Here is a 55,174-nt window from a genome sequence, read left to right as displayed (position 1 = left end):
TTACCGTACTCGATGACGGACCCGACGAGGACGTTACGTAGTCGATGTTTTCCGTCGTGGTCACGGCCTTGGCGATAGGCGCTGAAATGAAGCCCTGCATAAGGTCGGCACTGGCACCCGCATAGGCGGTTTTGATCGTGATAACCGTTTCCTCGACCTTCGGATATTCGCGAACCGAAAGGTTCACGAGCCCCTGCGCGCCGAGCAGAATGATCATCAGAGCAACGACCGTCGAAAGGACCGGACGGCGAATGAAGATTTCTGAGAAGTTCATTTTGTGGGCAGCCCTGCGTCTTTGGTGTTGGCGGGATTGACATCGTTGGTAATCTTGACGGCAGCACCGGGGTTCAGGCGGTTCTGGCCGGCGGTGACGACGATGTCGCCGGGCTTAAGACCCTTGGTGATCTCGACATTCAGGCCGGATCGGCGTCCGGGCGTCACGAATACCTGAGCGACAACAAGCTTCGGCTCTTCCTTTGCCTTTTCGTCGGCTGGCTTTGCCGTCTCGGCGGATGCGGCGCCGGGCTGCTGCTGTTCGGTCGGCTTCTTTTCCTCGGGCTTCTGTTCGGCCGGACGGACAACAAACACGTAGTCGCCGTAAAGACTGGAAACGAGCGCCGTCTGCGGCAAGGTCAGAACATCGTCTTCCTTCGGCAGTCCGACGCGGACCTGTGCGAACTGGCCGGGGCGCAGCTTGCCTTCGGAATTGTCGACCTTGGCGCGAACCGAAACAAGACGCGTCGCGGGATCGATGCGCGGCTCAATGGCCGTTATTTCACCCTTGATGTTGATGTCACCATCGGTCAGGCCGAGCCGGATTGGCTGGCCGACCTTGAGCTGGCTCAAGGTCTGCTCGGGAACGGTGAAATCGACGCGCATCGTCGAAAGGTCCTGCAAGCTCACGACTACAGTGCCAGGTGCGAGATACTGACCAAGCTCGATGCGCGGAATACCGACTGTGCCGGTGAACGGCGCCTTGATGAGCTTCTGGTCCATGACGGCCTGCAGCTTGGCGATCTCGGCTTTTTTCGCGAGCGATGCCGCCTGGGCCTCGTCGACGTTGGACACGGCACCAACACCACGTGTGTTCAGCGTGCGGGCGCGCTCGAGCGTCTGGTCCATAAGCACATTCTGTGCCTGTGCAGCAACGATATCGGCCTTTTCGATCGCGTCATCGAGCTGGAGCAGCGGGGCGCCCTTCTGGATGACCTGATTCGCCGTGAACGGGATATCCTTGACGATGCCGGCAACCTCGACGGAGAGTTCGACGCCCTGGATAGCGCTCACCGTGCCGATTGCCTCGATTTCCGGCGTCCATGATGTCGGCTCGACCGTGTAGGTCGAAACCGGCGAAGCCGGCTGCTGCATCGTCGCAAAGAAATCCTTGATTGCCTTGTCACGGAACAGATTGAATCCGACCAGCCCGACGCCCAGCAATACGACCAGGACGAGGATGATAACGGGAAGTAGGAACCGCTTGATCATGAGGAGACTGCTCCGAAACAAAACAATGGCCAGCAAATATGTCTGCCAGCCTTTCTTACGGGGATTGATTTACGCGGACTTGATTACCGCGGGCGAAGTACTGTACCGTCTGGACGGTAATGTCAATATTGTTTTGGCAACAACCCTACGACGAAAGTTTCAGAATGGTGGCGGACATCCCAACGACAAGAGACAAGATCCTGCAGGCGGCAGCGGAGATCACCAAGGAGGTGGGACCGGTGAATCTTTCACTCGATGCTGTGGCCAAACGAGCGGGACTTTCGAAGGGTGGACTGCTTTATACATTTCCAACCAAGGCCAAATTGCTCGAAGGTCTGGTAGAGCAGCACGTCTCGGAATTTGACCAATCACTTCGCCGTGAAGAGGCTTCCCGCAACTTCGGCCCGAACAGCGTCGTCCTTGCCGTCATCGCTGTCTACCGTGCCGAATTCGTCTGCAACGAGCCCGAGCCTTCGGGTATTCTTGCGGCTATCGCCAACGATCCGGGGTTTCTCGAGCCGATCCGCCGCTACAACAAGCAATTGCTGCAACGCATGCGTGAAAACGCAGCCGACCCAATGCTGGCGATGATGGTTTTCCTGACCATTGAGGGTCTGCGCAGCCTCAAGCTGTTCGAGATGAACGTTCTCGATCGGGCTGAACAGATCGCCGCGATCGACCGCCTGAAAAATCTCTTCGAACCTGCCGACCCCGCGCCGGTGGAAACGCCGGCCGTCGCCTGATCTCGACTATGGGTAAGCGGGGAGATCCCCCTTCGCCCATTCGGCCTGCGTCTCTTCACAGAACGGGACATATGTTCCAGTCTCTATCGCGCCGCGTATACCTTGCATGAGTTGCTGGTAATAGGCGAGATTGTTCCATGTCAGCAGCATGCCGCCAAGCGCCTCACCAGATTTGACGAGGTGATGAAGATAGGCTCGGCTGTAGTCACGTGCCGCAGGACAGGATGATTCTTCGTCGAGCGGCCGCGGATCGTCCGCATGCCGGGCATTGCGCAGATTGACCTTGCCGCGACGGGTAAAGGCGAGACCGTGCCGGCCTGCCCGCGTCGGCATCACGCAATCGAACATATCAATGCCGCGCGCCACCGACTTCAGGATATCGTCAGGCGTGCCGACGCCCATCAGATAGCGCGGCTTTTCCGCCGGCAGTTCCGGGCAGGTAATGTCGAGCATGTCGAGCATGACCTCTTGCGGCTCGCCGACGGCAAGACCGCCCACGGCATAGCCCTTGAGGTCCATGGCCTTGAGGGCCTGCGCCGAACGAACACGCAGATCCGCCACATCACCGCCCTGCACGATCCCGAACATGGCTTTTCCTGGCTGATTGCCGAATGCGGTCTTGCATCGCTCGGCCCAGCGCAGTGACAGTTCCATGGCCCGCTCGATGTCCTTCGGCGTCGAAGGCAGCGCAACGCATTCATCGAGTTGCATCTGGATATCGGAATCGAGCAGCCCCTGAATTTCGATCGAGCGCTCCGGGCTCATCTCGTGGGCGCTGCCATCGATATGCGAGCGGAAGGTGACGCCGTTTTCGGTCAGCTTGCGCAACTGCGCCAGCGACATCACCTGAAACCCGCCGGAATCCGTCAGGATCGGTCCTGGCCATCTGGCGAACTCGTGCAGCCCGCCAAGCCGCGCAACGCGTTCAGCGGTCGGGCGCAGCATCAGGTGATAGGTGTTGCCAAGGATGATGTCGGCGCCAAGCTCGCGCACCTGGTCCATATACATCGCCTTGACGGTGCCGCCGGTTCCCACCGGCATGAACGCGGGGGTGCGGATCGTGCCGCGTGGCATGGTGATCGCGCCGCGTCGCGCCTTGCCATCGCTGGCAATCAGTTTGAATTCAAAATTGGTGCTGGTCATTCTGATCGCCATAACAGGCTTGCATCGCCATAGGAATAGAAGCGGTAGTGATTTTCGATGGCATATTCATAGGCGTCCCGCATGCGATCCATGCCGCTGAAGGCCGAAACGAGCATGAACAGCGTCGAGCGCGGCAGGTGAAAATTGGTCATCAGCATGTCGACGGCCCGGAAACGGTAGCCTGGCGTAATGAATATGTCGGTCGCTCCTGACCATGCGCGAACAATCCCGTCTTCGCCCGTTGCGCTTTCGAGAAGCCGCAGCGACGTCGTACCGACGCTGACGATCCGCCCTCCGCGCGCCCTGACCGCATTGAGCGCATCGGCAGTGGCCTGGTCGACATGGCCGATTTCGGCATGCATCTTGTGTTCGGCGGTATCGTCGGCCTTTACGGGAAGAAACGTCCCTGCCCCGACATGCAGCGTCACGAAATGTTCCTCGATGCCGCGTTGCTTCAAATCGTCAAGGAGACCGGGCGTAAAATGCAGACCGGCCGTCGGGGCGGCAACAGCGCCTTCCTCGCGGGCATAGACGGTCTGGTAATCGTCGCGGTCGCGGCTGTCGTCCGCCCGCTTCGAGGCGATATAGGGTGGCAGCGGGATATGGCCGACAGCGGCGATGGCCTGGTCCAAATCCGCTCCGCTGAAATCGAACACGAGCAGGGCTTCGCCCGCCTCGCCCTTCTCGGCCACCGTTGCTTGCAGCGAGCCGAGCAGGCACGAATTATTGCCCTGGCCGAAATCGATGCGCTCTCCTTCCTTGATACGCTTTGCCGGACGCAAAAACGCCTTCCAACGATCCGGGCCGGTGCGCATATGCAAGGTTGCGCTAATCTGCGCGCGCACCCCCTCACGCTCGCGAAAGCCTTCAAGTTGCGCTGGTATCACCTTGGTATCATTGAAAACGAGCGCGTCGCCTTCACGCAGATAATTGCCAAGATTAAGCACTTTATCGTCGCCAAGGTCCGAGCCATCCGCCTTTACAAGCAAAAGCCGCGCTGAATCGCGCGGCTCTGCTGGTCTCAATGCGATGTTCTCTTCCGGCAGATCGAAATCGAAAAGATCAACACGCATGATGCAACGAAACGATCTTACTCAACGTCCGCAGCAACGCGCATCGAAACGATCGAATCCGGGTCCTGCACGGGTTCGCCGCGCTTGATCTTGTCGACATTGTCCATGCCTTCGATGACCTGGCCCCAAACCGTGTACTGACGGTTCAGGAAGCCGGCATCGTCGAAGCAGATGAAGAACTGCGAGTTGGCGGAATTCGGGTTTTGCGCACGCGCCATCGAGCATGCGCCGCGGCCGTGGTTGGCGTTGGAAAATTCAGCCTTGAGATCCGGCTTGTCCGAACCGCCCATGCCGGCGCGCGAAGGATTGAACGAGGCGCCACCCTTCTTGCCGAACTTGACGTCACCGGTCTGCGCCATGAAGCCGTCGATCACGCGGTGGAAGACGACGCCGTCATAAGCGCCTTCGCGGGCGAGTTCCTTGATGCGGTTGACGTGTTCCGGCGCGAGGTCCGGGTAGAGCTCGATGACGACATTGCCTTTGGTCGTTTCGAGCAGGATCGTGTTTTCGGGATCTTTATAAGCCATTTTCGCCAATCTCCTGTGATATGAATTATTTGCCGGCGCCGACGGTAACTTTGATCATCCTGTCGGGATTCTCCACAGCGCCATTGTTTGCTTCCGAACCCTTCTTGATCTTGTCGACATATTCCATGCCGCTCGTGACCTTGCCGACGACTGTATACTGCCCGTTCAGCGAGGGGTATTCGGTGAACATGATGAAGAACTGCGAATTTGCAGAGTTGGGGTTCTGCGAGCGCGCCATTCCGACGACGCCGCGTACGAAAGGTTCCTTGGAGAACTCTGCGGGAAGGTCGGGCCGCGTCGATCCACCGGTGCCGGCGGCCTGCGCATTGAAGCCCTTTTCGGCATTGCCGTACTGAACGTCGCCGGTCTGGGCCATGAATCCTGGAATGACGCGGTGGAATACGACATTGTCATAGGCGCCTTCCTTGGCGAGCGCCTTGATCTGCTCGACATGCTTCGGTGCAAGCTTGGGCAATAGCTCGACCTTGACGTCGCCGTCCTTGAGCTTGATCGTCATCGTATTGGCGTCATCGGCAAAGCCGGGGTTCAGTGTCGCAAACGTAAGCGATGAAACTGCAGCCGCAATGAGGGCTCTACGAGTAAAGGTCATGAAAAATCTCTCCGGGATCAGTGACTTGGTCAGGGTTTGAATTTGATCGCAAGCGCATCAGCGACAAGCGCGGGAACGAAGTGCCGGACGTCGCCGCCCATCGCTGCAATCTGGCGAACCAATGTGGCGGTAATGGTGCGCACCGCCGGGTCCGCCGGAAGAAACACGGTCTGCAATTCCGGCGCCATCTTGCCGTTCATGCCCGCCATCTGCATTTCGTAATCGAGGTCGGTGCCGTCGCGCAATCCGCGAACGAGCAGCGATGCGCCGAATTTGCGTGCCGCGTCGATCACCAGACCGTCAAAGAAAATGACCTCGATCCGCTCGCCATCCTTGCCGAACACCTCGGCCGAGACACGCTTGACCAGGTCCATCCGCTCGTCGAACGAAAACAGAGGTGCCTTTCCGGGATGAACACCGATCGCGACATAGACCTTGTCCGCAAGCCGCAGCGAGCCCTGCAGGACATCCATATGGCCATTGGTGATCGGATCGAAGGATCCGGCGTAGATCGCGATTGTCATGACCGGTTCCTATCGGTTTTGCTTGGAGCTTTCAATGGCTCGCACGACCCAGATGAACGATAGATGAACACAAAAATCAGCAAGCATTCATCCGCGTTCAACTATGCGTGAGACGCTCGCATGAAACCATTTCGAAGTCAGCACGTTACTATCCATAAGTTGGCCAGGAGCAAAGGGACAGATTGATGTTTATTCTTCTCAGCATTGCCATGATGGTTGCAATGGTCGTTTCGGCGATTGTCATGATCGTGGAAGAAAGCAAAAAGCGGGAAGCTCCTGTCAGAACCACCCGCTTTGGTGTTTATCATCATCGCCGCGACATTTAAGTCCCGACCTGCCTGAGCCTTAGTTAGGCTCGGCGCCGTCCGGGGCCTCCGGTATTGAAGCCTCGCCGTCCGCAGCCGCTTCAGTCTCGACTTCGTCGGTCTCCGTCTCGGAAATCCGCTCGACCGACACCACCTTCTCACCATCCGCTGTATTGAAGATCGTGACGCCCTTTGTCGAGCGTCCGGCAATGCGGATACCGTTGACAGGTACGCGGATGAGCTGGCCGCCATCGGAAACGAGCAAGATCTGATCCGAAGATTCCACCGGGAACAACGAGACCAGCTTGCCGATTTCGTCAGTCTTGGACGTGTCGGTGGCGCGGATGCCCTTGCCGCCGCGACCCGAAACACGGAATTCATAGGACGACGATCGTTTGCCGTAACCGTATTCACTCACGGTGAGAACGGTTTGCTCGCGTTCGCGCAGTTCGGCGTAGCGCTCGGGCGCGAGGTCGGCAATGTCTGTCGCCTCTTCGCCGACGAGATTGATCTCCTCGACATCATCGGCGCCCTGCGCACGGCGTTCCGCCGCTGCCTGCTTGAGATAGGCCGAGCGTTCTGCCGGGCTCGCATCGACATGGCCGAGGATCGACATGGAGATGATCTTGTCGCCATTGGCCAGATTCATGCCGCGCACGCCGATGGAGTTGCGGCCGGCGAAGACCCTCACGTCCGTAACCGGGAAGCGAATACACTGACCGCCGGCGGCCGTGAGCAGCACGTCGTCGAACTCGTCGCATGTATCGACGCTGAGGATTTCATCACCCTCTTCGTCGAGCTTCATTGCGATCTTGCCGTTGCGGTTGACCTGGATGAAATCCGACAGCTTGTTGCGGCGAACTGTGCCGCGTGTGGTTGCGAACATCACATCGAGGTTGGCCCAGCTGGATTCGTCTTCCGGCAGCGGCATGATCGTCGTTATGCGCTCACCCTGTTCGAGCGGCAGCATGTTGATCAGGGCCTTGCCGCGCGATTGCGGCGTGCCGATCGGCAACCGCCAGACCTTTTCCTTGTAGACGATGCCGCGCGACGAGAAGAACAGGACCGGCGTATGCGTGTTGGCCACGAACAGGCGCGTAACCGAATCCTCATCCTTCATCGTGACGCCCGAGCGCCCCTTGCCGCCGCGGCGCTGCGCGCGATAGGTCGCAAGCGGCACACGCTTGATATAGCCGGCATGGCTGACGGTGACGACCATGTCTTCACGGGCGATGAGATCCTCATCGTCCATGTCGGCGCCGCCTTCGGTAAGTTCGGTGCGGCGGGGGGTGCCGAATTCATCGCGGATCGCGGCGAGCTCGTCCTTGACAATGCTCATGATCCGCAGACGCGAGGCGAGGATCTCCAGATAATCCTTGATTTCGACGCCGATCTTGTTGAGTTCGTCAGCGATTTCGTCACGGCCGAGCGCCGTCAGGCGCTGCAGGCGGAGATCGAGAATGGCACGCGCCTGTTCTTCGGAGAGGTTGTAGGTGTTGTCGTCATTAAGCTTGTGGCGCGGATCGGCAATGAGCAGGATCAGCGGCGCGACCTCGCTTGCAGGCCAGCGGCGCTCCATCAACTGGTCCCGGGCCGTGGCCGGGTCCGGAGCGCGGCGGATCAGCGCTATGATCTCGTCTATATTCGCGACGGCAATCGCAAGACCCACCAAAACATGCGCCCGGTCCCGCGCCTTGCGCAGCAGATACTTGGTACGGCGGCTGACGACTTCCTCACGGAAGCTGACGAACGCACGCAGAATATCGAGCAGGTTAAGCAGGCCGGGCTTGCCGCCATTGAGCGCCACCATATTGGCGCCAAACGAGGTCTGCAGCGGCGTGAAGCGATAAAGCTGGTTGAGGATGACATCCGCCACCGCATCGCGCTTCAATTCGACAACGACACGGTAGCCGTCGCGGTCGGATTCGTCGCGAATGTCGGAAATGCCCTCGATGCGCTTTTCGCGCACCAGATCGGCCATCTTCTCGATCATCGCCGCCTTGTTCACCTGATAGGGAACCTCGGTAATGATGATCGCCTCGCGGTCACCGCGCATGCTTTCGATGGCAACCCTGCCGCGCATCAGGATCGAGCCGCGGCCAGTGCTGTAAGCCGAATAAATGCCGGAACGGCCAAGGACAAGGCCGCCGGTCGGGAAATCCGGACCCGGAATGATTTCCATCAGTTCCGGCAATTCGATCGCCGGATTGTCGATAAGCGCGATACAGCCGTTGATTACCTCGGAAAGGTTGTGCGGCGGCACGTTCGTCGCCATGCCGACGGCGATACCGCCGGAGCCATTGACCAGAAGATTGGGGAAGCGCGCCGGCAGTACCGTCGGCTCCTGCTCGCGGCCGTCATAATTGTCCTGGAAATCGACCGTCTCCTTGTCGATATCCTCGAGTAGAGATTCCGTGACCTTTTCCAGGCGGCATTCCGTGTACCGCATCGCCGCCGGTGAATCGCCGTCGATCGAGCCGAAATTGCCCTGGCCGTCGACGAGCGGGTCGCGCAGCGACCAATCCTGCGCCATGCGGACGAGCGCGTCATAGATCGAGGCGTCACCGTGCGGATGGAACTTACCCATCACCTCACCGACGACACCGGCCGACTTGCGGTACGACCTGTTCCAGGACAGACCCATCTCGTTCATCGCGTGGAGGATACGCCTGTGCACCGGCTTCAGACCATCGCGAACATCGGGCAAGGCGCGGCTGACGATCACGCTCATGGCGTAATCGAGATAGGAACGCTGCATTTCCTCGATGATGGAAATCGGCTCGATACCGGAACTGGGCCCGGATTTATCGTCTTCAGGTCCGGATGGTGGAGTTAGGTCAGACACGAGGCACTCATCTTTCGTATGGAATCAATCTTTGATCTTATAGCGGCTTTCATTGCGAAAAGCCAACAAACGGGGTCAGAATTCACAGCAGAAAACCATTTGATATCAAATGGATAGAAGAGATTTTCTAATGCGGTGAAATTGTTGGGCGTGAAATTGCATGTTTCTCGACGTTGGATATCGAATCCGGTAGGTTGGCTGGGCTCTTAACCGAGAAGAAAAGCAAAATCGTGGCGTTCTACGACACCATTCTCAATGCCCTCGTCACCCTGATGGTGACCATCGATCCTCCGGGGCTGGCGCCGCTGTTTCTGGCGCTGACGCGCGGCATGAACCGCAGTGAACGCAGCCAGGTCGGATTGAGAGCAAGCATCATCGCCTTCGGTATCCTCACCATATTCGCCGTCGCCGGCGCGCAGATTCTCGCGCTGTTCGGCATCACGCTTGGCGCCTTCCGTGTGGCCGGTGGTCTGCTGCTGTTCTGGATCGCCTTCGAAATGATCTTCGAGCGCCGCACCGAGCGCAAGGAAAAGAGCGCCGAGGTTGCCATCACCAAGGACCACATCCGCAATGTTGCCGCCTTCCCGCTGGCGATCCCGCTCATTGCAGGTCCCGGCGCTATCTCGGCGACCATCCTGCTCGCCGGCACGCTTTCCGAACCAACGTCGCGCGTTGCCCTCATCGGCATTATTCTGGTCTGTATTGCCGCCTGTTACGTGGTCTTTCTGCTCGCCGAGCGGGTCGACCGCTTCCTTGGAGAAACCGGCCGCTCGATCCTGACCCGCCTGCTCGGCGTCATCCTGGCCGCCCTCGCGGTCCAGTTCGTGGCCGATGGGATACGGACGCTCGTCCAGGGCTGACCTCGGCTCAAGCTACGCTGACTTGTCTTCCTCCGCGGCATCGCGCTGGGTGATCAGCCGGGCGCTGCGCACGCCGCTCACCGATATCCACAGCCAGCTCAGCGCCACGGCGAGGCGATTGCGCACGCCGATCAGGTAGTAGATGTGGGCCAGGCCCCACAGCCACCAGGCGAGATAGCCCTTGAGCTTGAACCAGCCGAAATCGGTCACCGCGGCGCGCTTGCCGATGGTCGCGAGATCGCCGGCGTGATGGTAGAGGAAGGGCTTCGGCGCATTGTCGCCCGCAAGCCTCGCCTTGATTGTCTTTGCTATGTGCTTGCCTTGTTGCTTGGCGGCAGGTGCGATGCCCGGCACCGTGCCCTTGCCGCCATTCGCCACGGTTGCGGTATCGCCGATCACGAAAATCTCAGGGTGGCCCGGCACGGTTAGATCTGGATTGATGACGACCCGCCCGGCGCGATCGGCCGGAACGCCCAGCCATTTGGCAGCGGGCGATGCCTGCACGCCCGCCGCCCAGATAATCGTGCGGGCACGCAGCGTCTGGCCGGCGAATTCGACCCCGTCTGCATGGCACGCGGTCACCGGATTGCCGAGATGGACGGTCACGCCGAGCTTTTCCAGCGCCATCTTGGCATAGGCGGACATGTCTTCCTTGAAGGCGCCAAGCACGCGGCTCCCGCCTTCAATCAGCACGACTCGCGCGCTGGCTGGGTCGATCTCCCTGAAATCGCCCTTCAGCGTGTCGCGGGCAAGGTCAGCAATCGTCCCGGCAATTTCGACGCCGGTCGGCCCGCCGCCGATGATGACGAACGTCAGATATTGTGCCCGTTTTTGCGGATCAGGTTCGCGCTCAGCCATCTCGAAAGCCGTGAGAATGCGCCGCCGGATCGTGGTGGCGTCCTCCAGCGTCTTCAGGCCGGGCGCGAATGGCTCCCAGTCGTCATGGCCGAAATAGGCATGGCGGGCGCCGGTAGCGAGCACGAGCGTGTCATAGGGAATAACGTCGCCATCCGCCGTAATCACCGTCTTGGCGGCCGTATCCACGGCTTCCACGGTGCCAAGCAGCGTCAAGACATTCTTGTAGCGCCGCAACAGATGCCGGATCGGCCAGGCGATCTCGGATGTTGCGAGGGTCGACGTTGCCACCTGATAGAGCAAGGGCTGGAAAAGATGGTGGTTGCGCTGGTCTACGACAGTGATAGCAACTTCGACACCGCGAAGATTGTAGACGGTCTCGAGCCCGCCAAAACCACCGCCGACAACGACGATACGGTGCTGCACTGGAGTCTGATCTTCCGTCATCGTTGGCTCCGCTGGACAAACCGCGTGCCTGTCTAGCAGAGGACCCGGCGAACTACAATTATGCGTTCGAACCAACCAGCGCCGCCCAGCGGCCGGGTGTTACTCCGAACGCCTTCTTGAACTGCCGGTTGAAGTGGCTCTGGTCGCTGAAGCCAGTATCGGCGGCGATCTCCGCAAGAGGCTCGCGCATCCGGATCATGTCGCGGGCACGTTGCAGACGACGCATGAGCAGGAACCGATGCGGGCTGGTCGCGTACACCGCCCTGAATTGCCTCGATAAAGCATAGCGATCAAGGCCACTTATTGCCTCCAGTTCATCCGATTTCACAAGACGCAGGGCATGCGCCTCGAGATAATCGCTAACGCGTGCCACCTGCCTTAGCGCGGGCTTGTCGGTCGGCTTGGGCGATTGGCGGGCGACCCGCGACAGTCCCTGCGCCAACCGCGAGATGACATCATCGACAAGAAGCTCGTCCAATTCCTCATCGAGATTGTCCAGCGCTGCCGAAAGAGCCGCCGCGATCATCGGATCGCTAAGCACCGGATCGCGCACGAATGGCAGCGAACCGGCAGGACCAAGCGAATCCAGTGCCAATGAGGGTTCCAGATAGAGCATACGATACCGCAGGCCGACCTCGGTCCCCGCCCCGCCATCATGCATCTCATCCGGATGCAGGACGATGACGTTGCCGGGAAGGCTGCGTCGGCGCTCACCGCGATACCAGAAGGATTGCACGCCGTGCAGCGTCAGGCCGATCGCATAGGTATCATGCCGATGCAGTTCATAGGCATTGGCGGCAAAGCGCGCTTCGATCCTTTCGAGCCCCGGATTGGAAGGCGCCGCAACGATCGCGTCCTTCAGCGATGGTCCGCACAAACGTCCAAGACGCTCTGCGGCCTCTTCCCCTAGAACATTGTTCATCCGCTCAACCCGAACCTGCAAAGGCTAGTATATTTATGTTCGACACGAAAATTGCAATTGTTCTGCGCGATGACCTTGCCCCTTGGCAGACGCTGAATGTCACGGCTTTCCTGATGAGCGGCATCGTTGCAGAGACGCCAAACGTGATCGGCGAGCCCTATCGCGACCGCGACGGCAATATCTACAGTCCCTTATCCATTCAGCCCGTCATCGTCCTTGCGGCCGACCAGGCAACGATCTCCACGATCCATCGTCGCTCGCTCGAACGCGATGTCCGCACCTGCCTCTATGTCGAGGAAATGTTCTCGACCGGTCATGACGCAGCAAATCGCGCCATCTTTGCGAAATTCGCGCCTTCGGACGCAAAGGTCGTGGGAATTGCCATGCGCGCCGACAAGAAGCTGGTCGACAAGGTCACCAAGGGCGCGCGCATGCACCCGTGATCCGCAAGGCAAATGCCGGCCTATGACAATCCGGTCGTCAGGCCAAGGACGGCGAGGTAGCGGCCGATCTTTGCAATCGCCACCAGGATGACGAAACTGGCAAGGGGTTCGCGCAGAACACCGGCAACCACCGTCAGCGGGTCGCCGACGATCGGCATCCAGCTCAAAAGCAGCGTCCAGCGCCCAAAGCGTCGATACCATGATGCGGCGCGGTCGAGCTGCGCGCTGTTCGCCGGAAACCACTTGCGGTCGCGAAAGCGATCGATACCGCGTCCAAGACCCCAGTTGACGACCGAGCCCAAAATATTTCCGGCACTCGCCACCGCAATCAGAACGGCGGACGGAAAGGCATTGCTGAGCAGGAGTCCGGCCAGTGCCGCCTCCGACTGCATTGGCAGGATTGTTGCGGCCGCAAAGGCGATGGCGAACAGTCCGGCATAGACCGCGAAATCTGCTGGCATCGCTATGCGCGCGGCTCGACCAGCCACAGCCGGGTATTTTGTTCAGGCATGCGAAACATCGGGACCGTTTTCACGAGAAGCGTGGCACCTCGTTCCATACGTCATGGGCCGCGTCAATGTCCCGAGAACACCAATACCTGAACCGGCAGCAATATGGCCTGAATCCGCAGGATCGCTGCGTGGACAAGCCCGACAGCATCGACGCCATGCAGGAAAAAACGATGCAGCGTGCCGAGATCCTTTGATTCGAGAGCTGCGTGATTGCTGGTGTAGGCATTGGCGATGCAACTGCTTCCGGGAGGAATGCCTTCCAGGGCACCCGCAAATATCGGTTCGAGAAAGACGGTCAAAGTTCCTGGCTGGGCGATCTGCTGAACGTCGATCAGTTGATCGGTCGGACGCAACTGGCCGGCGGCAATCACGTCCTGCACCTGGGTGACCACCATGGGAATGATGGTGAAGGGCTTGCCGATACAGGTCGCCTCGGCGATCATCCCGGGCTTCATGACCTGCGCTTCAATCTGGTTGAAGCCGGCAATAAGAGCAACGCGGCCGGCCTCGGTTGGCACGAGGATCCCGGCCGGACGCAGGAGCGAATTGACGAAATCTCCGGGCCGCAGCGTGAACTGGTGGACGGTCCCCGCGACGCCGGCGCGCACGATCATCTTGTCGAGCTCGACCTGCGCCTGCGCCAACGCAGCCTCGGCACTCGATCTCTGCGCGGGCAGCAGCGCGGCGATGCGGGCCTGCAGCGTCTCCTTGTTGGCGACAGCGGCATCGACGGCGCCCTTGCGGCCATCCACGACGACCTGCAGACGCTCGATCTCTCGCGGGGCGACCACATTGGCGTTGCGCCGCATGATCTCCTGCTTCGTATTGAGTTCATCAATGGCCTGCTGGAGCGCGCCTTGCGCTTGCTGGATCATACCGTCCGCGCCCGCAAGTTCGGTTTTGGCCACCGCAGAGGCCGCGTCAACCTCGGCAATGCCTCGTTGGGCTGTTTCCTTGGCGGCTTCCTGCTCCGAGCTGTCGAGCCTGAACAGCGGCGCACCGGCCGCGACCGTCTCATTGTTGGTCACATAGACTTCGGCGACGCGCCCACTGGTCTCGGGCAGGATCGTGACGGTGCGGAAAATGGCGGTGACGTTGTTCGTTGTCGGATGAAAGTAGAAAATCGTTGTAATCAGGAGGACCGTCAGCAGCAGGCAGGCGGTTATGCCCCAGCGCAGTTCATACCACATCGTGTAGAGCGTAATCTCGCGGCCGATGCGCTTGCCCTGGACATAGCGGCGAAAAAGGTAGTCGGGAAACACAGTGAGCATCGAGCAGAGCAGCAACTCGAACATGGCTCAGATCCCCTCGCCTTTGCCGGTGATTTTCTCGGCGTCGGTAGCAGCAGCATCTTCGTCGGTAAGCGCCGAACTCTCACGGCCCGAGATGCGCTCCAACGATTGGGCGATTGAACTCATCGGCGTCGAAAAGTCGGGAAACTCGATCATCGCGAGCAGCAGGCCAATGATCCAGTAGATGTGATTGTGGGTAAACAGCGAAATCAACGCCAGTACCGCGACAATCTCGATCTGTACCTTGCTCGTGCGGTGCGCCATGCGCTCCGGCACTGCGTGAAGCTGAAAATAAAGGTTGCCGACGACCAGCACCACGATGAGCAGAAAGACAACGACGGCGTTGAAGAGCCAGTCGCTGTGTCCAGGCACAGGAATAAACGACGGCAGATGGTCAACCACCGCGGGGTTCATCTTTTCGGCCATAACGGCCTCCTCCCACATGCAGAAAGTTCGGGCCCCAAGCGTGCAAGCACACGCACGCAAGCTACAACCTACACGTTGGATCGGCTAAAAAAAGTACGTTACGGTAACTTTCCGTAGGCGGATCTAGAAGTTACGCTGGAAGCGGACAATACCGCCGATCGCGTCATCGTCGCCGAACTCGCTCTCCGCCTGTTCCTTGCGGGCCCCGCCAAACTTGGTGTAGTCGATCTCAGGCCTGATGATAAAGCCGGGCACAAGTTCGTAGTTGACGTTGAGGGCAAGAGCCCAGGTGCCCTGCTCTTCATAGGCCGCCTGGCCGTTGATGGTCGCCTTCTCGGTAACTTTTACAGCGAACCCGCCCCACCCGGCCCAATTACCCTCCCACAGACCGTACCAATTGCGGTTCTGGTTCGTGTTGAAGGAATCCGAATCGTAGTCGGATTGATATCCCGCCATAATCCACGCCGATATGGAGTCGGTAAGACTGACGTCGAGGCGAGCCTTTACGCCGACATCGTCCTGCACGGAATCATAGCCGACCACGGCCCCGATCTGTCCCCAGCCCTGCTGGAGCTTCACGCCGGCGAGCACATGCGGCATGTAATCGTCGATAACGTAATCGTAGCCGTTGAACTCCTCGCCCTGCTCGGCGGCGACAATCGCGGAGAAACCATTGCCTCCCTTGAACGTATAGCTGACCTGATTGCTGGAAAGGCTATCGGAGCCATATTGGATCACGTCATCCTGAATGATCGCCTCGCCCGCATAGCCCAGCCAGGAGCCGAAAAGGACGTCATTCACGCCGATCTGGAAGCCGCCCAGCTCGATATAGCCCTGGTGCAGCGAGGCGCCGCCGTCACTGCCGTTGGTAAATTGGAAGCGGGTATCGGCAAAGGAACGCAGGGTGCCAAGCTCGGTTTCGGAACGGGCGTCGAAGCGAATTTCGGCGCGCGTGCGCGCATACCAGGTGTCGTCGTCGCCCCCGATGTGGCCGCCGGTATAGGGATCATCGCCGCCGGCGACATCAACGCGCAGATAGCCGTTCACCTTCAGGCAGGTCTCCGTGCCTGGAAGATAGAAGAAACCCTTGCCGTAGGCATCGCAAACGCGGACATATTCGACGGGTTCAGGCTCAGCGACGACCACCGCATCGGCTGCATATGCCGCCGATGTCGTTATAATCGCTGCGACTGAAGAGAAAAGAAGCGTTCGAACAGCCATGAGGTCCCCCAGGGTGTACCGGCAACATTCAAACGAAAATCGGGAAAACTGCGACGCCCCCGAATGTTGCGCTAATCCCAACTACATCGAACAATCTATACCACGCATGGAAAGCCAATACTGTCGCCATGCCGCCACACCTCAGGGCTTTCCAGGAGGCTCCAGGCAACCTAGGCATTGCAACTTGTCAGGATACGACGGGCCGACGGCCGGCGGCATCGGTTGGGACTAAGGTCGGTCACTCCCGGGCCCTTGGTCGTAGTTCGATTTACCGAGCGCTCGATCTATTTCTATCTTTCGGAAATCATTGCAGAATTTGCCCGTGCACATTTCCCCGTAATGGCACGAGGCTCGGATCAATACCGAGCCTCTTTTTTTATGCGCAACAGGCTACGAAGGAGCGAATGTCACTTTCGGGGCCAAAGGGAACAAGCCAAAGCGGCCAAAGATAGTGAAAAAGCTCAGTCGATTGCAGTCTGCACTGTCGTTTAGGACCTAAGACTTCATTCTGAACTGTGTTCCCCCGCTGCGGACCGATGTGTTCCTCAGAACGGTTGTGTGGAACGCTAAATGTAAAGACACGCTCCAAACACTGCTAAACATGATGTTTGTATCGAATTTTGTGCTTTACCCCCCAAATTTGTAAAAAATATCGACGATTTCGGGATGGATTGCGCCCATTCTTTACAAATTAAGAATATTGGGTTTTCAGACGTCATGTTGCCACGTCTCAATAAAGTCTTTCAGTATCGTCGCAGGGAAGTTGGAACGGACTCGCTCGACCTATGCGGTTGGCTCCGACATTCGTTCCGTTCCAACTTTCATGTGGCGATCAAAATTCCACAGCCCTTGATACCAAACTGAACGACTCAGACCTTGGCTACAGGCAAAAAAGTCAACAATCTATAGCCGCAGGCGATGCGAATGCTAGGCAAGCGTCGTAGCCGCGGAACTGGAACAGGTGGATCGAAAGCATCGAGGGCCGCCCGAGGCGAAATCCTGGAATTCCTCACACCCGACCCGCGTGCCGCTGGACGGTGGAGGCTTTCAAATGCACTGGGGGCGACGACCTGTTCTACTGCTTCGCGGCAAATTGAACGGACCCGGCATTTGAGTTGGTGGTCAGAAATAGGCTGTGCGCAGAGGCGAGCCGAGCTTATACCGCAGTGGCCTTGGTTCTTCGAGAAAGATTTAGAACTATCGCTATCAGAATCGTGCCCACAATAAAAACGAAGGCGGCGGCGGCGATCGCGGGACTGATGTTTTCCCGGATCGTTGAAAACATCTGCCGTGCGAGCGTCCGCTGGTTGGGACCCGCCACAAACAAAGTCAATACGACTTCATCCAGCGACGTTGCGAAGGCGAAAACGGCGCCAGATATGATCCCCGGGAGTGCCAGCGGCAGGGTGACTTGTCTCAGCACGGTAATGGGTGCCGCGCCGAGACTGGCCGCAGCCTGCTCCAATCGTCGGTCTATTCCTTGGATAACCGCAAGGACGTTGACGACGACAAAAGGCACTGCCACTACGGTGTGAGCGATAATCACTCCGAGGTAGGTATTCGTCAGGCCATACCGGGCAAACATCAATTGCATGCCGACACCCAGCACTACCGCGGGCACCACCATCGGCAAGAGAAAGATCGTCTTGATGATCGCAAGGACGGGCGAAAGCTGCCGGTCGCGCAGTCCAAGCGCACCGACGGTGCCAAGAACGGTCGCCAGCACCGTTGTGCCACTCCCAATGACCAGGCTGTTCACGATCGAACGTTGCCAGACACCAGCGGTGAACAACTCCACAAACCATCGTGTCGAGTATCTAGGAATCGGATAGTTGAGGAAGACGCTGTCGGTGAAGGCAAGCGGAAGGATGGCGATCAGCGGTGCGACCAGAAAGAAGATCGTTGCGCCTCCGAAAACGATCTTAGCAACACGCAACACGTTCATGGACGCGCCTCCCGGTCTGACGAGAGTCTGAGGTATATCGCATAGAGGATCATCGTCGCGGCCAGCAGCACCAGTCCGAGCGCCCCTGCCATTCCCCAATTTGCCGCGCCCGTAGCGTAGTATGCGATGACCGAACTGATCATCTGATCCTTGGCTCCGCCGATCAGTGCGGGGGTGATGTAGTAGCCGAGCGCACTCATGAACACCAGCAATGCACCGGAAACAACGCCGCGCAATGAGAGCGGCAACAAGACACTCAAGAATGCCCTGACGGGATGAGCGCCCAATGACGCGGCGGCGGGCATAAGATTCTTGGGAATACCGATAAGCACGCTGAAGATGGGAAGCACCATAAAGGGTAGTAGAACATGGGTCATGGCGATGATGACGCCGGTACGGTTGAAAATCAGCGGCAGCGGGGCGGAAATTATCCCAAGATACGTCAACATGGAATTGATCGGGCCTCTGTCCTGCAACAGGATGAACCAAGCGGCCGTTCGCACCAGGAGGGACGTCCAAAGCGGCAACAGGACTGCACCCAGCAACAATTGTCGCTTCCAGCCGTCGACGGACGCGGTGATCATCGCGAACGGCAGTCCGATCAAAACGCAAGCCAACGTCACCGTCAGTGACATCACGAACGTCCTGATCATAATAGCCTTGTTCGCAGACGCATCGGGTGGCAGCGCTACGATTGTGTTGGATGCATCCCGTTGCAGATCAACTGCCGCCAAAAGATTGCGGTCTGTAATCGTTGATGATGTGGCTACCGTGACGGCTTGCCAGTAGGAAGGATCGGCCCATCGCCTGTCCAAAGCGACGAGGTCGATATTGCCGCCCGCTTCCAAAGCCGCAGCGCGTGTCTTTGGCATCAGGGTTCTGAACCCGGATTTCGCGCTGTTGAGACGTCGGACGAGATCTCCGAACAACTGGTCCTCCCCGATCTGGCGTAGGTCTGCAACCAAAGCAGCCTTCATTTCATCAGATGGAGGACTTGAGCGGTCCCAGCCCGAAACCGCACGGGCGGTGGCGGGCAGCACCTCCGCCGCCACGGGGTCCGACACCGCAGATTTCATCATCGAGACGAGCGGAACCGCGAAGAACAAAACAAGAAAGAGGAAGAGGGGCCCGACGAGCATTAGGGAAACAAGTCGCTTGTTAAGCTCTGATCGATTCATGGCCCGACCACCCAGCAATCGGTAGGCAGAAAGAAGAGTTGCACTTCTTCGCCAATCGAGAGTGCCGGCTGGCTGCGATCCGTCTTGACGACAATCGACTGACCGTCGGTTTTCGCAATTAACCGTAGGTGGTCCCCGTGATAGACCACATCCGAGATTACCGCGGTGATGATGTTCCCGGAAATCTTCCCCCGTCCCACCTTTATCCGTTCCGGCCTTATTGATAGGCACACGTTGCCCTTCGGAAGACGGTTCGAACCAAGCTCCACGAGAACCTCCTGGCCGCTTTGCAATTGGACGCGGGTGGTGAGACCCTCGGTGCCTTGAACTGACCCGCGGACGAGATTCGTCTCGCCGATGAACTCGGCTACGAATTGCGTACTCGGATGGTCGTAGATGTTCGTAGGAGTGCCAATTTGTTCGATCTTCCCACCATTGAAGATTGCTATTCGGTCCGACATCGTCAGTGCCTCGGACTGATCATGGGTGACAAACACGATCGTCAGTTCGAGTCGCCTGTGCAGTTCCCGAATGTCCAGTTGCATTTGCTCTCGCAATTGCTTGTCCAATGCGCCAAGGGGCTCATCCATCAGAACCACCTCTGGCTCGAAGATGAGGGCCCGCGCCAAGGCGACACGCTGCTGCTGGCCGCCGGAGAGCTGGGAGGGACGCCGGTCTGCGAGCGCGCCCAATTGCACCATATCAAGCGCTTTTCCGACGCGCCCATTCATTTCTGTGCGGGAGAAGCCGCGCATTTTTAGCGGAAAAGCCACATTCTCAGAGACGGACATATGCGGAAAAAGCGCATAATTCTGAAAGACGACGCCCATGTTCCGCTTGTGTGGTGGCAAGCAATCGATCCGCCGACCGCCAGCCCAGATCGTACCGTGTGAGGGATTCTCGAAACCCGCGAGCATCATGAGTATGGTCGTTTTTCCAGAACCGGACGGTCCAAGCAGGCTGATGAATTCCCCCTTGCCGATCTCCAGATTCAGGCCCTCGACAACGGTCAAAGCGCCGAAGGATTTGCTGACTTCCTCCAACCGGATGAAAGGATTGCTCATCGTCGGTCACCTCGGCTCTCGCGAAACAGTGCGCGACGGGTACGGCGCATTAAACGACCCACCTGTCCGTCACGACGGTGAATACAAAAGCGCTGACGAACCAGCGCCTTTGTAGTCCACATTACTGCGCTAGCCAGGCATTGAAACGTTGCGTCAGGGCTTCGGAATTGTCTGTCCAGAAGTCGACATCCAGCGTAATCGCGCCTTTCAGATTATCCGGCGAAGTAGGAAGCTCAGCTTGATATTTTTCCGGCACGAGCTTGCCGGCCTCGATGTTAGGCAGTCCATAGGCAATATACTGGGGCAACTGGGATTGGTTATCCGGCTTGCTTGCATAAGCTATGAAGTCCAAAGCCGCGTCCTTGTTGGGACTATCCTTCAGGACCACCCAACTATCGATTGCATATATGCTGCCGGGAAACACGAAACCGAAATGCTTGCCCTCGGTCCTATTCAGTCCAGTTATGCGCCCGTTATAGGCGCTTGTCATTACCACCTCGCCGGAAGAAAGGAGTTGAAGCGGCTGTGCTCCGGCTTCCCACCAGACGATATTCGGCTTGAGTTCATCGAGTTTCTTGAAAGCCCTGTCAACACCTTCCGGGGTAGCGAGAACGGTGTAGACTTGATCGGCAGCGACCCCATCCGCCATCAAGGCGAATTCGAGCGCATATTTGGCGCCCTTGCGCAGGCCACGTTTACCCGGAATTTTCTTTGTATCCCAGAAATCTGCCCATGAAGTGGGAGCCTCTTTCAGCTTGTCACCATCATAGGAGATACCCGTAGACCAAACGATCGCACCAACTCCGCAGTCGCTGACAGCAGCGGGCAAAAACTTGGATTTGCCGCCGAGCTTTTCCCAATCGATCTTTTCGTAAATGCCATCCGCGCAGCCGAGCGCCAATTCCTCAGCCTCTACCTGTACCGCATCCCAGTTCGGAACACCCGCTTTCACCTTGGCCTGGAGCACGCCGTATCCACCGTCCCAACTTTCATCCAGCACCGGCTTGCCTAACTGCTTCGCGAAGGGTTCGAAGTAGATCTTGCGCTGAGCGTCCTGATAGTTGCCGCCCCAGGACACGACCGTCAGGTCACGCGCTTCCGCTGCTGCAATTCCAACTGAAGTCAGCGCGCATGCAATCAATGCTGCGTTCAGGATTTTCATTGTCATTCCCCTTGTTTTTGTATGACAAGCTAACAAATCACAGTTTGATTTGATTGAAAGCCCGATTAAATTTGTTGGTGATTAAATTCACCGAATTGAGCTGTCATGCCATCAATATGTCGGCGGCGTTATTGCGCTCAAGATCTCGCTTTTCTCCTCACTGACATTGCGGAACCGATGCAAAAGTCGGCTATCGAAATAGTAGCCGTCACCCTTATTCAGAACCTTTTTCTGGCTGCCGACAGTCACTTCGACCGATCCGCTGATCACCATACCTGACTCCTGCGCAGCATGCGCAAAAGCCTCCCCGGTATCAGCTCCTATCGCGTAGGTCTCATGCAGCATCAAGAGTTGCCTGTTGGGATGATTGAGGCCGATGACCCGGTACGAAATTGTCTCGATTTTGCCTATCTCCACCAATTCCTCGGCTCTATAATAGGAGGTATAGGGAAGGCTCGATTGGAGATCGCTGAAAAACCCGGGCAAAGTTGTTCCAAGCGCGTCCAGGACGGCACTCAGGGTGTCGACCGACGGGCTCATCTTGTCCCTTTCGATCAAGGAAATAGTGGAGTGTGATATGCCGGATCTTGCGGCGAGTTCACGCACGCCCAAATCGCGCCTGCGCCGCATTTCCCTCAGCTTAATGCCAATCTTTGGCATGACATCCTCCTTACGCAAAGGCCTAGGGACTCTCGGGGACTACCTGACGCCTCCATCTTCTGGTGAGTATACTGAACAATACTCTGGGGGCAATTGCAGTCGACCGGCGGGTGCAGGATTGTGACGATATCCTACGGCGCAAACCAACAAGAGATTAAAAATGGACGAAAATATCATACATCTCAAGTCACCCAAGCCGCCCTTGGCATCGGACACCGACCTAATCGAGACGACGGTGAAGGATATCATTTCGAACGTGAGGGCGCGGGGAGATGAGGCCGTAAGACAGTATGCACGGACATTTGACGGGTCAGATCTTGCCACGTTCGAAGTGAGCAGGGAGGAGCGGCTGGAAGCCATTGCCAATCTCGACCCTCAGACCAGAAAAGACACAGACTTTGCCATCGAACGGGTGAAGGCGTTTGCCGAGGCGCAATTGCGCACCATCCTCCCCCTGGAATTCGATGCGCTTCCGGGACTGCATCTCGGACATCGGATCATTCCGGTGCAGGTTGTGGGCGCCTATGTGCCTGGCGGACGGTATCCGATCCTGTCTGCGCCAGTCATGACAATCGTCCCAGCAAAGGTCGCGGGCTGCGACCAAATCATCGCTTGCCTACCGCCCAATGCCCATCCGGCCATGATTGCCGGCTGCCACCTGTCAGGTGTCGACAGGATTTTCAAGGTGGGTGGCGCGCAAGCCGTTGCTGCCATGGCGTTCGGCACCGAAACCATCCCCGCGGTGGACAAGATCGTCGGACCAGGCAACGCCTATGTCAATGAGGCCAAGCGGCAGGTGTTCGGGCAAGTGGGAATCGATCAATTGGCCGGACCGAGCGAAATATTCGTGGTTGCTGACGAAACCGGGGACGCTGAGATGATAGCCACCGATCTTCTGGCGCAGGCGGAACATGATGTCAGGACCCGTGTGGGACTGATCACGACTGATCGAAGGCTGGCCGAGGCAACTTTGAAGGAGGTCGAGCGTCAGCTTGAAACGCTGCCCACGGCCGACGTTGCGGGCGTCGCCTGGCGCGATTACGGCCAGATCGCGGTCTGTGCCGATGAAAACACGATGGTCGCATACTCCGACCATATCGCGGCTGAACATCTCGAGGTTCACACCCGCGATCCCCATTCGACTGCGGCAAAGCTACGAAATTACGGCTCTCTCTTCATCGGGAAGCTCGCAAGTGTTGTGTATTCCGACAAGTGCTGCGGTACAAACCATACCCTCCCAACAATGGCCGCAGGACGCTACACTGGCGGCCTTTGGGTGGGATCCTATGTCAAAGTTTGCACGCACCAGTGGCTCGACAAGCGGGGTGTCGCTGCGGTGGCCCCGCCTGCAGTACGGCAAAGCCGGACGGAGGGCATGGAGGGCCATCGGCGGGCGGCCGCACTCAGAATTCGCCAAGGCGAGTCGGCAATCTGACCCCTCTGCGTTCGAAGATTGCTGGTCGCTGAGCATCTGGCAACCGAAACTGCTACGCAGCCGATAGCCGTCGGCATTAGGAGTACCTTCCGCTCGATAGGTGCGATTGCTTTACGAATACTCGACTGTTCCGGCCTAGAACGGGATTTCGTCGTCGAGATCGCGCGAAAAATTCCCGCCGGAACTGGAGGAACTGCTCGACGACGAGGCGTTGGAACGCCCGAAGTCGGAGCCATAATCATTGTCGGAAACCTGCCCGCGCGCCGAATTGTTGTCGAAGGACCGGCCACCGCCCTCGCCGCGCGAATCCAGCATCTGGAGTTCGCCGCGGAACTTCTGTAGCACGACCTCGGTCGAGTAGCGGTCATTACCGGTCTGGTCCTGCCATTTGCGTGTCTGCAGGGCGCCTTCGAGATAGACCTTCATGCCCTTCTTCAAATATTGCTCGGCGACCTTGGCGAGATTGTCGTTGAAGATGACGACGCTGTGCCATTCGGTCTTCTCCTTGCGCTCGCCGCTGTTCTTGTCGCGCCAGCTTTCCGAGGTGGCGATGCGCAGATTGACGACAGGATCGCCAGAACCGAGCCGCCGCACTTCCGGGTCAGCGCCAAGATTGCCTACCAGAATGACCTTGTTGACACTGCCTGCCATGATATGAACTCCATCAACCCTGTTCTAAAAATTTCGGCCATCATACAGAACGCGCATGGACGGCGGGCAATTCATTACCGCTATCCACAATATACAGCCCGCGCATTTCCCGCTTCGCCGTCCAGCTGACAGGCTCCTGCCAAATCTGTCAGGAGGTTTGGCATATGATTGTTGTGCAACCTGTCGCCAGGATGCCGCACAATGCACTTTCATCGCGAAGCGCTTTGCGCCGATCGGCAAGTCCCTTGCCCTTTGTTCTATTTTTGTTCTATCACTTGCCCAAGCAATGTCAACATGGCTATGGTGATTCCGACCGGGTTTGATCTCGTAAATCGCCAAAGACTTTCTAAATAAGGGAAAGTCTCTCGCCTGAGAGCAATCCCTCCTTCCAAACGGCGTGCCTCAAAGGCAAGACTCATGAGCGATCAGAAGTATATTTCCATTCGCGGTGCTCGCGAACACAACTTGAAGAATATTGACCTCGATCTGCCGCGCGACAAGCTGATTGTCATGACGGGGCTGTCCGGATCGGGGAAGTCGTCGCTCGCCTTCGACACGATCTATGCTGAGGGACAGCGTCGCTATGTCGAGAGCCTGTCGGCCTATGCGCGCCAATTCCTCGAAATGATGCAGAAGCCGGACGTCGACCAGATCGATGGCCTGTCGCCGGCAATCTCGATCGAGCAGAAGACCACCAGCCGCAATCCGCGTTCCACGGTCGGCACGGTTACGGAAATCTATGATTATCTGCGCCTGCTGTTTGCGCGTGTCGGTATTCCGTATTCGCCGGCAACGGGGCTTCCGATTGAAAGCCAGACGGTCAGCCAGATGGTCGATCGCGTCCTGGCGCTCGAGGAAGGCACGCGCCTTTTCATTCTCGCGCCGATCGTCCGCGGCCGTAAGGGTGAGTACCGCAAGGAGCTGGCGGACCTGCAGAAACGCGGCTTCCAGCGCGTCAAGGTGGACGGCATCTTCTACGAAATCGCCGATGTCCCTGCCCTCGACAAGAAGTACAAGCACGATATCGACGTTGTGGTCGATCGTATCGTCGTGCGCCCGGACATGTCGGCGCGTCTTGCCGACAGTCTCGAGACCTGCCTGAAACTCGCCGACGGCATCGCGATTGCGGAATTTGCCGACAAGCCGTTGCCGGCTGACGAGACGGCGAGTGAATCCGCCAACAAGTCCAAGAACGAGACCCATGAACGGCTCATGTTCTCGGAAAAATTTGCCTGCCCGGTTTCGGGATTTACCATTCCCGAGATCGAGCCACGGCTGTTCTCGTTCAACAATCCATTCGGCGCCTGCCCGACCTGCGATGGACTTGGCACGCAAAAGGCCATCGATCCGACTATGATCGTGCCTGATGAGAATGTGACCCTCAAGAACGGAGCCATCGCCCCGTGGTCGAAGTCGAGCTCGCCCTACTACAACCAGACGCTGGACGCGCTCGGCGCAGCCTATGGCTTCAAGCTTGGTGACCGTTGGAGCGATTTGAGCGAAGAGGCTCAAAAAGCCATCCTCTATGGCACCGGCAACCGCGAAGTCCAGTTCGCCTATGATGACGGTCTGCGGTCATACCGCACCACCAAGCCTTTCGAGGGCGTCATTCCAAACCTCGAGCGTCGCTGGAAGGAAACGGATTCCGCCTGGTCGCGTGAGGAAATCGAACGCTTCATGTCCGGCACCCCCTGCCCGGCCTGCAATGGCTACCGGTTGAAGCCGGAGGCACTGGCCGTCAAGATCGGCGGATTGCACATCGGCGAGGTCACCGAGAAGTCCATCCGCCATGCCGACGCCTGGTTCCGTGACATCGACAAGACGTTCAATGACAAGCAGACGGAGATTGCCGCGCGCATTCTCAAGGAGATCCGCGAGCGCCTACGCTTTCTGAACGATGTCGGCCTCGATTATCTCGCGCTGTCACGCAATTCCGGCACCTTGTCGGGCGGCGAGAGCCAGCGTATCCGGCTCGCCTCGCAAATCGGCTCCGGCCTGACGGGCGTGCTTTATGTCCTTGATGAACCGTCAATTGGCCTGCACCAGCGCGACAACGAGCAACTATTGAAGACGCTGCGTCACCTGCGGGATCTCGGCAACACGGTAATCGTCGTAGAACATGATGAAGACGCGATCCTGACGGCTGATTATGTCGTCGACATTGGACCGGCGGCTGGTATCCATGGCGGCGAAATCATCGCCCAGGGAACGCCCGCCGACATCATGGCGAGCCCAAAATCGCTGACCGGCAAATACCTTTCCGGCGCGATCGAAGTGGCCGTGCCATCAGAGCGGCGCAAGCTGAACAAGAAGCGCATCAAGGTCGTCGGCGCACGCGGCAACAATCTCAAGAATGTTTCGGCGGAAATCCCGCTCGGCACCTTTACAGCGGTGACGGGCGTGTCGGGCGGCGGCAAGTCGACCTTCCTCATCGAAACACTTTTCAAGGCTGCGTCGCGGCGCATCATGGGTTCGCGGGAGCATCCGGCGGAGCACGATCGCATCGATGGGCTCGAATATCTCGACAAGGTGATCGATATCGACCAGTCTCCCATCGGTCGCACGCCGCGCTCAAATCCGGCGACCTATACCGGTGCGTTCACGCCGATACGCGACTGGTTTGCCGGGCTTCCCGAGGCGAAAGCCCGCGGCTACCAGCCCGGCCGCTTTTCCTTTAACGTCAAGGGCGGACGCTGCGAAGCCTGCCAGGGCGATGGCGTCATCAAGATCGAAATGCACTTCCTGCCCGACGTCTATGTCACCTGCGACGTCTGTCACGGCAAGCGCTACAATCGCGAAACGCTTGAAGTATTGTTCAAGGGCAAGTCGATTGCCGACGTGCTCGATATGACGGTCGAGGAAGGCGCGGAGTTCTTCGCCGCCGTTCCGGCCGTTCGCGACAAGTTGCAAACCCTGGCCAAGGTCGGCCTCGGCTATATTCACGTCGGACAGCAAGCCAACACGCTTTCCGGCGGCGAGGCGCAACGCATCAAGCTCGCCAAGGAACTGTCGCGCAAGGCTACCGGCCGCACGCTCTACATCCTTGATGAGCCGACGACCGGCCTGCACTTCCACGACGTGGCGAAGCTCCTCGAAGTGCTGCACGAACTGGTCGACCAGGGCAACACGGTGGTGGTCATCGAGCACAACCTCGAAGTGATCAAGACTGCGGACTGGGTGATCGATCTCGGGCCGCATGGCGGCGACGGCGGCGGCGAGATCGTTGCGGTCGGACGTCCCGAGGACATTATCGAGGTCGACCGCTCCTATACCGGTCATTTCCTTAAGGAACTTCTGAACCGGCGTCCCGGCCACAAAGCGCAGGCCGCCGCCGAGTGATCAAGACCCGCCACGGCCGTGGCGGGTTTTTCGTATTGGCATAGCGGGAGGAGAATAAATGACCGACAGCGGCACCGTGCGCACCGGCATCGGCGGATGGATCTTCGAACCCTGGCGCGGCACCTTCTATCCGAAGGGCCTGTCGAAGACCAAGGAACTGGAGTATGCCGGCCAGCACCTCCAGACCATCGAGATCAACAGCACCTACTACAGCACGCAAAAGCCGGCGACTTTCGCCAAATGGGCCTCGCAGGTGCCGGATGGTTTTATCTTCTCGGTCAAGGGCCATCGCTTCGTCACCAATCGGCGGGTGCTGGCGGAAGCCGGTGAATCCATCGAATTTTTCTGTAGGTCCGGAGTGGTCGAACTTGGGGACAGGCTCGGCCCTCTCGTCTGGCAATTCGCGCCGACGAAAAAATTCAACGCCGAGGATTTCGGCGCGTTCCTCGATCTTCTGCCGGAAAAGGAAGCGGGCCACGCGCTGCGCCATGCCGTGGAAGTCCGCAACCCCTCCTTCGTCGATCCGGAATTCATTGCACTTGCCCGCAAGAAGAACGTTGCCGTGGTTTACGCCGAGCACTTCGAATATCCCGAAATCGCCGATGTGACCGCGGATTTCGTCTATGCGCGTTTGCAGAAAGGTGACGATGCGGTGGAGACCGCCTATCCAACGGAAGCGCTCGACAAATGGGCCGACCGCGCCAAGGAGTGGGCAAAGGGCAATGCACCCGAGGATCTGCCGCTTGCCGCTCCCGACGAAAAGGCGCAGAAGCGCCAACGCGACGTGTTTGTTTATTTCATCCATGAAGGCAAAGTGCGCGCTCCGCAGGCAGCCCAGGCACTCGCACAGCGAATCAAGTAGTAAGCTGGCACTTGCACCTCGGATCACCGCATAATTTTTATGCAGTATGCTTATTTTTTAATCTGCCTCCTCAGCCGGTTTTCGAGGCAGTCATACCTTGGAACAAGGCGGCGGGGACAAATGCGCCGCCCGCTACGCGGTAACGTCGATATTTGTGACTACGCCGCCGAATTGGCATAGTTCCTGCTTTTGTTGAGGCAAGCGGGCAAGAGGCTCGTTTTGTGTACATAGGGAGATTATTCTCTGATGAAAAAAATCGAAGCCATCATCAAACCATTCAAGCTGGATGAGGTGAAAGAGGCACTGCAGGAAGTGGGGCTTCAAGGCATTACCGTTACCGAAGCAAAGGGCTTCGGCCGCCAGAAGGGCCATACGGAACTCTATCGCGGCGCCGAGTACGTCGTCGATTTCCTGCCGAAAGTGAAGGTCGAGATCGTACTTGGCGACGATTCCGTCGAGGCCGCCATCGAGGCGATCCGCAAGGCCGCGCAAACCGGCCGCATCGGCGATGGCAAGATATTCGTCTCCAACATCGAGGAAGTCGTGCGTATCCGGACAGGCGAGTCCGGCATCGACGCAATCTAAAGCTAACTCTCCCATCTGCTGGCACGTTCGGGCCGGCAAACCCAATCATCGTCACCGAGTGAGGAAAAAACATGACCACCGCCAAAGACATCCTGAAACAGATCAAGGACAACGATGTGAAGTTCCTTGACCTTCGTTTCACCGACCCCAAGGGCAAGCTGCAGCACGTGACGATGGATATTGCAGAAGTCGATGAAGACATGTTCGCCGATGGCGTCATGTTCGACGGTTCCTCGATTGCCGGCTGGAAGGCCATCAATGAGTCCGACATGGTACTGATGCCCGACACTGACACGGTTCACATGGACCCGTTCTTCGCCCAGTCGACAATGGTCATCCTGTGCGACATCCTCGACCCGATTTCCGGCGAAGCCTATAATCGCGACCCGCGCGGCACCGCCAAGAAGGCCGAAGCCTACATGAAGGCACAGGGCGTCGGCGATACGATTTTCGTCGGCCCGGAAGCCGAATTCTTCGTCTTTGACGACGTCAAGTACAAGGCCGATCCCTACAACACAGGGTTCAAGCTCGACTCGACCGAACTGCCGTCCAACGACGACACCGACTACGAGACCGGCAATCTCGGCCACCGCCCGCGCATCAAGGGCGGCTATTTCCCGGTCCCGCCGATCGATTCCTGTCAGGACATGCGCTCGGAAATGCTGACTGTCCTCACCGAAATGGGCGTGCGCGTTGAAAAGCACCACCACGAAGTGGCGGCTGCCCAGCACGAGCTCGGCGTCAAGTTCGATGCGCTGACCCGTAACGCCGACAAGATGCTGATCTATAAGTATGTCGTGCATCAGGTTGCCAATGCCTACGGCAAGACCGCGACCTTCATGCCGAAGCCGGTTTTCGGCGACAACGGCTCGGGCATGCACGTCCACATGTCGATCTGGAGGGACGGCAAGCCGACATTCGCCGGCAATGAATATGCCGGTCTTTCCGAGAACTGCCTGTTCTTCATCGGCGGCATCATCAAGCATGCCAAGGCAATCAACGCTTTCACCAACCCGTCGACCAACTCGTACAAGCGCCTGGTACCGGGCTACGAAGCGCCGGTTCTGCTGGCCTACTCCGCCCGCAACCGTTCGGCTTCCTGCCGCATCCCCTTCGGCTCATCGCCGAAGTCGAAGCGCGTGGAAATCCGTTTCCCCGATCCTTCGGCCAATCCTTACCTCGCTTTCAGCGCGATGCTGATGGCTGGTCTCGACGGCATCAAGAACAAGATCCATCCCGGCCAGCCGATGGACAAGGATCTCTATGACTTGCCGGCCAAGGAACTGAAGAAGATCCCGACTGTTTGCGGCAGCCTGCGCGAGGCCCTGCAGAGCCTCGACAAGGATCGCGGCTTCCTCAAGGCCGGCGGCGTCTTCGACGACGATCAGATCGATTCTTTCATCGAACTGAAGATGGCCGAGGTCATGCGCTTTGAAATGACCCCGCATCCGGTCGAGTACGACATGTACTACTCGGTGTAAGCACCTCATATGACAATGAAAAACCCCGGCTTTCGCCGGGGTTTTTTATTGCCCTGTCTTGGACCAATCAGCTTCCGACAGCTTCCAGCATTTGGACGGCCGCCATCATTTCCCGCTCGCGGATCGCCCGGCGCTCGCTCGCTTCCGCGTCCTCGCCCCAATGCTGGATCGTCCAGTCCTCGTCAACATGGGCAAGTTTCCAGGCTTCGGCACCTGAGATTTCGCCCTTGGCGACGGCGAGCGCGAGAATGGCAGAGCCAGTCAGCGTCGTGATCGTGTGGAGGGCGGCGATAGCGAAGGGATCGCTGAACTGCCCGAGATGTACGCTGAACGCGGCCAGAGCCTCGCGCGGCTGTTCGATATGCATGACACCTTCCGCGAGCATAAAGCGCGCGCCGAGGCTGGCCCCGGCCCAATCCACCAGCGGATCCCAGAGTTCGGTCTGACGCGCCACCAGCCGCTCGGGCGAGCCGGCGCGATAGCACAGCATATCCGACGCAGCAAAGCGCAGCACATCCTCCAGCACCGCCTGCGGATCGTGCACGATACCATCGATCGCCGTGTTGGCGATGCGCGTTGCCGGCATCCGCGCTGGATCTATTTCCTTTTCCTGCGCCGCAAACTCGTCTGCTACCAATTGCGCAGCGGCCTGCGTCGGCAGTGCCAGGTCTTGGCGCGCCGGCGTCTTGACCCTGCGGCCGTCGAGTTCGACGACGAACCTGCCGTCGCGTTCAGCGACCTGCGCTTCCTTATAGAACCGCTTCGGCAACGGCAGTTTCGACTGTATCTGGGCGCGCCGAACCGGATCTGGGTCGGAGAGTCCCTCTCTCGCATCGAGGTTGAAGAGGTCGTTGCGCATATCGTTACCTATTGATGTTCAATTCGTTGCCGCGGATATAGGCGCGAGTGAATGCTCGGGCAAGCCACTCACATCTCTTCGTCCGCATCAGCCTCGTCAAAGCCGAGCAGGTTCCAGGATTGCACCATGTGCGGCGGCAAGGGCGCTGTGACGTCGATCGTCCCGCCTGATGGATTGGGAACACGGATGCGCCTCGCATGAAGATGCAGGCGATTCTGAATCCCGCCCGGGAACGACCAGTTCGTATCCGCCTCGAAATACTTCGGATCCCCGATGATAGGGCAGCCGATATGGGCGGCGTGAACGCGCAACTGGTGCGTTCGTCCCGTATATGGCTCCATCTCGAGCCAGGTCAGCACCTGTCCCGCCGATTCAATGACGCGGTAGTAGGAAACGGCATGGTCGGAATCCGGCTCGCCATGCTTGGCGATACGCATTCGGTCGCCATCGGCTGTCGCCTCCTTCACCAGCCAGGTGGTGATCTTGTCCTCGCGCTTGCGCGGCACGCCCTTCACCAATGCCCAATAGGTCTTCTTGGTGTCGCGCTCGCGGAACGCCGCGGTGAGTGCCTGCGCAGCGCCGCGGGTCCTTGCAACGACGAGAACACCGGAGGTATCCCGATCCAGGCGATGCACGAGACGCGGCTTTTCGCCCTTCTTGTTGCGCCAGGCTTCGAGCATGTCGTCCACATGGCGATTGACGCCGGAGCCACCCTGTACCGCGAGCCCGGCTGGTTTGTTGAACACGAATACCTTGGGGTCTTCGTATAGCAACATTTGCGACAGGACGTCGCCATCCTCACGGCCGCGTATGCTCTTGCCGGTGAGATTGCCCTCGGCCTTTGAATCGACTGGCAGCGGCGGAATTCGCACGCTCTGACCCGCCTGCAGGCGGGTGTCCGACTTTGCCCGCGACCCGTCGACCCTGATCTGCCCCGACCGTAGCAATTTCTGCAAATGGCCGAAGCCGAGCCCCGGATAATGCACCTTGAACCATCGGTCGAGGCGCATCTCCGCCTCACCTGTATCGACTGTTTTTTGTTCTACAACTGCCATAAACCTGACCTTTCAGGCATGCGCATAACACTATGCGGCAACTCTTGCGAGCCATAATGCTAGGCCCGTGCGATTACCCGCCGAACAGCGGGCCACACGCTTCCTAAACCACAAGTATAATTTCGTTCATATTACATTCAGGCGCACTTCTTTATTTTGCAAACTCAAATGGTTGAATCTTCACGGGACGTTACGCGACGTAGAAAATTGTTCCTGCCTGGAGCTTGAAACTACGAAGACTTTCGAGTGTTGAATATTGCGGTGCACAAGAGTCTGATGCAGAGTCAAATCTGCGCGCGAGTAGCGTCCCCAAGCAAGCGGAGTGGCAAAGTGTCATTGTTAGGTATCTATTGGAAATCGCTCCAATATCTTGGCGAAGAGAAAGGCGCGACAGTATTCATCTGTGTCGTCAACATCGCCTTGGCCTTAACCATGCTGATCGAGCCTGTTCTTGTGGGCCGCGTCATCTATGCAATCTCTATGAAAGCGGACGTTTTGTTTCCGCTGACGCAGCTTGCTGCCGTCGGCCTGTTCCACATCGGCGCAAACGTACTGGTGTCCCGTGAGGCAGATCGCCTGGCGCATCGGCGCAAGCTTGCTGTGCTGACCGAATCCTATAACCGCGTCATCAGCATGCCGCTGTCCTGGCATCACCAGCGCGGCACGTCCAATTCCATGCACACGCTGTTGCGCGCCATCGAGACGCTGTTTGGTCTGTGGCTCGAATTCATGCGCACGCACCTTGCTACGATGGTCGCCCTGGTTGGCCTCATACCTCTGGCTTTGGCCCAGGATTGGCGTCTTGCTTCGGTTCTCGCCGTGCTCGGCGTTGTCTATGTCATCGTCAGCCGCGTTGTCACCGCCAAGACTAAGGATGGTCAGGCGCAGGTCGAGCGTCATCATATCAAGGCGTTCAGCCACGTGACCGACTCGATGGGCAATATTTCCGTGTTGCAGAGCTATAACCGCATAGACGAGGAGACCCGTGCGCTCCAGACCTATGCGAAGCAACTCCTCGACTCGCAGTATCCGGTCCTCAACTGGTGGGCCCTTGCCAGCGGCATCAACCGCATGGCCGCTACCATTTCGATGATCGTCGTCTTGTTTCTCGGCTCCTACTTCGTCGCCCACAGCGAGATGAATGTCGGCCAGGTCGTTGCCTTTACCGGCTTCGCCGCCCTCCTCATCGGCCGCCTCGATCAGCTGAGCGCCTTCGTCAACCAGATCTTTGCGGCACGCGCCAAGCTCGAAGACTTCTTCGAGATGGAAGCTTCGGCAGCATATGAAGTCGAGTCCAAGTCGGCGCACGACATCGACAATGTTAAGGGCGATGTGGAGTTCGAGGACGTTTCCTTCGCCTTCGCCAATTCGACACAGGGCCTGAAGCACGTCTCGTTCAAGGCCAAGGCTGGCCAGACAGTTGCCATCGTCGGCCCGACCGGTGCCGGCAAGACGACCCTGATCAACCTCCTGCAGCGAGTCTACGATCCGAAGGAAGGCCGCATTCTTGTCGACAATATCGATACGAGGACGATCAGCCGTCGCTCGCTGCGCAATGCCATCGCGACGGTGTTCCAGGATGCCGGCATGTTCAATCGCTCGATCGAGGACAATATCCGCGTCGGCCGGCCGAAGGCGAGCGACGAAGACGTTCTGGCCGCAGCGGAAGCAGCCGATGCTAGCGATTTCATCCTCTCCAAGTCGGCGGGTTACGGCACCGTCGTCGGCGAACGCGGTTCACAGCTTTCCGGTGGTGAGCGCCAGCGTGTCGCTATCGCCCGCGCCATCCTCAAGGATGCGCCGATACTTGTCCTTGACGAGGCGACAAGTGCGCTCGACGTCGAGACCGAGGCCCGCGTCAAGGTTGCAGTCGACAAGCTCTGCCAGAACCGCACCACCTTCATCATCGCTCACCGTCTTTCGACGGTCCGTGATGCCGACTTGGTGCTCTTCATGGATCAGGGTGAAGTCGTCGAGAAGGGCAGCTTCGACGAGCTTGCACGCCAGAATGGCCGCTTTACCTCGCTGCTCAAGGCCGGTGGCCTGAAGCTCGACGACGATACCGCAAATGTCACGCCCTTCCCGCGCAAGCCGGAAGCCGCTTGAAAAGACTGACATGAAATGATCAAGGGCCGCTGAAGAGCGGCCCTTTTTGTATTCACTCCTCGCCGCGTTCCTTGCGCAGCTTGTTCCAATAATCGATGCGCTTGCGCAACTCCCGTTCGAACCCGCGCTCCGGCGGGTCGTAAAAGGTCTGGCGGCCAAGGGCTTCGGGGAAATAGTTCTGGCCTGAAAAGGCGTCGGGCTGATCGTGGTCATAGGCATAGCCTTTGCCGTAGCCCTCGCCCTCCATCAGTTTCGTCGGCGCGTTGAGGATATGCTTGGGCGGCACGAGGGAGCCATGTTGCTTTGCCGCCTGCATCGCCGCCTTGTAGGCGGTGTAGACGGCGTTGGATTTCGGCGCGGTCGCCAGATAGACACAGGCCTCGGCCAGTGCCAGTTCGCCCTCGGGTGAGCCGAGATAGTCATAAGCGTCCTTGGCTGCATTGCAGATCGCAAGAGCCTGCGGGTCTGCAAGCCCGATATCCTCGCTCGCCATCCGTACCAGCCGGCGGCCGATATAGAGCGGATCTTCCCCTGCATCGAACATACGGCAAAGATAATACAGCGCGGCATCCGGATCGGAGCCCCGCACCGATTTGTGCAGCGCGGAGATCAGATTATAGTGGCCATCCTGCCCCTTGTCATAGACGGGCGCACGACGCTGCACGATCTTCTGGACCCGTTCCGCATCAAAGGTTTCGCCGTCGCGCGCCGCCCGCCACACTTCCTCGGCAAGCGTGAGAATTGCTCGGCCATCGCCATCGGCCATACGCACCAGGCTGGCGCGCGCTTCCTCGGTCAGCGGAAGCTCGCGGCCCTCATGAATCTCCGCCCGCTGCATCAGGGCGCTAAGGCTTGCCTCATCATGCGGGTGAAATACCAGTACGCGGGCACGCGACAGGAGAGCGGCGTTAAGCTCGAACGACGGATTCTCGGTGGTCGCGCCAACCAGCACGATTGTCCCGTCCTCCATGACAGGCAGAAAGGAATCCTGTTGTGCGCGGTTGAAACGATGAATTTCGTCGACGAAGAGCAGCGTGCGCCGTCCCGACATCTTACGCGCACGTGCCGCGTCGAAGACTTTCTTCAGGTCGGCGACGCCCGAGAATATCGCCGAAATCTGCTCGAACGCCAGATCGGTTTCATTGGCGAGGAGCCGCGCCACCGTCGTCTTGCCCGTACCCGGTGGCCCCCAGAATATCATCGAGCCGAGCGAACCGGATTCGATCATGCGCGTCAACGCGCCCTCCGGCCCGGTAAGATGTTCCTGACCGGTTACTTCCTGCAATGTTTTCGGCCGCAAGCGATCCGCAAGCGGCCGGCTTTTGTCCAATGCCGGATCCTCGCCGACTGAAAAGAGATCCGCCATGTTTCCTTTTTCCGTATCAGCGAATGACCTGGCGGATTATGGCACCGCCGCGCTCGAAATCGAAGCGCCAAAGCGTCGGCTTCGCTGACATCGCCTTGCTGAGGTCCGAGACACTCGCAATCTCCGCGCCGTTGACGCCGCGAACAATATCGCCGGGTTGCAAGCCGATGCGCGCCGCCGGCGTGTTAGGAAACACCTTGTCGATTGCTACACCCTCCGTATCCGATGGAAGGTCGAGGCGCGACGCGCTGCTCGGCGAGAGTTTGATCACATGCGCGCCGGATAGGGGATTGCGCCCCTGGATAAGCATCTGGTTGTCGGCAGAATCCGGCCGCGGCTTTTCAAGCGCGACGGTGACGGTCTTTTCCTTGGCGCGGCTGAGCACGTCAAACTTCACACTCTTGCCGATACCCGCCGTCGTCAGGCGATAACCGAGACCGTCCGGATTTTCGATGCGCACGCCATCGACGGAGAGCACGACATCACCGACCAGCAGTCCGCCCTTTTCGGCCGGGCTATCCTTGGTCACCGCAGTAACAAGCGCGCCATAGGGCTGCTTCATGCCAAGGCTCTCGGCGACATCCGGCGTCACGTTCTGGAAGGCAGCGCCGATATAGGGCCGCTCGAACGTATCCGCCCCGCCCTTGGCAGTCTCAACAACGGCACGTACCATATTGGAAGGAATAGCAAATCCGATACCGATCGAACCACCTGAGCGTGAGAAGATCGCGGTGTTGATGCCGATAAGCTTGCCGCTCATGTCGATGAGGGCACCCCCGGAATTACCGGGATTGATCGCGGCGTCGGTCTGGATAAAGAAGTCGAAATCGGAAATGCCGACGCGCGTACGAGCCTGCGCCGAGACGATGCCGCTGGTTACCGTCTGGCCGACACCGAACGGATTGCCGATCGCAAGAACGAGGTCACCAACCTCCACCTTGTCGGAATCGGCCAGTTGAAGCGATGGCAATGCTTCGCCCGCTTCAATCTTGAGGATCGCGAGATCCGTCGATTCATCCTTCAGCAGCACCTTGGAGTCGAATTCGCGGCCGTCCGACAGCGCAACCTTCACTGTATCCGCATCGCGGATCACATGGTTATTGGTCACGATGATGCCCGAAGCATCGGCAATGACGCCAGACCCCAGCGCGGACTGGACGCGTGGGGGCCCGTTGAACTGACCGCCGAAAAACTGCTCGAAAAATGGATCGCCTGCGAAAGGCGAGCGGCTTTGAACGGCGTGGGCGGCATAAACATTCACCACGGCGCCCGCCGTCTGCTTGACCAATGGCGCGAAGGAAAGCTGCATGTCACTTCGCGTCGCTGGCAGCTGCCTGGTCGTGTCTGCCGCCGTCTGCGCGAAAACGGGCGCTACAGCGCCGGAAAGCAGTGCTGTGCAGAGAATGAGGGTCCGCGCCGAGGCGGCAACCTTGGAACTCATGGCGATCTCCTGAAGTGATGAATCAGTCAAACTCTCGACCAATGTGGCGCTTTTAGAGCCGAATACCAGCGAAGAAACAAAGCAAATTTGAGACGCAAGCGTGCGCTTGCCCCGCGCAAATTGCCGCTTCTGCAGATCGGCGATTTGGCGTAGAACAAATGCGGGCGTGGTACCGGCGCTCAATGCGAGACGAGCATGGCCAAGGGCGAGTTCCATATCTACCCCAGTCATATTGCCGGGGTTGAAGCTGTAGCTGCTTCCACGGCCCATGCCTTTCCGCGTCACTTTCACGAGCAATACGGTTTTGGTCTCATCGAGCAAGGCGCACAGAAATCCGCGAGCGGCCGCGGCATGGTGGAAGCTGGGGCCGGCAACATGATCACGGTCAATCCTGGTGAGATCCATGACGGGATGCCGATCGGCGATGCCGGGCGCAGCTGGCGCATGCTCTATTTTGATCCGGCCGTCATTGCCGAAGCCACAAGCGGGCTCGACGAGGGTGTGGATGGCGATTTTGAGTTCACGCTTCCGGTGATCGATGATGCGCGATTTGCTGTGCCGTTCGTCAGCCTGTTCAAAGCCCTTACTGCGACCGGCGACCGGACCAGCAAGCTGCTATGCGACGAACTGCTCTTGCACATTCTCGAGAGCATGAATCATGAGCGCAGAAGGGGCCGGGACGGCTTCCCTGCCCCGGTCCTGCGCGCCATGGCGAAGATCGATGACGATCCTGCGGGACATATCAGCCTTGCCGATCTCGCCGACATCTGTGGCATCAGCCGCTTTCAGGTGTTGCGCGGGTTCGTAAAGGCCACGGGTCTTTCCCCGCACGCCTATTTGATGCAACGCCGGCTCGACCTCGCGCGGCACCTTATTGCTCAGCGCACCAGCCTTGCGGGCGCCGCAGCGGCCAGCGGCTTCGCTGACCAGAGCCACATGACCCGCCTCTTTGTTCGCAAATTCGGGGTCTCTCCGGGTGCCTACGCGGCGTCCTACGCCTGACCTTGCAATCTCGTTCAAGACGCCACGTTCGGCTTGCTCCAGTTTCAGCCGAGACACAAAAGGAGCACACAAGTGGGTCTCGAATTCCTCATTACATCATTCATCATCGTCGTTTCGCCGGGCACGGGCGTGGTCTATACGCTGGCAACCGGCCTTTCCCGCGGCGTCTGGGCGAGTGTCGCTGCGGCATTCGGCTGCACGATCGGCATTGTACCGCATATGGCGGCCGCAATCGGCGGATTGGCGGCCATCCTGCACACCAGCGCTCTGGCGTTTCACACGTTCAAGTATCTGGGTGTCGCCTATCTTCTCTATATGGCGTGGAACGCACTGCGCGAGAACGGCTCGCTCAAGATCGATGCCGATAGCGGTCAGAGTTCGATGGCGGGAATTACGCTGAAGGCGATCCTGATCAACATCCTCAACCCGAAACTGTCGTTCTTCTTCCTTGCCTTCCTCCCGCAATTCGTCAGCGCGAACGAGCCGCATCCGCTGCTGCGCATGCTTTGGCTGAGCAGCGTTTTCATGCTGATGACGTTCGTCGTCTTCGTGCTCTATGGACTATTCGCGGCATCGGTACGCAATCAGGTCATCGCCAGGCCACGCATATTGACCTGGCTGCGCCGGAGTTTTGCCGGCGCATTCGTCGTGCTGGGGATGAAGCTTGCGCTGGCCGACCGTTAGCGGGCGCTCAGCACCTTCTGGCATCCGGGCGAAAGCCGCGCCATGTTCTCGCGCAGACAGGCAATTCCCCGACCACCACCGAGCGCCACCGATCGACAGAATGCACGAAAGTCGGGTCCGCATTCCTGCCGGGCGATCGCCATTTCCTCGCGCGGCGTAAAGGCCTTGGCAGCGGGCGCTGCCGCAGCAGGCGCGGTCGCAGCGGGCGCGGGTGTCGTCGCTCCTGCCGCGGGAGCACTTGATCCGCCGATCGCCGCAACCGCACTCTTGCAGGCAGATGAAAGCGATGAACTATGCTGTTGCAGACATGAGAGGGCGGCCTGCCCTCCAGGCTGCACGCCCGAACATTCCGCCATGAAATCGTTGCGGCAGTTGGACTTGATGGCATTTTGCTGGGCCGCTGTCGGCTGCTGCGCATATGCGGTTCCGACAAGAAACGTCAGAAACAGCATACCAGCCGCCACGAACGCACCCAATGCAGCCCCGCTGCGTTGCAAATGTTTGATTGTTCCTTGAAATGCTGCTTCCCGGTCGTCGTTCATCGAACCCTCCCTCGGAATAGACCGAGCGCAGATTGCCGGTCGGGGTCCATCAACACAAGTACGTAAAAGGGTTACCCGGAGCCGGGCACACGAACGCAAAAGAGCCTTGCACGAGGATGCGCTGCGGTCGTTCCTACAATGATCAGTCGGGTGGGTTGAGGAGGTCCTCTATTGACGCCACCGGTATGATGGCCTGTGCTGTTTGCGCAAGATCACGGTCGAGCGTGATGAAGGCATCGGCCTGAAGCCTGGTCAAGGCGAGATATTCTGCCTGATAAGTGTCAGGCCAATCCAGTTGCTGGGCAATGTCCCAAGCAACGCGCTGAAGGACCCGATCACCGAGCAAACGGAGCTTCAGCGACCGAAGATAGTCAAGTTTTGCATTGGCGCCCTTGCGATCGATATCCCCACGTCTAACGGCTTCATAAAGCAGCGCCAGAACTTGCGACCTTAAAAGCGTTGGCGCGAGCAGCTTATGTTTCGCAGGGATTGCCGCGTCGATCTCCGCAAGATGCAAGGCAACGTCAGGGCCAATTACAAAGCGTGCCATAACCAAGGAACTCCCTGATCGGGATCATATCGCGCCCGACTTCTGCAACGTGTGGAATGGTTTCCGACGATGCAGGTTTGACAACGAACCGGACCTTGTAAAGGGCTTTTCGACAGGCGCCCGGCAGTAGCGTCGCCAATCTTCGTACTCCATCGCGGCGGTCGCGGTGCCTTCACCCGCCAGCACCTTTAACGCGAAAAGGGGGCACGAGGCCCCCAAATCAACTGCTAGGTATCAAGCGGTGCTTACGCTGCTTCGGCTTCGTTGGCCTGCTCGGCAGCAACGCGAGCCAGGTCCTTGGAGCCCTTGGCGCTGGTGTCGCGATCGACGAATTCGACAACTGCGAGCGGTGCATTGTCACCGGTGCGGAAGCCTGCCTTCATGATGCGGATGTAACCACCATTGCGCTGGCCATAGCGCGGTGCAAGCGTATCGAACAGCTTGGCAACGAGCTTGGCATCGCGGATAGCCGAGATGGCCTGACGACGAGCGTGCAGGTCACCGCGCTTGCCGAGCGTGACAAGCTTTTCAACGATGGGACGAATTTCCTTGGCCTTGGGCAGCGTTGTCACGATCTGCTCATGCTCGATCAACGATGCGGCCATATTGGCAAACATCGCCTTGCGGTGGCTGGCAGTCCGGTTAAGCTTGCGGCCTGAATTACCGTGGCGCATGAGCCTTCTCCTTAGTTTCTTTGTTCGGGCTCACTGCCCGGGCTTTAGACTGTCGGGCGATCTGCCCGGGTTCTTAATACTGGTCTTCGTAGCGCTTCGCGAGATCTTCGATGTTTTCCGGCGGCCACGACGGTACTTCCATGCCAAGATGGAGACCCATGGAAGCCAGAACTTCCTTGATTTCGTTCAGCGACTTGCGGCCGAAGTTCGGGGTGCGCAGCATTTCTGCTTCTGTCTTCTGAATGAGATCGCCAATGTAGACGATGTTATCATTCTTGAGGCAGTTTGCCGAACGGACCGAAAGCTCGAGTTCATCGACCTTCTTGAGAAGGGCCGGATTGAACGCCAGTTCGGTAACCTGTTCCTGCTGAACTTCCTTCTGCGGCTCATCGAAGTTGACGAAGATCGCAAGCTGGTCCTGCAGAATGCGCGCTGCATAGGCAACCGCATCTTCACCGGAGATCGAGCCATCGGTTTCGATCGAAAGGATCAGCTTGTCATAGTCGAGAACCTGACCTTCACGGGTGTTCTCGATCTTGTACGAAACCTTGCGTACCGGCGAATAGAGGCTGTCGACCGGGATGAGCCCGATCGGCGCGTCTTCAGCACGGTTACGGTCGGCAGGCACGTAACCCTTGCCGGTGTTGACGGTGAATTCCATGCGGATTTCAGCGCCTTCGTCGAGCGTGCAGATGACGTGTTCCGGGTTGAGGATCTCGATGTCGCCAACGGTCTGGATGTCACCAGCCGTAACGACGCCCGGGCCTTCCTTGCGCACGACCATGCGCTTCGGACCATCGCTCTCCATGTGGATTGCGATTTCCTTGATGTTGAGGACGATATCCGTGACATCCTCGCGAACGCCCGGAATCGACGAGAATTCATGCAGAACGCCGTCAATCTGCACCGCCGTCACGGCAGCGCCGCGCAGCGAGGACAAAAGCACGCGGCGCAGGGCATTGCCGAGCGTCAGGCCATAACCACGCTCGAGCGGTTCGGCGACGACCGTTGCCTTGGTCTTCGAGCCGGAGGTCTGAAACTCGACCTTGTTCGGCTTGATAAGTTCTTGCCAGTTCTTCTGGATCATTTAGCTTTTCCCTATCCTAGCCTTTACCACCATCCAATCGTGGCATTGAGGCGTGGAAACCGCAGAGGAGCTGGAAACCCAGTTCATGCGGTCAAAATCCTGTCGCGAAGATTAGACGCGGCGACGCTTGCGCGGACGGCAGCCATTGTGCGGGATCGGCGTTACGTCGCGGATCGACGTAATCGTGAAACCAGCAGCCTGGAGCGCGCGCAGAGCCGATTCACGGCCGGAACCAGGTCCGCACACCTCGACTTCGAGCGAACGCATGCCATGTTCCTGTGCCTTCTTGGCACAATCTTCAGCGGCCATCTGTGCAGCGAAGGGGGTCGACTTGCGCGAACCCTTGAAACCCTGTGCACCTGCGGAAGACCAAGCAATTGCATTGCCTTGTGCGTCCGTGATGGTGATCATCGTATTGTTGAATGTCGAATTGACGTGGGCAACGCCCGACGAAATATTCTTGCGCTCGCGACGGCGAACGCGCGTGGCTTCCTTGGCCATGGTAGTCCTTTCAGTTGATCTCGACGCCTCCGTATTTCCAGAGGCTCCACCGTGGTTTCATTTAAAGTGCGAAACCAACACTGCATCTGCCAAAGGCAGAGCCGGCGCGAGCAATCGCGCCGGCATGAACTTACTTCTTCTTGCCGGCGATTGCCTTGGCAGGACCCTTGCGGGTACGCGCATTGGTATGCGTGCGCTGGCCACGAACCGGCAGCGAGCGGCGATGACGCAGACCGCGGTAGCAGCCCAGATCCATCAGACGCTTGATGTTCATCGAAACTTCACGACGCAGATCACCTTCAACCTGGTAATCGCGGTCGATCGTTTCGCGAATCTGCAAAACTTCCGCATCGGTCAACTGGTTGACGCGACGCTCTGCAGGAATGCCGACTTTCTCGACGATTTCCTGAGCAAACTTTTGACCAATCCCGTGAATGTACTGAAGCGCAATTACAACGCGCTTGTTCGTCGGGATGTTGACGCCAGCGATACGTGCCACGTCTATTCTCCTTGTTGACCGGCAGAGCTGGAGTGCCAACACGGCAGCCAGATGGCGGGATGAAAACTTATATCCGGGACAAACACAAACGATCAGCCCCGAACCTGCTTTACCGGATCGGCGCCGACCGCTTCATATCCAAGCGAATTTGCGCCGTACTTGAAGGAATCGCCGCAAAAAGTCAACTCCTTCGATGAAATTATGTCAGATCTATAAATCCGACAGAATTTTTTCGATAGACGCGGTGACATCTTCCATGTCGGCCATGCCATCGACCTTCTTCAACTTGCCCTTGGCATAGTAGTAGCCAATCAATGGCGAGGTCTGCTTGTAGTATGCTTCGAGGCGCGTGCGCACCGTCTCGGCATTGTCGTCCGGCCGGCGCTTGAACTCGGTCGATCCGCACTTGTCGCAGACGCCGGCAACATGCGGCTTCTTGTTGGTGTCGTGATAACCGGTCCCGCACTTGGCGCAGGAGTATCTTCCGGAAATACGCTCGACGAGAACATTGTCGTCCACTTCAAGCTCGATCACGCAGTCCAGCTCGAGCCCCTTGGCCGCAAGCATGTCCTCAACCGCATCCGCCTGTACCAGCGTGCGCGGATAGCCGTCGAGGATGAACCCCTTGACCGCATCCGGCTGGTCGATGCGTTCGGAGACGATCGCATTGACGATCTCGTCGGAAACGAGGTTCCCGGCATCCATCACCGCTTTGGCCTTCAGGCCAACTTCCGTTCCGGCTTTCACCGCCTCGCGCAGCATGTCGCCCGTCGAGAGCTGTGGAATCCCTAGTTTTTCTACCAAGCGCTGAGACTGAGTTCCCTTACCTGCCCCCGGTGGTCCGAGAAGTATTAATCTCATCTGTTGCGTTTCCCCCCACGGAGCTTCGACTTCTTGATCAGCCCTTCATACTGATGCGCAATCAGGTGACCCTGGATCTGTGCAACCGTATCGAGCGTCACGCTCACGACAATCAACAGCGACGTACCGCCGAGATAGAAAGGAACACCCGCCCACGAAATCAGGAATTCTGGCAGCATGCAGATGATGACAAGATAGATAGCGCCAAGAACTGTAATACGCGTCAGGACGTAATCGATGTATTCAGCCGTACGCTCGCCGGGGCGAATGCCGGGAATGAAACCGGAATGCTTCTTCAACTGGTCGGCGGTGTCCTTCGGATTGAAGACGAGCGCCGTATAGAAGAAGGCAAAGAACACGATCATCGCTGCATAGAGCGCCATGTACATCGGCTGGCCATGGCCGAGCGACGACAGCACCGTCGTTGCCCATGCCGGCAGATTGTGGCTCTGCGCGAAGCCGGCGATCGTTGCAGGCAGAAGCAGCAGCGACGAGGCAAAGATCGGCGGAATGACGCCGGCCGTATTCAGCTTCAGCGGCAGATGCGACGTGTCGCCCTGGAACATGCGGTTGCCGACCTGGCGCTTCGGATACTGGATCAGCAGGCGGCGCTGTGCGCGCTCGACGAAGACGATGATGCCGATGACGGCAATCGTCAGGACGATGATCGCAAGGATAACCGTAGTCGACAGAGCGCCGGTACGGCCGAGTTCCAGCGTTCCGGAGATTGCCTGCGGCAGGTTGGCGACGATGCCCGAGAAAATGATCAGCGAAATGCCGTTACCGATGCCGCGGGCAGTGATCTGTTCGCCCAGCCACATCAGGAACATGGTGCCGCCGACGAGCGTGATGACGGTCGAGAACAGGAAGAACGGACCCGGATTGGTCACAATTCCCTGGCTGCCCTGCAGGCCGACTGCGATCGCATAGGCCTGGACCGTTGCGAGCAGCACCGTGCCGTAGCGGGTATACTGGTTGATGACCTTGCGGCCCTGCTCGCCATCCTTCTTCAGCTGCTCCAGCGCCGGTACGACTGACGTCATCAGCTGCACGATGATCGAGGCGGAAATATAAGGCATGATGCCGAGCGCAAAGATCGCCATACGGGCGACGGCACCACCGGCGAACATGTTGAACATCCCGAGGATGCCCTGTGCCTGGTGATTGAATGCCTGTGCGTAAGCGGCAAGATTGATGCCCGGCAGCGGAATGTAGGTACCGAGACGGTAGACCAGCAATGCGCCAAGAGTAAACCAAATGCGCTTCTTGAGCTCTTCAGCCTTCGAGAAAGCAGAGAAATTAAGATTTGACGCGAGCTGTTCTGCGGCTGAAGCCATTATAGTCTCCGGTCTGTGCCCGACGGGGCCTCGCCACCCGAACGGGAATCGGCGGCTCTACCCAGATATGTGCCCTTGATAAAAGGTACAAGCGGCGATCAGGGAGATCGCCGCTCGAATAGTCAGATTTTATTCTGCAGCAGCAGGGGCTGCCGGAAGCTTGACGGTACCGCCAGCCTTTTCGATCTTTTCGATCGCAGCCTTGGAGGCGCCGGCCACTTCAAGCGTTACCGCCGTCTTGATGTCACCATCGGCCAGCAGGCGAACGCCATCCTTGGCGCGGCGGATGACGCCGGCAGCCTTGAGAGCTTCGAGGGTGATCGACGCCTTCGCATCGAGCTTCTTGGCATCGATGGCAGCCTGGATACGGCCAACCGAAACGACGTTGAAGCTCTTGGCGAAGATGTTGGTGAAACCGCGCTTCGGCAAGCGGCGATAGATTGGCATCTGGCCGCCTTCGAAACCGTTGATGGCAACGCCCGAACGCGACTTCTGACCCTTCACACCGCGACCGGCAGTCTTGCCGGAACCGGAGCCGATACCGCGGCCAACGCGCTTGCGAGCCTTGGTGGCGCCTGTGTTTTCACTCAGTTCATTGAGTTTCATCTGAATATCTCCGGTATCAAGCCTCGTCCACGACGCGGACGAGATGTTGAACCTTTGCAATCATACCACGCACCGAAGGCGTATCTTCAAGCGTGCTGCGGCGATGCATCTTATTGAGGCCCAGGCCGACGAGCGTTGCGCGCTGTTCAACCGGACGGCGGATAGGGCTACCGATCTGTTCGACCGTAACCGTCTTACCCTTCTTTTTCTCAACCATGACTTTGTCCTTTGTCTACAGTGGGCGGAGCCAACGGCCCCTGCCCCGCTGCGCCAGTTCCTGGCCTATTCTTCCGAACCGACCACGTCGCGGCGGCGAGCCTGCAGTGTCGAATACTTGATACCGCGCTGTGCAGCGATGTCCTTCGGATGCATCTGATGCTTGAGGGCATCAAACGTCGCGCGAACCATGTTGTAGGGGTTCGACGAACCGAGCGACTTGGCGACAACGTCCTGAACGCCGAGCGTTTCGAAGACGGCGCGCATCGGACCACCGGCGATGATGCCGGTACCTGCCGTTGCTGCACGCAGCAGAACCTTGCCGGCGCCATGACGGCCTTCGACATCGTGATGCAGCGTACGGCCCGAACGAAGCGGTACGAAGATCATCTCACGCTTGGCGGACTCGGTTGCCTTGCGGATGGCTTCCGGCACTTCGCGTGCCTTGCCATGACCGAAGCCTACGCGGCCCTTCTGGTCGCCAACGACGACGAGAGCAGCAAAACCGAAACGCCGGCCGCCCTTGACGACCTTGGCAACACGGTTGATATGGACCAGCTTGTCAACGAATTCGCTATCGCGCTCTTCGTTGCGGCCGCGATCTTCGCGGCTTCTCTTTTCCTGTGCCATGCTCCTAATTCCTTTTTCTTTTCCGGTAGCACGAATGGTTTTTTAAAGTCTGCCCTTAGAAGCTAAGGCCAGCTTCGCGAGCAGCTTCGGCAAGCGCCTTCACGCGGCCGTGGTAAATATAGGCGCCACGGTCGAAGACGACTTCCTTGATGCCAGCCTTGACGGCGCGCTCGGCGACGAGCTTGCCGATGAGGGCTGCTGCATCCGAATCTGCACCGGTCTTCAGCTTGCCCTTGAGGTCAGCTTCGAGGGTAGATGCGGATGCAATCGTATGTCCACGCGCGTCGTCGATGACCTGCGCATAGATATTCTTTGAAGAACGGTGGACGCTGAGCCGCGGACGGTCACCGGCAACCGCCTTGAGCTGGCGGCGAACACGCGCAGCGCGACGCTGAATGATTTCTTTCGGCGATGCCATGACACGAATTCCTTACTTCTTCTTGCCTTCTTTGCGAACGATCTTCTCGCCCGCGTACTTGACGCCCTTGCCCTTATAGGGTTCCGGACCACGATATTCGCGGATCTCGGCAGCGACCTGGCCGACCTGCTGCTTGTCGATACCGGTCACGACGATTTCCGTCGGCTTCGGTACGGCAACAGTGATGCCGGCTGGCACTTCGTAGACCACTTCATGACTGAAGCCGAGCGACAGCTGCAGGTTCTTGCCCTGCATTGCCGCACGATAGCCGACGCCGCTGATCTCGAGACGCTTTTCGAAGCCGTCCTTAACACCCGTGAAGATGTTGACGACCATCGTGCGGCTCATGCCCCACTTCGAGCGTGCGAGCTTCGTATTGTCACGAGGATTGACGCTTACCGCGCCATCCTCAAACTTGACCACAATGTCGTCATTGGCGACGAAGGAGAGTTCCCCCTTCGGGCCCTTGGCCTTGATGGTCTGGCCGTCTACGCTGGCTGTTACGCCCTGCGGGACTGCCACGGGTTTTTTACCGATACGAGACATTTTTCAACCTGTCCGTTTCTTCCTGTTTACAGCCCACGCATTAGAATATGCGGCAGAGCAACTCGCCACCAACATTCTGTTCACGTGCCTCGTGATCCGCCATCACGCCCTTCGGCGTCGACAGGATCGAAATACCAAGGCCGTTTGCAACCTGCGGGATCGACTTGACCGAAACGTAAACGCGACGGCCGGGCTTCGAAATACGGGTAATCTCGCGAATTACCGGTACGTTCTCAAAATACTTCAGCTCGATTTCGATCTCGGACTTGCCGTTTTCGAAATCAACCTGGCTGTATCCGCGGATATAGCCTTCGGACTGAAGAACATCCAGAACGCGGGCGCGAAGCTTGGAGGCAGGGGTCGAAACCTTGCCCTTCTTGCGCATCGTCGCGTTACGGATGCGCGTCAGCATATCGCCGAGAGGATCATTTACAGACATCTGTTTGCTCCCTTACCAGCTCGACTTCACGACGCCGGGCACCTGGCCGGACGAACCCAGCTGGCGCAATGCGATACGCGACATTTTAAGCTTGCGGTAGTAACCGCGCGGACGGCCCGAAACTTCGCAACGATTGCGGATACGGACCTTGGTGGAATTGCGTGGCAGTTCTGCCAGCTGAATGGTGGCGCGGAAGCGCTCATCCAGCGGCAGCGACTGGTTCATCACGATAGCCTTCAGGCGCGCGCGCTTTGCAGCGAAACGCTTCACCAGAAGACCACGGCGCTTGTTCTTTTCGACTGCGCTCGTCTTAGCCATTTCTAATACCTCGCTACGCTTGCCGTTACTGCCGGAAGGGGAAGTTGAAGGCGCGCAGCAATGCGCGTGCTTCATCATCCGTCTTTGCAGTCGTACAAACGATGATGTCCATGCCCCAGATCTGATCAACCTTGTCGTAGTTGATTTCCGGGAACACAATGTGCTCCTTGATGCCCATGGCGAAATTGCCACGACCGTCAAAGCTCTTTGGATTCAGACCGCGGAAATCTCGAACGCGCGGCAGCGCGATCGTGATCAGGCGATCCAGGAATTCATACATGCGCTCTTTGCGAAGGGTGACCTTCGTTCCGATCGGCATATTCTCACGAACCTTGAAGGTAGCGATCGAATTGCGCGCACGCGTAATAACCGGCTTCTGACCGGCAATCAATGCCAGATCTTCAGCTGCGACAGTTGGCTTCTTGGAGTCAGCAGTAGCTTCACCAACGCCCATGTTGAGAACAACCTTGGTGATGCGCGGGATCTGCATCTCGTTGTCATATTTGAACTGCTCGAGAAGAGCCTTGCGTACCACGTCCTGGTACTGCTTCTTCAAGCGGGGTTCGATTTTTGCATCAGCCATCGATCAGATCTCCTGAACGCTTTGCTACACGTACCTTCTTGCCGTCTTCGAGGACCTTGAAGCCAACACGGGTTGGCTTGCCATCCTTGGGGTCGGCGATCGCGAGGTTCGACAGATGGAGCGGCGCTTCTTTCGAAATGATGCCGGCTTCCTGGTTCTGTGTCTGCTTCTGGTGACGCTTGACAACATTGACGCCGCGAACGAGCGCCTGCTCATCCTTCGGCAAAACTTTGATTACTTCGCCGGTACGGCCCTTGTCCTTACCAGCCAGAACGACAACGCGGTCGCCTTTACGGATTTTCTGCATCGTCTGCTCCTTACAAAACTTCTGGAGCCAGCGAGATGATCTTCATGTGGCTTTTTGCGCGAAGTTCGCGCGGAACCGGTCCGAAGATACGTGTGCCGATAGGCTCTTTCTTGTTGTCGATCAAAACGGCTGCGTTCTTGTCGAAACGAATAACGCTACCGTCCGGGCGGCGGATGTCCTTGGCAGTGCGAACAACCACTGCCTTCATCACGTCACCTTTTTTAACGCGGCCGCGCGGAATTGCTTCCTTGATCGATACGACAATGATGTCGCCGACCGAAGCATATTTCCGCTTCGAACCGCCCAGCACCTTGATGCACATGACACGACGTGCGCCGGAATTATCCGCCACGTCGAGGTTTGTTTGCATCTGAATCATGACTAGCCGCCTTCTTCTTGTTCAACCGGACTGGGCTTTCCTTGCCCCTCGCGATTGTTGCGTACTTACATACAGATAATTAGCTCGCCGGGGCGTCCGTTACGACAACCCAACGCTTGTCTTTCGAAATCGGCTTGGATTCCTCGATGGAAACCGCGTCGCCGACCTTGAACTGGTTATTCTCGTCATGCGCCTTGTACTTCTTCGACTGGCGCACAGTCTTCTGGAGGAGCGGGTGCGAATAGCGCCGCTCGACCTTGACCACAACGGTCTTGTCGTTTTTGTCGCTCACGACAACGCCCTGCAGAATGCGTTTAGGCATGGTTTTCTTCCTTAAGCCTTGCTCTCGGCCGCTTTCTGGCGGGCGACAGTCTTGATGCGCGCAATATCACGGCGGATCTGCCGGACGCGAGCGGTTTTTTCCAACTGGCCGGTTGCCTTCTGGAAGCGCAGGTTGAACTGCTCTTTCTTCAGGGAACCCAATTCTTCATTCAACTGATCGAGGCTCATCGCCCGGACTTCTGCGGATTTCATAACATCCACCCCTTATTCTGCGATGCGCTGAATAAAGCGCGTCTTGACCGAAAGCTTGGCCGCGCCGAGACGCAGTGCCTCACGGGCAAGCTCTTCCGAAACGCCGTCGAGCTCGAACATGACGCGGCCTGGTGCGACGCGGGCTGCCCAATAATCGACCGAACCCTTGCCCTTACCCATACGGACTTCGGTAGGCTTCGATGTGACCGGAACATCCGGGAATACCCGGATCCAAACACGACCGGCACGCTTCATGTGACGGGTAATTGCACGGCGAGCGGCTTCGATCTCACGCGCCGTAACGCGGTTCGGCTCGAGGGCCTTCAGGCCGAAAGCACCAAAATTAAGATCCGTACCGCCCTTCGACGCGCCGTGGATACGGCCCTTGAACTGCTTGCGGAACTTTGTGCGCTTAGGCTGCAGCATTGTTCTCTACTCCAAAATTCACGATCCGGAAAGACGCTAATTAAGCGTTTTCGCGGCGACGGTTCGAACCCTGATGGCTATCACCCTCGACAGCACGGCGCTCGGAAGCCATGGGATCGTGCTCAAGGATTTCGCCCTTGAAGACCCAGACCTTGACGCCGCAAATGCCATAAGCAGTGTGAGCTTCAGCAGTTCCGTAATCGATATCGGCACGAAGGGTGTGCAAAGGCACGCGGCCTTCACGGTACCATTCCATACGCGCAATTTCCGCGCCGCCGAGGCGACCCGAGCAATTGATACGAATGCCTTCAGCACCAAGACGCATGGCCGACTGAACGGCGCGCTTCATGGCACGGCGGAATGCAACGCGGCGCTCGAGCTGCTGAGCGATCGACTGGGCAACGAGCGTTGCGTCAGTCTCCGGCTTGCGGACTTCGACGATATTGAGCGCGGCATCGGCATTGGTCATTTCTGACAGCTTGCGACGCAGCTTCTCGATATCGGCGCCCTTCTTGCCGATGATCAGGCCCGGACGGGCGGCATGGATCGTCACGCGGCACTTCTTGTGCGGACGCTCGATCACAACCTTGGAGATCGCAGCCTGCTTCAGTTCGTCCATCAGATACTTGCGGATCTTCAGGTCTTCATGCAGCAGCTTGCCGTATTCACCCGTATTCGCATACCAACGCGAATCCCAGGTCCGATTGATACCGAGGCGGAAGCCAACCGGATTAATCTTCTGGCCCATTATGCGGCCTCCCCTTTTTCCTGTGCTTCGCGAACGACGATCGTCAGATGCGAGAACGGCTTCTCGATCCGGCTTGCACGACCGCGACCACGAACATGGAAGCGCTTCATCACGATTGACTTGCCTACATAGGCTTCGGCAACAACCAGAGCATCAACATCCAGGTCATGGTTGTTTTCCGCGTTGGCGATAGCCGATTCGAGAGTCTTTTTCACCGTGCCTGCAATCCGCTTGCGCGAAAATTCCAGATCGGCAAGAGCGGCATTGACCTTCTTGCCGCGGATCATTGCAGCCACCAGATTAAGCTTCTGAGGGCTGATGCGGAGCGTGCGGGCAACGGCTTTCGCCTCGTTGTCCTTAAGCTGGCGCGGAGCCTTAGCCTTGCCCATCGTTATTTCCTCTTCGCCTTCTTGTCCGCGCCGTGACCGTAGTAGGTCCGCGTCGGAGCGAATTCACCAAACTTGTGTCCGATCATCTCTTCGTTGACCGAAACGGGAACATGCTTGTTACCGTTGTAGACGCCGAACGTCAGACCGACGAACTGCGGCAGGATCGTGGAGCGACGGCTCCAGATCTTGATAACTTCGCTGCGACCGCCCTCACGTACCTTCTCAGCCTTCTTGAGAAGATAGCCATCGATGAACGGGCCTTTCCAAACTGAACGAGCCATTTCAGACTACCTCTCTTACTTCTTGCGCTGATGACGCGAACGAGCGATGAACTTGTCCGTCGACTTGTTGGAGCGCGTCTTCTTGCCCTTCGTGGGCTTGCCCCACGGAGAAACAGGATGACGACCACCGGACGTACGACCTTCACCACCACCGTGCGGGTGATCGACCGGGTTCATGGCGACGCCGCGAACGTGCGGGCGCTTGCCCAGCCAGCGGCTGCGACCTGCCTTGCCGAGGCTGATATTGCCATGGTCCGGGTTCGAAACCGCACCGACCGTTGCAAAGCACGAGCCGTGAACGAGGCGCTGTTCACCCGAGTTCAGGCGAAGGATCGCCATGCCCTGGTCGCGGCCGACGAGCTGTGCATAGGTGCCAGCCGAACGGGCGATCTGGCCACCCTTGCCCGGCTTCATCTCCACATTGTGGATGATGGTGCCGACCGGGATTGCCGACAGGGGCATTGCATTGCCCGGCTTGACGTCGGTCTGTGCACCGGCGATGACGCTGTCGCCAACGGCCAGGCGCTGCGGCGCCAGGATGTAGCTCAGCTCGCCATCTTCGTAACGGATGAGCGCGATGAATGCGGTCCGGTTCGGATCGTATTCAAGCCGTTCAACCTTGGCAGCGACGTCATGCTTGCGACGCTTGAAGTCGACGAAGCGATAGGTGCGCTTGTGCCCGCCACCCTGGTAGCGTGCAGTGACGCGACCCGTGTTGTTGCGACCACCCTTCGATACGAGACCTTCGGTCAGAGCCTTCACAGGCTTGCCCTTGTAGAGCTCCGAACGGTCCACGATCACCAGCTGACGCTGGCTTGGTGTGGTTGGATTATAATTCTTGAGTGCCATTGTCTTTACTCCACGGCCCCTCAGAGACCAGTCGAAACATCGATCGACTGCCCTTCGGCGAGCGTCACGACTGCTTTCTTGACATCACTCTGGCGCCCGACGATGCCGCGGAACCGCTTCACCTTGCCTTTGCGCACAGCTGTATTGACTGCAGTGACCTTCACGCGGAACAGCGCTTCGACTGCGGCCTTGATTTCCGGCTTCGTTGCCTTGCGGGCTACGTTGAAGACGACCTGGTTGTTTTCAGAAACAAGGGTCGACTTCTCGGTGATGACCGGGCTGACGATCACGTCGTAATGGCGAAGATCAGTCATTTGAAACGCTCCTCGAGAGCTTCAACCGCTGCCTTGGAAAGCACGAGCTTGCCGCGGCGCAGGATGTCGTAAACATTGATGCCCTGGATCGGCAGGACGTCGATGTTCGGAATGTTCGAAGCAGCGCGACGGAAATTCGCATCGATCTCGGCACCGCCGATGAGAAGCGCATTTTCGAGGCCAAGCTTGGCGAACTGCGAAACAAGAACCTTGGTCTTGCCTTCGGCTGCGGCCAGGTCATCGACGATGATCAGGTCGGAAGCCTTGACCTTGGCAGACAGGGCATGACGAAGCGCAAGGGCGCGGACCTTCTTCGGCAGGGCATGTTCGTGGCTGTGAACAACCGGACCATGAGCCTTGCCGCCGCCGCGGAACTGCGGTGCACGTGCCGAATGGTGACGGGCGCGGCCCGTACCCTTCTGCTTGTACATCTTGGCGCCGGTGCGTGCGATTTCCGAACGGCCCTTTGCCTTGTGCGTTCCCTGCTGCTTCTTGGCGAGCTGGTAACGGACCATGCGCTGAAGGATGTCGTCGCGCGGTTCAAGGCCGAAAATCTCCTCGGAGAGTTCCACCTTGCCGGCTTCCTTGCCTTCAAGTGTTGTAATCGAAAGGTCCATTATTCGGCTCCCTCAGTTGTCTGCGCCACTTCTGCATCAGACACAGCGGCTGTCGCGTTTGCTGCCTGGCGGAGACCAGCCGGCTTCGGAGCGTTGTCCGGCAGCGCTACCTTGACGGCATCGCGTACCAGGATCCAAGCACCCTTCGAACCCGGAACCGCACCACGAACCAGAATGAGCCCGCGATCGAGATCGGTCGAAACGACTTCGATATTCTGCGTCGTCACGCGGGTCTGACCCATGTGACCGGCCATCTTCTTGCCCTTGAACACCTTGCCCGGATCCTGGCGCTGACCAGTTGAACCGTGTGCGCGGTGGGTAACGGAGTTACCATGCGAAGCGCGGTGACCGCCGAAGTTGTGCCGCTTCATCGAACCGGCAAAACCCTTGCCGATCGAAGTACCGGTCACGTCGACCTTCTGGCCGGCGACGTAATGCTCCGCAGTGATCTCGACGCCGACATCAAGAAGATTATCGGCAGAGACGCGGAACTCCGCGACCTTGGCCTTCGGCTCGACCGAGGCAGTCGCGAAATGGCCGCGCAGGCCCTTCGTCGTATTCTTAACCTTGGCCAGACCAACACCGAGCTGAACGGCCGTGTAGCCATTCTTCTCGACTGTACGCTGAGCCACAACCTGACAATTCTCCATCCGGAGTACTGTCACCGGCACATGCTCACCTGCGTCGTTATAGACGCGAGTCATGCCCAGCTTCTGTGCAATTACACCTGAACGCATCGGTTCGTCCTTCCGTCCTCAAGCCTTACAGCTTGATCTCGACATCAACACCAGCGGAGAGATCGAGCTTCATCAGCGCGTCTACGGTCTGTGGCGTTGGGTCTACGATATCGAGAAGACGCTTATGAGTGCGCATCTCGAACTGTTCGCGGCTCTTCTTGTCGATGTGCGGCGACCGGTTAACAGTGAACTTCTCGATCCGTGTAGGAAGCGGGATCGGTCCGCGCACGTTGGCACCGGTACGCTTGGCAGTCGACACGATTTCCCGCGTCGAATCGTCAAGGATCCGATGATCAAACGCCTTGAGGCGAATGCGGATGTTTTGACCGTTCATTTCATCTTTTCCTTGTTTAGCGGAGACGCCATGTAACAGGCGCCTCTGCATAAAACCTTAATTTTACTCGATAATCGAAGAAACAATCCCTGCACCAACGGTGCGGCCGCCTTCACGGATAGCGAAGCGGAGCTTCTCTTCCATGGCGATCGGCACGATCAGCGTCACATCGACTGCGATGTTGTCGCCGGGCATGACCATTTCCGTGCCTTCCGGTAGCGTCACAACACCCGTCACGTCGGTCGTGCGGAAGTAGAACTGCGGACGGTAGTTGGAGAAGAACGGCGTATGACGGCCACCTTCGTCCTTGGTCAGGATATAGGCTTCCGCCTTGAACTTGGTGT

General features: G+C 58.3%; 66 protein-coding genes (1 of these 66 cut by a window edge). 12 read left to right on the top strand and 54 right to left on the bottom strand.

The features are described 5' to 3' along the window. Both HQ945_RS21685 and HQ945_RS21680 read right to left on the bottom strand, forming a co-directional pair. Nucleotides 1-274, bottom strand: the beginning of a protein-coding gene (locus HQ945_RS21685; RefSeq protein WP_027233232.1) for an efflux RND transporter permease subunit. 2,804 nt of this gene lie to the left of the window's left edge; the window shows 274 of its 3,078 coding nt (coding positions 1-274); the start codon lies at nt 272-274; its stop codon lies beyond the left edge, outside the window. Continuing rightward, a complete protein-coding gene (locus tag HQ945_RS21680) occupies nt 271-1,485 on the bottom strand; it encodes an efflux RND transporter periplasmic adaptor subunit (RefSeq protein WP_113280494.1) in 1,215 nt (404 codons plus the stop codon). Before HQ945_RS21680 ends, HQ945_RS21685 begins: the two co-directional genes overlap by 4 nt. Nucleotides 1,486-1,649: 164 nt before the next feature. On the opposite strand from HQ945_RS21680, the gene HQ945_RS21675 reads away from it, so the two are divergent. Then, entirely contained in the window at nt 1,650-2,228 is a 579-nt protein-coding gene (locus HQ945_RS21675; RefSeq protein WP_027233230.1) for a TetR/AcrR family transcriptional regulator, read from the top strand. A gap of 6 nt (nt 2,229-2,234) precedes the next feature. Here the strand turns inward: HQ945_RS21675 and tgt are convergent, their stop codons facing one another. From tgt to coaD, 5 genes are read right to left on the bottom strand one after another with little or no spacing between them, the layout of a single operon-like run. Further along, nucleotides 2,235-3,371, bottom strand: coding sequence for a tRNA guanosine(34) transglycosylase Tgt (gene tgt, locus HQ945_RS21670; protein WP_027233229.1), 1,137 nt, complete (start codon nt 3,369-3,371; stop codon nt 2,235-2,237). Continuing rightward, nucleotides 3,368-4,444, bottom strand: a complete 1,077-nt coding sequence (gene queA, locus HQ945_RS21665; RefSeq protein WP_113280493.1) for a tRNA preQ1(34) S-adenosylmethionine ribosyltransferase-isomerase QueA — start codon at nt 4,442-4,444, stop codon at nt 3,368-3,370. The genes tgt and queA overlap by 4 nt, the downstream gene beginning before the upstream one ends. Before the next feature lie 17 nt (nt 4,445-4,461). Further along, complete coding sequence (locus HQ945_RS21660; protein WP_091922911.1) at nt 4,462-4,971, bottom strand: peptidylprolyl isomerase; 510 nt, start codon at nt 4,969-4,971, stop codon at nt 4,462-4,464. Nucleotides 4,972-4,996: 25 nt separating this feature from the next. Next, complete coding sequence (locus HQ945_RS21655; RefSeq protein ID WP_027233226.1) at nt 4,997-5,581, bottom strand: peptidylprolyl isomerase; 585 nt, start codon at nt 5,579-5,581, stop codon at nt 4,997-4,999. 29 nt (nt 5,582-5,610) lie between these two features. Further along, nucleotides 5,611-6,105 (bottom strand): pantetheine-phosphate adenylyltransferase, encoded by a 495-nt coding sequence (gene coaD, locus HQ945_RS21650; RefSeq protein ID WP_113280492.1) that lies wholly within the window; start codon nt 6,103-6,105, stop codon nt 5,611-5,613. Nucleotides 6,106-6,290: 185 nt separating this feature from the next. On the opposite strand from coaD, the gene HQ945_RS21645 reads away from it, so the two are divergent. Then, the gene (locus tag HQ945_RS21645) at nt 6,291-6,431 is read left to right on the top strand and encodes a hypothetical protein (RefSeq protein WP_153667373.1); all 141 of its coding nucleotides are present in this window, start codon (nt 6,291-6,293) and stop codon (nt 6,429-6,431) included. A gap of 19 nt (nt 6,432-6,450) precedes the next feature. On the opposite strand, the gene gyrA is transcribed toward HQ945_RS21645, so the two are convergent. After that, on the bottom strand, nt 6,451-9,255 hold the full coding sequence (gene gyrA, locus HQ945_RS21640; RefSeq protein WP_113280491.1) for a DNA gyrase subunit A: 2,805 nt from the start codon (nt 9,253-9,255) through the stop codon (nt 6,451-6,453). A gap of 230 nt (nt 9,256-9,485) precedes the next feature. On the opposite strand from gyrA, the gene HQ945_RS21635 reads away from it, so the two are divergent. Beyond that, complete coding sequence (locus HQ945_RS21635; RefSeq protein ID WP_027233224.1) at nt 9,486-10,115, top strand: MarC family protein; 630 nt, start codon at nt 9,486-9,488, stop codon at nt 10,113-10,115. 12 nt (nt 10,116-10,127) lie between these two features. Here the strand turns inward: HQ945_RS21635 and HQ945_RS21630 are convergent, their stop codons facing one another. Then, on the bottom strand, nt 10,128-11,417 hold the full coding sequence (locus HQ945_RS21630; protein WP_174208493.1) for an NAD(P)/FAD-dependent oxidoreductase: 1,290 nt from the start codon (nt 11,415-11,417) through the stop codon (nt 10,128-10,130). Nucleotides 11,418-11,475: 58 nt separating this feature from the next. After that, entirely contained in the window at nt 11,476-12,339 is an 864-nt protein-coding gene (locus HQ945_RS21625; RefSeq protein WP_174208492.1) for an AraC family transcriptional regulator, read from the bottom strand. A 35-nt stretch (nt 12,340-12,374) separates the two neighbouring features. Here HQ945_RS21625 and HQ945_RS21620 point away from each other — a divergent pair, with 35 nt between their 5' ends. Further along, on the top strand, nt 12,375-12,782 hold the full coding sequence (locus HQ945_RS21620; RefSeq protein WP_091922923.1) for a DUF2000 family protein: 408 nt from the start codon (nt 12,375-12,377) through the stop codon (nt 12,780-12,782). Between the two features lie 20 nt (nt 12,783-12,802). On the opposite strand, the gene HQ945_RS21615 is transcribed toward HQ945_RS21620, so the two are convergent. From HQ945_RS21615 to HQ945_RS21575, 9 genes are all read right to left on the bottom strand, one after another. Next, entirely contained in the window at nt 12,803-13,243 is a 441-nt protein-coding gene (locus HQ945_RS21615; RefSeq protein WP_091922925.1) for a YqaA family protein, read from the bottom strand. A 113-nt stretch (nt 13,244-13,356) separates the two neighbouring features. Next, entirely contained in the window at nt 13,357-14,589 is a 1,233-nt protein-coding gene (locus HQ945_RS21610; RefSeq protein WP_091922927.1) for an HlyD family secretion protein, read from the bottom strand. A 3-nt stretch (nt 14,590-14,592) separates the two neighbouring features. Further along, nucleotides 14,593-15,012 carry a hypothetical protein gene (locus HQ945_RS21605; RefSeq protein ID WP_113280486.1) on the bottom strand — a complete coding sequence of 140 codons (420 nt, stop codon included), beginning with the start codon at nt 15,010-15,012 and terminating at the stop codon, nt 14,593-14,595. Nucleotides 15,013-15,135: 123 nt separating this feature from the next. Beyond that, nucleotides 15,136-16,233: a porin gene (locus HQ945_RS21600; protein WP_091922931.1), complete on the bottom strand. Its 1,098-nt coding sequence runs from the start codon at nt 16,231-16,233 to the stop codon at nt 15,136-15,138. Between the two features lie 1,156 nt (nt 16,234-17,389). Then, the gene (locus tag HQ945_RS21595) at nt 17,390-18,178 is read right to left on the bottom strand and encodes an ABC transporter permease (RefSeq protein ID WP_091922953.1); all 789 of its coding nucleotides are present in this window, start codon (nt 18,176-18,178) and stop codon (nt 17,390-17,392) included. Then, nucleotides 18,175-19,317 carry an ABC transporter permease gene (locus tag HQ945_RS21590; protein ID WP_246272761.1) on the bottom strand — a complete coding sequence of 381 codons (1,143 nt, stop codon included), beginning with the start codon at nt 19,315-19,317 and terminating at the stop codon, nt 18,175-18,177. Before HQ945_RS21590 ends, HQ945_RS21595 begins: the two co-directional genes overlap by 4 nt. 35 nt (nt 19,318-19,352) lie before the next feature. Further along, nucleotides 19,353-20,420: an ABC transporter ATP-binding protein gene (locus tag HQ945_RS21585; RefSeq protein ID WP_113280044.1), complete on the bottom strand. Its 1,068-nt coding sequence runs from the start codon at nt 20,418-20,420 to the stop codon at nt 19,353-19,355. A gap of 121 nt (nt 20,421-20,541) precedes the next feature. Continuing rightward, complete coding sequence (locus HQ945_RS21580) at nt 20,542-21,582, bottom strand: ABC transporter substrate-binding protein (RefSeq protein ID WP_027233200.1); 1,041 nt, start codon at nt 21,580-21,582, stop codon at nt 20,542-20,544. A gap of 111 nt (nt 21,583-21,693) precedes the next feature. Next, nucleotides 21,694-22,242: a cupin domain-containing protein gene (locus tag HQ945_RS21575; protein ID WP_174208491.1), complete on the bottom strand. Its 549-nt coding sequence runs from the start codon at nt 22,240-22,242 to the stop codon at nt 21,694-21,696. 160 nt (nt 22,243-22,402) lie between these two features. On the opposite strand from HQ945_RS21575, the gene hisD reads away from it, so the two are divergent. After that, entirely contained in the window at nt 22,403-23,677 is a 1,275-nt protein-coding gene (gene hisD, locus HQ945_RS21570; protein ID WP_113280042.1) for a histidinol dehydrogenase, read from the top strand. Between the two features lie 135 nt (nt 23,678-23,812). Here the strand turns inward: hisD and HQ945_RS21565 are convergent, their stop codons facing one another. After that, a complete protein-coding gene (locus tag HQ945_RS21565; RefSeq protein ID WP_091922962.1) occupies nt 23,813-24,328 on the bottom strand; it encodes a single-stranded DNA-binding protein in 516 nt (171 codons plus the stop codon). 417 nt (nt 24,329-24,745) lie between these two features. Here HQ945_RS21565 and uvrA point away from each other — a divergent pair, with 417 nt between their 5' ends. From uvrA to glnA, 4 genes are all read left to right on the top strand, one after another. Continuing rightward, complete coding sequence (gene uvrA / locus HQ945_RS21560; RefSeq protein ID WP_027233196.1) at nt 24,746-27,667, top strand: excinuclease ABC subunit UvrA; 2,922 nt, start codon at nt 24,746-24,748, stop codon at nt 27,665-27,667. 58 nt (nt 27,668-27,725) lie between these two features. Further along, complete coding sequence (locus HQ945_RS21555) at nt 27,726-28,529, top strand: DUF72 domain-containing protein (RefSeq protein WP_113280041.1); 804 nt, start codon at nt 27,726-27,728, stop codon at nt 28,527-28,529. Nucleotides 28,530-28,775: 246 nt separating this feature from the next. Continuing rightward, nucleotides 28,776-29,114, top strand: a complete 339-nt coding sequence (locus HQ945_RS21550) for a P-II family nitrogen regulator (protein ID WP_027233194.1) — start codon at nt 28,776-28,778, stop codon at nt 29,112-29,114. Between the two features lie 71 nt (nt 29,115-29,185). Continuing rightward, nucleotides 29,186-30,595, top strand: coding sequence for a type I glutamate--ammonia ligase (gene glnA, locus HQ945_RS21545; protein ID WP_027233193.1), 1,410 nt, complete (start codon nt 29,186-29,188; stop codon nt 30,593-30,595). A 67-nt stretch (nt 30,596-30,662) separates the two neighbouring features. Here glnA and HQ945_RS21540 read toward each other — a convergent pair whose 3' ends face one another. Beyond that, complete coding sequence (locus HQ945_RS21540) at nt 30,663-31,454, bottom strand: ATP12 family chaperone protein (protein ID WP_113280040.1); 792 nt, start codon at nt 31,452-31,454, stop codon at nt 30,663-30,665. Between the two features lie 68 nt (nt 31,455-31,522). Beyond that, a complete protein-coding gene (locus HQ945_RS21535) occupies nt 31,523-32,509 on the bottom strand; it encodes an RluA family pseudouridine synthase (protein ID WP_113280039.1) in 987 nt (328 codons plus the stop codon). Nucleotides 32,510-32,839: 330 nt separating this feature from the next. Here HQ945_RS21535 and HQ945_RS21530 point away from each other — a divergent pair, with 330 nt between their 5' ends. Further along, nucleotides 32,840-34,615: a glucan ABC transporter ATP-binding protein/ permease gene (locus tag HQ945_RS21530; protein ID WP_113280038.1), complete on the top strand. Its 1,776-nt coding sequence runs from the start codon at nt 32,840-32,842 to the stop codon at nt 34,613-34,615. A gap of 52 nt (nt 34,616-34,667) precedes the next feature. Here the strand turns inward: HQ945_RS21530 and HQ945_RS21525 are convergent, their stop codons facing one another. Together HQ945_RS21525 and HQ945_RS21520 are read right to left on the bottom strand one after the other, a co-directional pair. Then, complete coding sequence (locus tag HQ945_RS21525) at nt 34,668-35,981, bottom strand: replication-associated recombination protein A (protein ID WP_113280037.1); 1,314 nt, start codon at nt 35,979-35,981, stop codon at nt 34,668-34,670. 16 nt (nt 35,982-35,997) lie between these two features. After that, nucleotides 35,998-37,422 (bottom strand): DegQ family serine endoprotease, encoded by a 1,425-nt coding sequence (locus tag HQ945_RS21520; protein WP_027233188.1) that lies wholly within the window; start codon nt 37,420-37,422, stop codon nt 35,998-36,000. Between the two features lie 195 nt (nt 37,423-37,617). Between HQ945_RS21520 and HQ945_RS21515 the strand changes: the two genes are divergently transcribed. Beyond that, nucleotides 37,618-38,424, top strand: a complete 807-nt coding sequence (locus HQ945_RS21515) for an AraC family transcriptional regulator (protein ID WP_174208490.1) — start codon at nt 37,618-37,620, stop codon at nt 38,422-38,424. A 72-nt stretch (nt 38,425-38,496) separates the two neighbouring features. Continuing rightward, on the top strand, nt 38,497-39,108 hold the full coding sequence (locus HQ945_RS21510; protein WP_113280036.1) for a LysE family translocator: 612 nt from the start codon (nt 38,497-38,499) through the stop codon (nt 39,106-39,108). On the opposite strand, the gene HQ945_RS21505 is transcribed toward HQ945_RS21510, so the two are convergent. The 30 genes from HQ945_RS21505 to HQ945_RS21360 form a co-directional block, all read right to left on the bottom strand. Next, a complete protein-coding gene (locus tag HQ945_RS21505) occupies nt 39,105-39,650 on the bottom strand; it encodes a hypothetical protein (RefSeq protein ID WP_174208489.1) in 546 nt (181 codons plus the stop codon). The two genes, HQ945_RS21510 and HQ945_RS21505, sit on opposite strands and share 4 nt — an antisense overlap. A gap of 142 nt (nt 39,651-39,792) precedes the next feature. Next, nucleotides 39,793-40,200, bottom strand: coding sequence for a type II toxin-antitoxin system VapC family toxin (locus HQ945_RS22995; RefSeq protein ID WP_113280035.1), 408 nt, complete (start codon nt 40,198-40,200; stop codon nt 39,793-39,795). Between the two features lie 245 nt (nt 40,201-40,445). Then, entirely contained in the window at nt 40,446-40,874 is a 429-nt protein-coding gene (gene rplQ / locus HQ945_RS21495) for a 50S ribosomal protein L17 (protein ID WP_027233184.1), read from the bottom strand. Between the two features lie 73 nt (nt 40,875-40,947). Continuing rightward, nucleotides 40,948-41,961 (bottom strand): DNA-directed RNA polymerase subunit alpha, encoded by a 1,014-nt coding sequence (locus HQ945_RS21490; protein WP_027233183.1) that lies wholly within the window; start codon nt 41,959-41,961, stop codon nt 40,948-40,950. A 111-nt stretch (nt 41,962-42,072) separates the two neighbouring features. Next, a complete protein-coding gene (gene rpsK / locus HQ945_RS21485; RefSeq protein WP_008124952.1) occupies nt 42,073-42,462 on the bottom strand; it encodes a 30S ribosomal protein S11 in 390 nt (129 codons plus the stop codon). Nucleotides 42,463-42,592: 130 nt separating this feature from the next. Continuing rightward, nucleotides 42,593-42,961 carry a 30S ribosomal protein S13 gene (gene rpsM / locus HQ945_RS21480; protein WP_027233182.1) on the bottom strand — a complete coding sequence of 123 codons (369 nt, stop codon included), beginning with the start codon at nt 42,959-42,961 and terminating at the stop codon, nt 42,593-42,595. Between the two features lie 210 nt (nt 42,962-43,171). Continuing rightward, on the bottom strand, nt 43,172-43,822 hold the full coding sequence (locus HQ945_RS21475; protein WP_091922980.1) for an adenylate kinase: 651 nt from the start codon (nt 43,820-43,822) through the stop codon (nt 43,172-43,174). Next, complete coding sequence (gene secY, locus HQ945_RS21470) at nt 43,819-45,159, bottom strand: preprotein translocase subunit SecY (RefSeq protein ID WP_027233180.1); 1,341 nt, start codon at nt 45,157-45,159, stop codon at nt 43,819-43,821. Before secY ends, HQ945_RS21475 begins: the two co-directional genes overlap by 4 nt. A gap of 129 nt (nt 45,160-45,288) precedes the next feature. Further along, on the bottom strand, nt 45,289-45,765 hold the full coding sequence (rplO, locus tag HQ945_RS21465; protein WP_027233179.1) for a 50S ribosomal protein L15: 477 nt from the start codon (nt 45,763-45,765) through the stop codon (nt 45,289-45,291). A gap of 16 nt (nt 45,766-45,781) precedes the next feature. Then, nucleotides 45,782-45,982, bottom strand: coding sequence for a 50S ribosomal protein L30 (gene rpmD / locus HQ945_RS21460; RefSeq protein ID WP_027233178.1), 201 nt, complete (start codon nt 45,980-45,982; stop codon nt 45,782-45,784). A gap of 65 nt (nt 45,983-46,047) precedes the next feature. After that, nucleotides 46,048-46,611, bottom strand: coding sequence for a 30S ribosomal protein S5 (rpsE, locus tag HQ945_RS21455; protein WP_091922984.1), 564 nt, complete (start codon nt 46,609-46,611; stop codon nt 46,048-46,050). A 55-nt stretch (nt 46,612-46,666) separates the two neighbouring features. After that, entirely contained in the window at nt 46,667-47,029 is a 363-nt protein-coding gene (rplR, locus tag HQ945_RS21450) for a 50S ribosomal protein L18 (protein ID WP_027233176.1), read from the bottom strand. A 12-nt stretch (nt 47,030-47,041) separates the two neighbouring features. Beyond that, nucleotides 47,042-47,575, bottom strand: a complete 534-nt coding sequence (gene rplF / locus HQ945_RS21445) for a 50S ribosomal protein L6 (RefSeq protein WP_027233175.1) — start codon at nt 47,573-47,575, stop codon at nt 47,042-47,044. 40 nt (nt 47,576-47,615) lie between these two features. Further along, nucleotides 47,616-48,014, bottom strand: coding sequence for a 30S ribosomal protein S8 (gene rpsH, locus HQ945_RS21440; protein WP_027233174.1), 399 nt, complete (start codon nt 48,012-48,014; stop codon nt 47,616-47,618). 12 nt (nt 48,015-48,026) lie between these two features. Continuing rightward, nucleotides 48,027-48,332 (bottom strand): 30S ribosomal protein S14, encoded by a 306-nt coding sequence (rpsN, locus tag HQ945_RS21435; protein ID WP_027233173.1) that lies wholly within the window; start codon nt 48,330-48,332, stop codon nt 48,027-48,029. 25 nt (nt 48,333-48,357) lie between these two features. Continuing rightward, on the bottom strand, nt 48,358-48,915 hold the full coding sequence (gene rplE / locus HQ945_RS21430) for a 50S ribosomal protein L5 (protein WP_027233172.1): 558 nt from the start codon (nt 48,913-48,915) through the stop codon (nt 48,358-48,360). Beyond that, nucleotides 48,908-49,222, bottom strand: coding sequence for a 50S ribosomal protein L24 (rplX, locus tag HQ945_RS21425; protein ID WP_027233171.1), 315 nt, complete (start codon nt 49,220-49,222; stop codon nt 48,908-48,910). The genes rplE and rplX overlap by 8 nt, the downstream gene beginning before the upstream one ends. 10 nt (nt 49,223-49,232) lie before the next feature. Next, nucleotides 49,233-49,601, bottom strand: a complete 369-nt coding sequence (gene rplN / locus HQ945_RS21420; RefSeq protein WP_027233170.1) for a 50S ribosomal protein L14 — start codon at nt 49,599-49,601, stop codon at nt 49,233-49,235. A 79-nt stretch (nt 49,602-49,680) separates the two neighbouring features. Beyond that, nucleotides 49,681-49,923 carry a 30S ribosomal protein S17 gene (gene rpsQ / locus HQ945_RS21415; RefSeq protein ID WP_027233169.1) on the bottom strand — a complete coding sequence of 81 codons (243 nt, stop codon included), beginning with the start codon at nt 49,921-49,923 and terminating at the stop codon, nt 49,681-49,683. Nucleotides 49,924-49,934: 11 nt separating this feature from the next. Continuing rightward, nucleotides 49,935-50,135: a 50S ribosomal protein L29 gene (rpmC, locus tag HQ945_RS21410; RefSeq protein WP_113280034.1), complete on the bottom strand. Its 201-nt coding sequence runs from the start codon at nt 50,133-50,135 to the stop codon at nt 49,935-49,937. A gap of 12 nt (nt 50,136-50,147) precedes the next feature. After that, nucleotides 50,148-50,561: a 50S ribosomal protein L16 gene (gene rplP / locus HQ945_RS21405; protein ID WP_027233167.1), complete on the bottom strand. Its 414-nt coding sequence runs from the start codon at nt 50,559-50,561 to the stop codon at nt 50,148-50,150. 40 nt (nt 50,562-50,601) lie between these two features. After that, nucleotides 50,602-51,309 carry a 30S ribosomal protein S3 gene (gene rpsC / locus HQ945_RS21400; protein WP_027233166.1) on the bottom strand — a complete coding sequence of 236 codons (708 nt, stop codon included), beginning with the start codon at nt 51,307-51,309 and terminating at the stop codon, nt 50,602-50,604. Then, a complete protein-coding gene (rplV, locus tag HQ945_RS21395) occupies nt 51,309-51,698 on the bottom strand; it encodes a 50S ribosomal protein L22 (protein WP_027233165.1) in 390 nt (129 codons plus the stop codon). The genes rpsC and rplV overlap by 1 nt, the downstream gene beginning before the upstream one ends. Before the next feature lie 2 nt (nt 51,699-51,700). Further along, nucleotides 51,701-51,979 carry a 30S ribosomal protein S19 gene (rpsS, locus tag HQ945_RS21390; RefSeq protein ID WP_008124912.1) on the bottom strand — a complete coding sequence of 93 codons (279 nt, stop codon included), beginning with the start codon at nt 51,977-51,979 and terminating at the stop codon, nt 51,701-51,703. A 15-nt stretch (nt 51,980-51,994) separates the two neighbouring features. Beyond that, nucleotides 51,995-52,828 carry a 50S ribosomal protein L2 gene (gene rplB / locus HQ945_RS21385; protein ID WP_027233164.1) on the bottom strand — a complete coding sequence of 278 codons (834 nt, stop codon included), beginning with the start codon at nt 52,826-52,828 and terminating at the stop codon, nt 51,995-51,997. 20 nt (nt 52,829-52,848) lie between these two features. After that, nucleotides 52,849-53,142, bottom strand: a complete 294-nt coding sequence (locus HQ945_RS21380) for a 50S ribosomal protein L23 (RefSeq protein ID WP_027233163.1) — start codon at nt 53,140-53,142, stop codon at nt 52,849-52,851. Further along, on the bottom strand, nt 53,139-53,759 hold the full coding sequence (rplD, locus tag HQ945_RS21375) for a 50S ribosomal protein L4 (RefSeq protein ID WP_091922988.1): 621 nt from the start codon (nt 53,757-53,759) through the stop codon (nt 53,139-53,141). The genes HQ945_RS21380 and rplD overlap by 4 nt, the downstream gene beginning before the upstream one ends. Then, nucleotides 53,759-54,496: a 50S ribosomal protein L3 gene (rplC, locus tag HQ945_RS21370; protein WP_027233161.1), complete on the bottom strand. Its 738-nt coding sequence runs from the start codon at nt 54,494-54,496 to the stop codon at nt 53,759-53,761. Before rplC ends, rplD begins: the two co-directional genes overlap by 1 nt. A gap of 25 nt (nt 54,497-54,521) precedes the next feature. Beyond that, entirely contained in the window at nt 54,522-54,830 is a 309-nt protein-coding gene (gene rpsJ / locus HQ945_RS21365) for a 30S ribosomal protein S10 (RefSeq protein ID WP_008124902.1), read from the bottom strand. Between the two features lie 63 nt (nt 54,831-54,893). Next, a partial coding sequence (locus HQ945_RS21360; RefSeq protein WP_484555911.1) for an EF-Tu C-terminal domain-related protein occupies nt 54,894-55,174 on the bottom strand: 281 nt, incomplete at its 5' end.

Origin of the sequence: Phyllobacterium pellucidum (genome assembly GCF_013327855.1) — a bacterium.
Lineage (GTDB): Bacteria > Pseudomonadota > Alphaproteobacteria > Rhizobiales > Rhizobiaceae > Phyllobacterium > Phyllobacterium pellucidum.
This window is presented reverse-complemented; position numbering and strand designations above follow the sequence as displayed.

Coding starts and splice junctions, on each gene's coding strand:
- rpsJ (WP_008124902.1), bottom strand. CDS start 54,830: ATGAACGGTCAAAACATCCGCATTCGCCTCAAGGCGTTTGATCATCGG.
- secY (WP_027233180.1), bottom strand. CDS start 45,159: ATGGCTTCAGCCGCAGAACAGCTCGCGTCAAATCTTAATTTCTCTGCT.
- HQ945_RS21540 (WP_113280040.1), bottom strand. CDS start 31,454: ATGCGCAACGACCTCTTCAACCTCGATGCGAGAGAGGGACTCTCCGAC.
- rplX (WP_027233171.1), bottom strand. CDS start 49,222: ATGCAGAAAATCCGTAAAGGCGACCGCGTTGTCGTTCTGGCTGGTAAG.
- HQ945_RS21490 (WP_027233183.1), bottom strand. CDS start 41,961: ATGATCCAGAAGAACTGGCAAGAACTTATCAAGCCGAACAAGGTCGAG.
- HQ945_RS21680 (WP_113280494.1), bottom strand. CDS start 1,485: ATGATCAAGCGGTTCCTACTTCCCGTTATCATCCTCGTCCTGGTCGTA.
- rplD (WP_091922988.1), bottom strand. CDS start 53,759: ATGGACCTTTCGATTACAACACTTGAAGGCAAGGAAGCCGGCAAGGTG.
- rpsN (WP_027233173.1), bottom strand. CDS start 48,332: ATGGCTAAGACGAGCGCAGTCGAAAAGAACAAGCGCCGTGGTCTTCTG.
- rplB (WP_027233164.1), bottom strand. CDS start 52,828: ATGGCACTCAAGAATTATAATCCAACCACACCAAGCCAGCGTCAGCTG.
- queA (WP_113280493.1), bottom strand. CDS start 4,444: ATGCGTGTTGATCTTTTCGATTTCGATCTGCCGGAAGAGAACATCGCA.
- coaD (WP_113280492.1), bottom strand. CDS start 6,105: ATGACAATCGCGATCTACGCCGGATCCTTCGATCCGATCACCAATGGC.
- HQ945_RS21630 (WP_174208493.1), bottom strand. CDS start 11,417: ATGACGGAAGATCAGACTCCAGTGCAGCACCGTATCGTCGTTGTCGGC.
- uvrA (WP_027233196.1), top strand. CDS start 24,746: ATGAGCGATCAGAAGTATATTTCCATTCGCGGTGCTCGCGAACACAAC.
- HQ945_RS21515 (WP_174208490.1), top strand. CDS start 37,618: ATGGCCAAGGGCGAGTTCCATATCTACCCCAGTCATATTGCCGGGGTT.
- HQ945_RS21600 (WP_091922931.1), bottom strand. CDS start 16,233: ATGGCTGTTCGAACGCTTCTTTTCTCTTCAGTCGCAGCGATTATAACG.
- HQ945_RS21505 (WP_174208489.1), bottom strand. CDS start 39,650: ATGAACGACGACCGGGAAGCAGCATTTCAAGGAACAATCAAACATTTG.
- rpsK (WP_008124952.1), bottom strand. CDS start 42,462: ATGGCCAAGGAAGCCACGCGCGTTCGCCGTCGCGAGCGCAAGAATATT.
- rpmC (WP_113280034.1), bottom strand. CDS start 50,135: ATGAAATCCGCAGAAGTCCGGGCGATGAGCCTCGATCAGTTGAATGAA.
- rplR (WP_027233176.1), bottom strand. CDS start 47,029: ATGGCATCGCCGAAAGAAATCATTCAGCGTCGCGCTGCGCGTGTTCGC.
- HQ945_RS21610 (WP_091922927.1), bottom strand. CDS start 14,589: ATGTTCGAGTTGCTGCTCTGCTCGATGCTCACTGTGTTTCCCGACTAC.
- rplC (WP_027233161.1), bottom strand. CDS start 54,496: ATGCGTTCAGGTGTAATTGCACAGAAGCTGGGCATGACTCGCGTCTAT.
- HQ945_RS21660 (WP_091922911.1), bottom strand. CDS start 4,971: ATGGCTTATAAAGATCCCGAAAACACGATCCTGCTCGAAACGACCAAA.
- HQ945_RS21580 (WP_027233200.1), bottom strand. CDS start 21,582: ATGAAAATCCTGAACGCAGCATTGATTGCATGCGCGCTGACTTCAGTT.
- rpsS (WP_008124912.1), bottom strand. CDS start 51,979: ATGGCTCGTTCAGTTTGGAAAGGCCCGTTCATCGATGGCTATCTTCTC.
- rplV (WP_027233165.1), bottom strand. CDS start 51,698: ATGGGCAAGGCTAAGGCTCCGCGCCAGCTTAAGGACAACGAGGCGAAA.
- HQ945_RS21380 (WP_027233163.1), bottom strand. CDS start 53,142: ATGACTGATCTTCGCCATTACGACGTGATCGTCAGCCCGGTCATCACC.
- glnA (WP_027233193.1), top strand. CDS start 29,186: ATGACCACCGCCAAAGACATCCTGAAACAGATCAAGGACAACGATGTG.
- rpsQ (WP_027233169.1), bottom strand. CDS start 49,923: ATGCCTAAACGCATTCTGCAGGGCGTTGTCGTGAGCGACAAAAACGAC.
- rplF (WP_027233175.1), bottom strand. CDS start 47,575: ATGTCTCGTATCGGTAAAAAACCCGTGGCAGTCCCGCAGGGCGTAACA.
- rpmD (WP_027233178.1), bottom strand. CDS start 45,982: ATGGTTGAGAAAAAGAAGGGTAAGACGGTTACGGTCGAACAGATCGGT.
- HQ945_RS21605 (WP_113280486.1), bottom strand. CDS start 15,012: ATGGCCGAAAAGATGAACCCCGCGGTGGTTGACCATCTGCCGTCGTTT.
- HQ945_RS21620 (WP_091922923.1), top strand. CDS start 12,375: ATGTTCGACACGAAAATTGCAATTGTTCTGCGCGATGACCTTGCCCCT.
- HQ945_RS21595 (WP_091922953.1), bottom strand. CDS start 18,178: ATGAACGTGTTGCGTGTTGCTAAGATCGTTTTCGGAGGCGCAACGATC.
- HQ945_RS21615 (WP_091922925.1), bottom strand. CDS start 13,243: ATGCCAGCAGATTTCGCGGTCTATGCCGGACTGTTCGCCATCGCCTTT.
- hisD (WP_113280042.1), top strand. CDS start 22,403: ATGGACGAAAATATCATACATCTCAAGTCACCCAAGCCGCCCTTGGCA.
- rplN (WP_027233170.1), bottom strand. CDS start 49,601: ATGATTCAGATGCAAACAAACCTCGACGTGGCGGATAATTCCGGCGCA.
- rplO (WP_027233179.1), bottom strand. CDS start 45,765: ATGAAACTCAATGAACTGAGTGAAAACACAGGCGCCACCAAGGCTCGC.
- rpsE (WP_091922984.1), bottom strand. CDS start 46,611: ATGGCACAGGAAAAGAGAAGCCGCGAAGATCGCGGCCGCAACGAAGAG.
- rpsC (WP_027233166.1), bottom strand. CDS start 51,309: ATGGGCCAGAAGATTAATCCGGTTGGCTTCCGCCTCGGTATCAATCGG.
- HQ945_RS21525 (WP_113280037.1), bottom strand. CDS start 35,981: ATGGCGGATCTCTTTTCAGTCGGCGAGGATCCGGCATTGGACAAAAGC.
- HQ945_RS21645 (WP_153667373.1), top strand. CDS start 6,291: ATGTTTATTCTTCTCAGCATTGCCATGATGGTTGCAATGGTCGTTTCG.
- rpsH (WP_027233174.1), bottom strand. CDS start 48,014: ATGTCTGTAAATGATCCTCTCGGCGATATGCTGACGCGCATCCGTAAC.
- HQ945_RS21655 (WP_027233226.1), bottom strand. CDS start 5,581: ATGACCTTTACTCGTAGAGCCCTCATTGCGGCTGCAGTTTCATCGCTT.
- rplE (WP_027233172.1), bottom strand. CDS start 48,915: ATGGCTGATGCAAAAATCGAACCCCGCTTGAAGAAGCAGTACCAGGAC.
- rplQ (WP_027233184.1), bottom strand. CDS start 40,874: ATGCGCCACGGTAATTCAGGCCGCAAGCTTAACCGGACTGCCAGCCAC.
- HQ945_RS21585 (WP_113280044.1), bottom strand. CDS start 20,420: ATGAGCAATCCTTTCATCCGGTTGGAGGAAGTCAGCAAATCCTTCGGC.
- HQ945_RS21675 (WP_027233230.1), top strand. CDS start 1,650: ATGGTGGCGGACATCCCAACGACAAGAGACAAGATCCTGCAGGCGGCA.
- HQ945_RS22995 (WP_113280035.1), bottom strand. CDS start 40,200: ATGGCACGCTTTGTAATTGGCCCTGACGTTGCCTTGCATCTTGCGGAG.
- HQ945_RS21555 (WP_113280041.1), top strand. CDS start 27,726: ATGACCGACAGCGGCACCGTGCGCACCGGCATCGGCGGATGGATCTTC.
- HQ945_RS21535 (WP_113280039.1), bottom strand. CDS start 32,509: ATGGCAGTTGTAGAACAAAAAACAGTCGATACAGGTGAGGCGGAGATG.
- HQ945_RS21520 (WP_027233188.1), bottom strand. CDS start 37,422: ATGAGTTCCAAGGTTGCCGCCTCGGCGCGGACCCTCATTCTCTGCACA.
- HQ945_RS21550 (WP_027233194.1), top strand. CDS start 28,776: ATGAAAAAAATCGAAGCCATCATCAAACCATTCAAGCTGGATGAGGTG.
- HQ945_RS21475 (WP_091922980.1), bottom strand. CDS start 43,822: ATGAGATTAATACTTCTCGGACCACCGGGGGCAGGTAAGGGAACTCAG.
- tgt (WP_027233229.1), bottom strand. CDS start 3,371: ATGACCAGCACCAATTTTGAATTCAAACTGATTGCCAGCGATGGCAAG.
- HQ945_RS21565 (WP_091922962.1), bottom strand. CDS start 24,328: ATGGCAGGCAGTGTCAACAAGGTCATTCTGGTAGGCAATCTTGGCGCT.
- rplP (WP_027233167.1), bottom strand. CDS start 50,561: ATGCTGCAGCCTAAGCGCACAAAGTTCCGCAAGCAGTTCAAGGGCCGT.
- HQ945_RS21590 (WP_246272761.1), bottom strand. CDS start 19,317: ATGCTCGTCGGGCCCCTCTTCCTCTTTCTTGTTTTGTTCTTCGCGGTT.
- HQ945_RS21625 (WP_174208492.1), bottom strand. CDS start 12,339: ATGAACAATGTTCTAGGGGAAGAGGCCGCAGAGCGTCTTGGACGTTTG.
- HQ945_RS21575 (WP_174208491.1), bottom strand. CDS start 22,242: ATGCCAAAGATTGGCATTAAGCTGAGGGAAATGCGGCGCAGGCGCGAT.